The organism is Paenibacillus sp. FSL M8-0212, from assembly GCF_038004645.1.
Classification (GTDB): Bacteria; Bacillota; Bacilli; order Paenibacillales; family Paenibacillaceae; genus Paenibacillus.
In genome coordinates this window covers 3344563-3402233 of sequence record NZ_JBBORP010000001.1, presented here as the reverse complement: position 1 = coordinate 3402233, position 57671 = coordinate 3344563, and the positions used below count along the sequence as shown (strand labels likewise).

General features: G+C 49.6%; 30 protein-coding genes, 13 tRNA genes, 4 rRNA genes and 1 pseudogene (2 of these 48 only partly in view). 3 read left to right on the top strand and 45 right to left on the bottom strand.

Annotation, left to right across the window (positions count from 1 at the left end):
* The 15 genes from MKX68_RS15040 to ppc all read right to left on the bottom strand — a co-directional run.
* On the bottom strand, positions 1-1994 hold the 5' end (the start) of the coding sequence (locus tag MKX68_RS15040; RefSeq protein ID WP_340912617.1) for a non-ribosomal peptide synthase/polyketide synthase. It extends 17005 nt beyond the left edge of the window; the window shows 1994 of its 18999 coding nt (coding positions 1-1994); the start codon lies at positions 1992-1994; its stop codon lies off the left edge, out of view.
* Between the two features lie 85 nt (positions 1995-2079).
* Positions 2080-3813 (bottom strand): ABC transporter ATP-binding protein, encoded by a 1734-nt coding sequence (locus tag MKX68_RS15035; RefSeq protein WP_340912614.1) that lies wholly within the window; start codon positions 3811-3813, stop codon positions 2080-2082.
* Entirely contained in the window at positions 3810-5636 is a 1827-nt protein-coding gene (locus MKX68_RS15030) for an ABC transporter ATP-binding protein (RefSeq protein WP_340912610.1), read from the bottom strand. Before MKX68_RS15030 ends, MKX68_RS15035 begins: the two co-directional genes overlap by 4 nt.
* Positions 5626-8934 (bottom strand): non-ribosomal peptide synthetase, encoded by a 3309-nt coding sequence (locus tag MKX68_RS15025; protein WP_340912607.1) that lies wholly within the window; start codon positions 8932-8934, stop codon positions 5626-5628. The genes MKX68_RS15030 and MKX68_RS15025 overlap by 11 nt, the downstream gene beginning before the upstream one ends.
* Positions 8935-9099: 165 nt before the next feature.
* Positions 9100-24093 carry an amino acid adenylation domain-containing protein gene (locus MKX68_RS15020; RefSeq protein WP_340912605.1) on the bottom strand — a complete coding sequence of 4998 codons (14994 nt, stop codon included), beginning with the start codon at positions 24091-24093 and terminating at the stop codon, positions 9100-9102.
* Positions 24094-24119: 26 nt separating this feature from the next.
* Complete coding sequence (locus MKX68_RS15015; RefSeq protein ID WP_340912603.1) at positions 24120-24377, bottom strand: hypothetical protein; 258 nt, start codon at positions 24375-24377, stop codon at positions 24120-24122.
* A 436-nt stretch (positions 24378-24813) separates the two neighbouring features.
* Complete coding sequence (ectB, locus tag MKX68_RS15010; RefSeq protein WP_091038390.1) at positions 24814-26097, bottom strand: diaminobutyrate--2-oxoglutarate transaminase; 1284 nt, start codon at positions 26095-26097, stop codon at positions 24814-24816.
* 687 nt (positions 26098-26784) lie between these two features.
* Positions 26785-26934, bottom strand: coding sequence for a hypothetical protein (locus tag MKX68_RS15005; RefSeq protein WP_340912599.1), 150 nt, complete (start codon positions 26932-26934; stop codon positions 26785-26787).
* A 458-nt stretch (positions 26935-27392) separates the two neighbouring features.
* Positions 27393-29225: a glutamine--fructose-6-phosphate transaminase (isomerizing) gene (gene glmS, locus MKX68_RS15000; RefSeq protein ID WP_340912597.1), complete on the bottom strand. Its 1833-nt coding sequence runs from the start codon at positions 29223-29225 to the stop codon at positions 27393-27395.
* A 924-nt stretch (positions 29226-30149) separates the two neighbouring features.
* Positions 30150-31490 (bottom strand): phosphoglucosamine mutase, encoded by a 1341-nt coding sequence (gene glmM, locus MKX68_RS14995; RefSeq protein WP_338588636.1) that lies wholly within the window; start codon positions 31488-31490, stop codon positions 30150-30152.
* A gap of 72 nt (positions 31491-31562) precedes the next feature.
* Entirely contained in the window at positions 31563-33056 is a 1494-nt protein-coding gene (locus MKX68_RS14990; protein ID WP_340912594.1) for a CdaR family protein, read from the bottom strand.
* Positions 33049-33885: a diadenylate cyclase CdaA gene (gene cdaA / locus MKX68_RS14985; protein ID WP_017692119.1), complete on the bottom strand. Its 837-nt coding sequence runs from the start codon at positions 33883-33885 to the stop codon at positions 33049-33051. Before cdaA ends, MKX68_RS14990 begins: the two co-directional genes overlap by 8 nt.
* 315 nt (positions 33886-34200) lie before the next feature.
* Positions 34201-34815, bottom strand: a complete 615-nt coding sequence (locus tag MKX68_RS14980; protein ID WP_036614042.1) for a zf-HC2 domain-containing protein — start codon at positions 34813-34815, stop codon at positions 34201-34203.
* A gap of 137 nt (positions 34816-34952) precedes the next feature.
* Positions 34953-35519 (bottom strand): RNA polymerase sigma factor SigW, encoded by a 567-nt coding sequence (gene sigW, locus MKX68_RS14975; protein WP_017692117.1) that lies wholly within the window; start codon positions 35517-35519, stop codon positions 34953-34955.
* Positions 35520-35778: 259 nt separating this feature from the next.
* Positions 35779-38571 carry a phosphoenolpyruvate carboxylase gene (gene ppc / locus MKX68_RS14970; protein ID WP_340912590.1) on the bottom strand — a complete coding sequence of 931 codons (2793 nt, stop codon included), beginning with the start codon at positions 38569-38571 and terminating at the stop codon, positions 35779-35781.
* Positions 38572-39148: 577 nt separating this feature from the next.
* On the opposite strand from ppc, the gene MKX68_RS14965 reads away from it, so the two are divergent.
* Complete coding sequence (locus tag MKX68_RS14965; RefSeq protein WP_338588639.1) at positions 39149-39484, top strand: WGxxGxxG family protein; 336 nt, start codon at positions 39149-39151, stop codon at positions 39482-39484.
* Between the two features lie 235 nt (positions 39485-39719).
* Here MKX68_RS14965 and MKX68_RS14960 read toward each other — a convergent pair.
* From MKX68_RS14960 to MKX68_RS14870, 19 genes are all read right to left on the bottom strand, one after another.
* Positions 39720-39790 (bottom strand) — tRNA-Gly (locus MKX68_RS14960).
* 11 nt (positions 39791-39801) lie between these two features.
* A tRNA-Pro gene (locus MKX68_RS14955) sits at positions 39802-39875 on the bottom strand.
* A 15-nt stretch (positions 39876-39890) separates the two neighbouring features.
* Positions 39891-39967: transfer RNA gene (locus MKX68_RS14950), tRNA-Arg, on the bottom strand.
* 7 nt (positions 39968-39974) lie between these two features.
* Positions 39975-40049 (bottom strand) — tRNA-Gly (locus MKX68_RS14945).
* Between the two features lie 10 nt (positions 40050-40059).
* Positions 40060-40140, bottom strand: a tRNA-Leu gene (locus MKX68_RS14940).
* Between the two features lie 6 nt (positions 40141-40146).
* Positions 40147-40222: transfer RNA gene (locus MKX68_RS14935), tRNA-Lys, on the bottom strand.
* A gap of 9 nt (positions 40223-40231) precedes the next feature.
* Positions 40232-40306, bottom strand: a tRNA-Gln gene (locus tag MKX68_RS14930).
* Positions 40307-40317: 11 nt separating this feature from the next.
* Positions 40318-40393, bottom strand: a tRNA-Val gene (locus tag MKX68_RS14925).
* A gap of 7 nt (positions 40394-40400) precedes the next feature.
* A tRNA-Glu gene (locus tag MKX68_RS14920) sits at positions 40401-40472 on the bottom strand.
* A 10-nt stretch (positions 40473-40482) separates the two neighbouring features.
* Positions 40483-40555: transfer RNA gene (locus MKX68_RS14915), tRNA-Thr, on the bottom strand.
* Positions 40556-40558: 3 nt separating this feature from the next.
* Positions 40559-40634: transfer RNA gene (locus MKX68_RS14910), tRNA-Asn, on the bottom strand.
* 84 nt (positions 40635-40718) lie between these two features.
* Positions 40719-40835 (bottom strand): 5S ribosomal RNA (rrf, locus tag MKX68_RS14905).
* A 76-nt stretch (positions 40836-40911) separates the two neighbouring features.
* Positions 40912-43837, bottom strand: a 23S ribosomal RNA gene (locus tag MKX68_RS14900).
* A 207-nt stretch (positions 43838-44044) separates the two neighbouring features.
* Positions 44045-44120 (bottom strand) — tRNA-Ala (locus tag MKX68_RS14895).
* A 22-nt stretch (positions 44121-44142) separates the two neighbouring features.
* Positions 44143-44219: transfer RNA gene (locus MKX68_RS14890), tRNA-Ile, on the bottom strand.
* Between the two features lie 36 nt (positions 44220-44255).
* A 5S ribosomal RNA gene (gene rrf, locus MKX68_RS14885) occupies positions 44256-44372 on the bottom strand.
* Positions 44373-44474: 102 nt separating this feature from the next.
* Positions 44475-46027 (bottom strand): 16S ribosomal RNA (locus MKX68_RS14880).
* The 16S, 23S and 5S rRNA genes sit together here with 13 tRNA genes alongside, the layout of an rRNA operon.
* Positions 46028-46507: 480 nt before the next feature.
* A complete protein-coding gene (locus tag MKX68_RS14875; RefSeq protein ID WP_017692114.1) occupies positions 46508-46738 on the bottom strand; it encodes a hypothetical protein in 231 nt (76 codons plus the stop codon).
* Between the two features lie 153 nt (positions 46739-46891).
* Complete coding sequence (locus MKX68_RS14870) at positions 46892-47509, bottom strand: stage II sporulation protein M (RefSeq protein ID WP_338588640.1); 618 nt, start codon at positions 47507-47509, stop codon at positions 46892-46894.
* 121 nt (positions 47510-47630) lie between these two features.
* On the opposite strand from MKX68_RS14870, the gene pdaB reads away from it, so the two are divergent.
* The gene (pdaB, locus tag MKX68_RS14865; RefSeq protein ID WP_338588641.1) at positions 47631-48407 is read left to right on the top strand and encodes a polysaccharide deacetylase family sporulation protein PdaB; all 777 of its coding nucleotides are present in this window, start codon (positions 47631-47633) and stop codon (positions 48405-48407) included.
* A gap of 100 nt (positions 48408-48507) precedes the next feature.
* Here pdaB and MKX68_RS14860 read toward each other — a convergent pair whose 3' ends face one another.
* Entirely contained in the window at positions 48508-49140 is a 633-nt protein-coding gene (locus tag MKX68_RS14860) for a KinB-signaling pathway activation protein (RefSeq protein ID WP_338588642.1), read from the bottom strand.
* A 125-nt stretch (positions 49141-49265) separates the two neighbouring features.
* Between MKX68_RS14860 and gerD the strand changes: the two genes are divergently transcribed.
* Positions 49266-50015, top strand: a complete 750-nt coding sequence (gerD, locus tag MKX68_RS14855; protein WP_338588643.1) for a spore germination lipoprotein GerD — start codon at positions 49266-49268, stop codon at positions 50013-50015.
* A gap of 88 nt (positions 50016-50103) precedes the next feature.
* Here gerD and MKX68_RS14850 read toward each other — a convergent pair whose 3' ends face one another.
* From MKX68_RS14850 to rpsK, 10 genes and pseudogenes are all read right to left on the bottom strand, one after another.
* Positions 50104-51204, bottom strand: coding sequence for an Mrp/NBP35 family ATP-binding protein (locus tag MKX68_RS14850; protein ID WP_338588644.1), 1101 nt, complete (start codon positions 51202-51204; stop codon positions 50104-50106).
* A gap of 79 nt (positions 51205-51283) precedes the next feature.
* Positions 51284-51952, bottom strand: a complete 669-nt coding sequence (gene cwlD / locus MKX68_RS14845) for an N-acetylmuramoyl-L-alanine amidase CwlD (RefSeq protein WP_445671074.1) — start codon at positions 51950-51952, stop codon at positions 51284-51286.
* Between the two features lie 156 nt (positions 51953-52108).
* Positions 52109-52676: pseudogene (locus MKX68_RS14840) on the bottom strand (hypothetical protein).
* 23 nt (positions 52677-52699) lie between these two features.
* The gene (locus MKX68_RS14835; RefSeq protein WP_091039173.1) at positions 52700-53392 is read right to left on the bottom strand and encodes a phosphoadenylyl-sulfate reductase; all 693 of its coding nucleotides are present in this window, start codon (positions 53390-53392) and stop codon (positions 52700-52702) included.
* Between the two features lie 773 nt (positions 53393-54165).
* Positions 54166-54558, bottom strand: coding sequence for a 30S ribosomal protein S9 (rpsI, locus tag MKX68_RS14830; RefSeq protein ID WP_017692105.1), 393 nt, complete (start codon positions 54556-54558; stop codon positions 54166-54168).
* A gap of 19 nt (positions 54559-54577) precedes the next feature.
* Positions 54578-55015 carry a 50S ribosomal protein L13 gene (gene rplM / locus MKX68_RS14825; RefSeq protein ID WP_024633564.1) on the bottom strand — a complete coding sequence of 146 codons (438 nt, stop codon included), beginning with the start codon at positions 55013-55015 and terminating at the stop codon, positions 54578-54580.
* 205 nt (positions 55016-55220) lie between these two features.
* Positions 55221-55994, bottom strand: a complete 774-nt coding sequence (gene truA / locus MKX68_RS14820; protein ID WP_076216861.1) for a tRNA pseudouridine(38-40) synthase TruA — start codon at positions 55992-55994, stop codon at positions 55221-55223.
* A gap of 159 nt (positions 55995-56153) precedes the next feature.
* Positions 56154-56519, bottom strand: a complete 366-nt coding sequence (gene rplQ / locus MKX68_RS14815; protein WP_017692102.1) for a 50S ribosomal protein L17 — start codon at positions 56517-56519, stop codon at positions 56154-56156.
* 34 nt (positions 56520-56553) lie between these two features.
* The gene (locus MKX68_RS14810) at positions 56554-57498 is read right to left on the bottom strand and encodes a DNA-directed RNA polymerase subunit alpha (RefSeq protein ID WP_017692101.1); all 945 of its coding nucleotides are present in this window, start codon (positions 57496-57498) and stop codon (positions 56554-56556) included.
* 136 nt (positions 57499-57634) lie between these two features.
* A protein-coding gene (gene rpsK, locus MKX68_RS14805) for a 30S ribosomal protein S11 (protein ID WP_017692100.1) crosses the window boundary here: on the bottom strand, positions 57635-57671 show its 3' end. The gene runs 359 nt beyond the window's last position; 37 of the gene's 396 nt are visible here — the last part of the coding sequence; the start codon falls outside the window, past its right edge; its stop codon occupies positions 57635-57637.

The window sequence follows — 57671 nt, the reverse complement described above, 5'->3', positions numbered from 1 at the left end:
TCAAACGAGAAGCTCGCCAGTTGCAGCAACCGCACCGGGAACTGATCCAACCGGTACTCACGGCGGTACGCATCCGCCGTATTCATGAGACTACCATGCTCAATCATGACGCCTTTTGGGCGTCCCGTCGTACCCGAGGTGTAAATCACATAAGCCAAGTCTTGCGGGGCACTATTAGCAGATTCAAATTCCACGGCTGAGGTATCCCCGTTATACATCTGTTCATCGTCCATCGCATAGACAGCTTGAAGCTTCAGTCGGTCATCGGCCAACCAACCTCCGGCCCCCTCCAACAGATGACGCTGCGTAAGCAGCACCGATGCTTCGCTATCGCTGAGCATGTACTCAATCCGCTCCGCCGGATAATCGGGGTCCAGCGGCACATAAGCTCCACCGGCTTTCCATACGGCGAGCACACCAACCAGCAGTTCCACCGAGCGCTCCGCCCAGATCCCCGTAATCGTCTCCCTTCCCACGCCCTGTTCACGAAGGAGCGCAGCCAGTCGCTCGGCGCGTTCGTTCAATTCGCCGTAAGTCAGCTGTTTGTCCATGTAAACAACTGCCGGGTGATCCGGAATGTCTCGGGCAAACTTTTCGACATACCGATGAAACGCTATTCCCTCGCTCAGTGCTGCCACCGGCGGGTTAAACACGTCCAGAATACGGTGTCTCTCCTCATCGCTCAACAGAGAAATCTCATGCACCCGCAGTTCGGGAGTCTCAAGAAACTGGTCCAGAACGGTTACATACTGTTCCATAATGCGGTCAATCTCGGTCGTCTCGAACAGGCCGGTACGATAGGAAGCATGGAGAATGACATGGCCTTCATTCAGCATATGGTCGAAGCGCAGCAGTAGATCGTCCATCTCGTGCCTAGCAAAGTGAGCCTCCAGACGCACCTTGATTTCTTCGTACTCCACGATTTTCAAAGGCAGATATTCCAGAGACGTGCGGAACAGCTCCGAAAGATCGTTGCGGCCGTGTTGTTCACGTAAATCCTGGATCAATTGGTTATAAGGATACTTCTGATGTCGCAGATCCGCCGTATTTTCCTTGGAAACCGTTTGGATCAAGGAAAGCACGGACCCATCTGGATTCAGATTAATCCGCGTAGCCACGGTGCTGACGAACATACCGATCGTTTCTTTTTCCTTCTTGCTGGTGCGATTGGCAAAAACCGTGCCGACCGGAACATCGGTGCTGTCGGTCAGCTTACACAATAAGACGTACATGGCGGACAAAAATAACGTATATAAACTGACCTGATATTGTTCGCTAAAAGCCAGAATGCGGTCATACTGGGAACCATCCAAAGTGATGGAACGTTTATTCGATTCGCTGCCAATCGAGAATGGCGGAACCGATTTAATGCCGCTCGTTTCAGGCAAAGTGTTGTACTTGGTCAGCCAGTATTCCTTGCCTTTTTGATAACGCTGCGATTGCTCATATTCATGTTCAGTTGAAATATAATCCAGATAGGAAGGGGCCTGGTAACTGCTGGAGATGCCTTTGCGCAGTTCCAGGTATTTTTCCATCACCGCATGCAGCAAAGCAGTGACGGACAAGCCATCAGCAATGATATGATTTACAGTCAAATTAAGCCATACTTGGCCGTTTGCAAAATGGATCATCGTGAATTGATAGAGGTGTTCGTCGAACACACTGGCCGGTTTTTCGGTTACTTCTTTCACCCAAGCATAGAATTGTTCGGTTGTGCCTATTTCGAGGTGGCTTATCCTGGCTTGGACATTCTCCAGCTCTTCGAACCACTGCGTTGGATTTTGCATATCCCCGCTAATGCGGATTCGGAAAGCGTCATAGGTTTTGACAATCTCTGCCGCCGCTTGCTCAAGCAGCTTGGTGTCGATCTCGCCTGTAATCTGATAGGTCGCGGAAAGCATCGTGATGGATGTGCCCGGATTCATAATTTCCATGAACCATATCCGGCGCTGGGCTTGCGTTAATCCATATTGCTTGTTCGTATTCTCTCTCACATCGACACACTCCCGTATTAGAGATTGTTTGTAGATAGGCTTTATACCTGAATATCAGCAGGAAACCGCCCGCCGAAAAGCGGGTCTATCCGTACAGCCGAGCGTAATAACCTCCGAGCGCCAGCAGGTCCTGATGGCGGCCCCGTTCGACGACCGTTCCTTGGTTCATGACCGTAATCAAATCTGCATGTTCCACCGTGCTGAGACGATGCGCAATCAGAATGGTGGTGCGCCCCTTCATCAATACGTTCAGAGCTTGCTGTACCCAATGCTGGGATTCGTTATCCAATGCAGAAGTCGCTTCGTCCAGCAGCAGAATCGGGGCGTTTTTGAGAATCGCCCGGGCGATCGCAATTCGCTGCCTTTGTCCGCCTGACAACGACGCCCCTCTCTCTCCCACCGGCGTTTTATACTGTTCAGGAAGTTCCTGAATGAAATGGTGAGCATACGCCGCTTTGGCCGCTTCAACCACTTCTTCATCCGTTGCATCCGGGTTGCCATAACGGATGTTTTCCTCAATCGTGCCGGTAAACAAAAACGGCTCCTGCGGAACGTATGCAATCTGCCTGCGGATTTCGTCCAGCGTGTAATGGCCGAACGGTTTGCCCTGAAGCAGGATATCACCGCTATCCACAGGATAAAAGCCGAGCAGCAACTTGATCAGTGTACTTTTGCCGCTGCCGCTGGCTCCCACGATCGCAGCGACTTGACCAGGAAACACCTGCATGGACATGTCGACAAGTACCTTTTTATCCGCCTGATAGGAAAATTCCACATCGCGAAACTCCACCGCAGCCTCCGATACAAGCTCGCTACGGGAAGATCCCAGACGCTCCGGTTCCTCTTCCTCGCTTAGTACCTCTTGAATCCGGTGAGCGCCCGCGAGCGAATTTTGGGTCATTGACAGAACCGTCCCCAAGTTCAACAAGGCGTGCGTCAGATTCACTTGCAAAACTGCCAGAGCGGCGACGCTTCCCATTCCCATCAATCCGTAGGCATAAAGAAGACTGCCGATGACGATGATGCCGCAGAACGTGACGTAGCTGATAAAATGGTTCACCGCAGCCTGCATACCGTTCTTCTTCGCCGTTTGCCGAAGCGTTTGCGTCATTTGTTCGTTCAACGCCTCGTACTGGCCGTAAATCGTGCGGATGCGGAACAGCTTCACAATTTGAATGCCGCCCATAAAATCTTTGAATTTTTCAGTCATTTTACCGAGCGTTTGCAAGCCTTGTTCGGACAAAGCGCGGATATCCCGTGCAAATTTCAGGCTGACCAGAGAGGACAGCAGCAGAACGACGAAGGATACGCCGGCAAACCGCCAATCGATCACCACCATGGAGACAATGGAGCCGATGCAAAAGACAACTTGAAGCAACAAAACGAAGTAAACCTGCGAGAATGTAAACTCAACGGTCGTTACGTCGTTGTTCACCCGCGACAGCAAGTCACCATGGTGCGTCTGCTCCAGGAATCTCGGCCGCACCCGGCACAGCTTGTCATAAAGACGTTTGCGGATATTCAGCACAGTCAGCTCGACACTTCGCTGGTATAAGTAAATGAACCAGGGAGAAATTATATTTTCCAGAAACAGGGCCGCGCCCAAAATAATAAAAGCTTCCACCATCAGGGACGTATCTCGGGACACGGCGAAATCAACCAAGTTATGTACGACCAAGCTGAAGGCGATCAGAAACAATGTCTGGGTGAGCGCCGTTACAGCAAGGCCAATCGCGTACTGGGTTTTGCGCTTGCGGTTCATAAACGTCAGCAAGTAGCCAAGTTCTTTCACTTGCGATAGCCTTCCGCCCTTTTTCATGTGTACGACACCTCCCTGCGTTCGGCAGACTCGGTAAATTCCTGGTAGTACGACTGGGCGTACATTCCCTTCCTCTCGAGCAATTGTTCATGAGTGCCCTTTTCGATAATATTTCCTTGTTCCATAACCCAGATTTCATCGGCGTTTTGTACCGTAGAAAGCCGGTGGGCAATAACCATGGTCGTTCTCTGCTTCATCAATACGCCCAGCGCTTCCTGAACCGCGCTTTCCGACTCCGGATCAAGAGCCGATGTGGGCTCGTCCAGCAGCAGTACGGGAGCATCCTTCAGAAAAGCCCGGGCCATTGCAATGCGCTGGCGTTGCCCACCGGACAAAAAGCCGCCGCGCTCTCCGACATAAGTCTGGTAGCCACCCTCAAGCTGCATAATGAAAGAATGAGCCTGAGCGGCTTTGGCGGCTTCAATAATCTCGTCCATCGACGCTTCTTCCCGCCCGTAGCCGATATTTTCGGCGATCGTACCGCTAAACAAATATGAATCTTGGGTTACCACGGAAAAATGCGACCGAAGCTGCTCTGGATTAGCGCCGTGGATCAGGCTTCCGAACACGCGGATCTCGCCCTGATCCTCCGGAAGTGGATAAAAGCCGCATACCAGCTTAAACACCGTGCTCTTCCCTCCGCCGCTCGCTCCGACAAGTGCAATCGTCTTGCCTTCCGGCACCGAGAAACTAACATTCCGCAGAATCGGAGAACTCTCTTCATACCCGAAGGTTACGTTCTGAAAATGGATGGGAGCGGCGCTCGCTTTTGGAAGCAAACGGCCATTCTCCGTTTCGGTCGGCTGCTCGACGATTTCGGAGACCCTTCTCAGGGCACCGGTCATTTCGAACGTGCGCGTGATGAGCTCGGGGATATGCTCCAGCGGCTCCAGACACAGATTAAGCAAGTACAGGAAGGCGATCAGTTCTCCCGCGCCTAGCTGCCCGTTGTAGATCAAATAGCTACCGTAACTGACGGCGAAAATGATCGGGCTGATCATCAGCGTAGAAAGCAGCGGGTTAACCCAGGCTTCCCGCTTTTTCACGGCCAGCTTTTTTTGAGCCGTCAGTTGCAGCAACACTTGGTAGGAGCGAGATAACATACCAGATAGCAGATAGCTTTTTACAATAGGCATCCCCCCAAGCGTATCCTGGAGGTTGATGTTCATTCGGCCCATGTTTGCCTGGGCTTCCTCCGTCAACTGTTCCAACTGCTTGCCGATCCATTGGGAAACCAGCAGTGCTACGGGAAATAACAACAGGCTGTACAGCATCAGCTCCCATTGGAGATACATCAAATAAGAGAAACAGCCGATAAATAATAGCGGATGATAAAACCACTGGGCGAGGTCCCGAATCATAAATTGCTGGATGAGCTGCAGATCGTTGTTGATCCGCGACAACACGTCGCCGGAGTGCTGCTTTACCAAATAGGGGACCGGGAGTTTGCCGATATGACGCATGACATGGTTGCGGATATCCTGCACCGCAGAGGCACTGCTTCGCTCCACACCAAAGCTCATGAAAAACTTTGCCGGCACACCAATCAAGATGACCACAAAGACCGTGTACACGATCTGCAGAACGATTGGCCCCGCCCCATTCTCGGCCTGTGTGGTCAGCTGCTCGACCAAACGTCCCGTCCATATCTCAATAACCGCGGCGGCAATTGCGGACAGGATACCGACGATCATCCAGCCTTTGTGACGGCTTACATAGGACATCAGCCAGCGGAATGCTTTCCAGGTGGCATAAGTGGTTCGGCGCTTGGAAGGCGCCGCTGTGCCTTGGTCTTGAACAGACATCTGCCGATCAGCTCCCATGCAGGACCCCGGCCTCCGCTTCGATCTGCCGCTTGATTTGCACTAAGATGTCACGGATGACAATGGCCGTTTCTTCCACACGCGCGAGTTCCAGTAATTCCTCGTGTGCGCCCTCCAGCCGGTAATCAGAGTAAGCTTGCGTCGTTGCCCTCTGCCAGGACGGCAACTGGTGCTCCAGGCGGAACGCTTCGCTGTCCTTCGCAATCAGTTCGTAAATACGGGCAGTTATCGTGCCTGAATTAATAAGCTGCGCTTCGTACGTCAAAGTGGCTTTAATCTTCCGATGAACACGCTCCCGCACGAGTGGATTACTCATTAATTCCTTCTCTTCTTCGTCGAAATCCGCAAACATTTCTTCAAGCTCTTTCTCAGACGTTTCATAAGGTGTGAGTGTGTCCTTAATCCACGAGTCCACCATGAGCACGTCCGTTACGGAATACCCTCTTCTTTCCATCGTTTTGGCTACCTCGAACGTCAGGTTGCCTCCGAAGCAGTAACCGAGCAGCACGTAAGGTCCTTCCGGCTGGATGCGAACAATCTCATCCACATAACGGTTCAGCATGGCCTCGTAATCGATGACATCGTCAATAAAATCAATGCCGTAAAGCACGAACCGGCCGTCTAGCCTGCTTGCAAGCTCTCGGTAACCGATGCCGAAGCCGCTGCCTGGAGGGAAGCAGAACACGTTCAGATCCCCTGTTTTATTCAGCTTAATGAAGGAGTCTCCCCCTTTATCCAGACCCAGATCCTCCTCTCCAAAAGCCATGGCTTCAACGGTTACACTATGAAATTGGCGATTCAGCGGTATCTCAATGCCCGTTTCATCGTAAACGGCTTGAACGAGCCTCATCAGACTTAAGGAATTGCCGCCCAGCTCAAAAAAGTTATCCTTTACGCCAACCTGTGGAATGCCAAGTGTATCCTGCCAGACACGGGAGATCTTCATCTCGAGCAGTGTTCTAGGCGCAACATATTCCACTCCTCCAGCCGCAGCTTCCTCCGGTAGCGGCAGCGCTTTGCGGTCGATTTTTCCGTTCGCGGTCAGCGGCATCTGCGAAAGCTGCACAAGATGCGCAGGAATCATATACCCCGGAAGCTGCTGGGCGAGCTGCTCCTTGAGTTCATTCGCCGCCAGCTTTGTTTCCGCAACGTAATAAGCAACAAGTTGCTTATGGCCGTTTGCGTCGTCCCGGGCGAGTACCACCGCTTCTTCCACGCCCTGTGCGTTCAGAAGCTGCGTCTCGATTTCGTCCAGCTCGATCCGGTACCCGCGGACTTTGACCTGGTGGTCGATTCGGCCCAGGTATTCGATGTTGCCATCCGGTAGCCAGGTCGCCAAGTCGCCTGAGCGATACAGTTTTTCCCCATCCGCAAACGGGGAATCAACGAACTTCTCCGCCGTCAAATCCGGACGGTTCAGGTATCCTCTCGCAAGCCCTTCCCCGGCCACGTACATTTCGCCCGCTACGCCAATCGGCACAGGGCGGCGGTTTTCATCCAGGACATAAACCCTCAGTGTTGGGATTGGCTTGCCGATATTACTCTTCGCCGCCTCCATTTCGACCCACGTAATTTCCTTATACGTCACGTGAACCGTCGTTTCGGTAATGCCGTACATATTGATCAGCTTTGTCTGCGGGTACTTCGTCTTAAAACCCTTGAGCAAAAGCGGACTGAGCGCTTCGCCTCCGAAAATGACGTTGCGAATCCGCAGATCGTATGGATGATCCGCCAAGACCTTACGCAACAGCTGGTAGAAGTACGTTGGCGTTTGGTTCAAAATCGTGACCTGTTCGCGGCCCAGCAGCGCCAGAAACTCGGTCGGATTTTTCGCCGTGAACGGTGGTACGATGACCAGCTTGCCTCCATACAGCAACGCTCCATACATTTCCCAGACGGAGAAATCGAAGCAGAACGAGTGGAACAGCGTCCACGTGTCAAACCGCCCGAAGTCGAACAGGTTCTTGTCGTTGAACAGGAGGCGCACAACGTTTTTATGCTCGATCAACGTGCCTTTGGGTTTGCCGGTCGTTCCTGACGTGTAGATGACATATGCCAGGTTGCCTGACCCGGAAATTGGCTCCAGATTCGAAGCGTCCAGCGCACCTTCCGAGTTCGCCCCACTGTCTCCCCAAACGAAATCATCTATTTCAAGGCGCGTTCCTGCGAAGTCGGTCTTCTCATGCAAATGCTTTTGAATCAGTAATAACGGTGCACCCGAATCCTCGATCATGAAGCGGATGCGCTCCTCCGGGTAGTCGGGATCAACAGGCACATAGGCTCCGCCCGCTTTGAGAATCCCCAGTATGCCGACAACCATATCAAGCGAGCGTTCAGCCAGAATCGCTACCAGCTGATCCGCTTCAACTCCCGTCTCCCTCAGCTGGCGCGCAAGACGGTTGGATCGCTCATTCAGCTCGCGGTAGGTCAACTGCCGTTCGTGCATGACAACGGCCACGTTGTCCGGGTAAAGCTCCGCCTGTTCTTCAAACAAACCGTGAATCGTTTTCCCCCGCTCGAACCCGGTATCGTTATCATTAAATCGATTCAGCAACGTCTCCCTCTCGTCCGGGGAAAGCACATCGGCTTGTCCAAGCTCCAGATCCGGCTGAAATACAAGCACGGACAGAAGCCGAACAAGGTGGTCGGCCGCCTGTTCCACAAATGCCTGCTCGTATCGATTCCCGTCAAAGCTTATTTCTAGCTCGATAGAATCATGTTGGCGGTTGAATCGAAAATCCGTATCGGCCGCCACCCGGTTACCCAGCGGTTCAGGATGAATCGGGGCGAAGGATGCGACGGTGTTGACCACTGGAAGACCTTCCACTGTATAGTCCAGATGGAGCGGCTCCACCATTTTCCGAAAAGGCAGATGCTGATGCTCCAGCGCCTCGCCGATGGAAGCTTTGATGCCCCCGAGCAGCGTTTTCAGCGTAGTCTGGCTGCTTACGGACGTTTTGATAACCAGGATGTCATGCGGAGGCTGAGTCACGTCCTGGTCCGCGCTATAAGAAGGCATGCCGACCAGTACTTGATCCTGCCCAGTATATTTGAACAGCAGGCTCTTTACTCCTGCCAAAACAATCATGTACAAAGCCAGATCCGAACCATTGGCGAGGCGAATAATTCTCTCCGAGAGCTCACTCGGCAGGGTACGGTGAAGCAAAGCCGGCTCTGCCGCAGCTTCGCCGCCCGCAGATAATTTGGAGGATTGACTATAGGGAAGGAAGCTCAGGCTGTCTTCGTCGTCAAACTTGCTGCTCCAGTACCGTCCTTCCTTTTCAAATAAAGATTTCATTCGTACCTCCCCTAAAAATGAAGTGACCGCATGCCCCGGCGCAGGTCCGATAAAGCTTGCTTTCGGCCTGCGCGTTTACGGGCTTGATTTACGGACTTGCAAGTTGTTCGACGTCTTCCTGGGATGCGCACCACTTTCGCTTGACGGCGGAGCGCGCTTGTAATATTAAAACGCGAATTCGATCGTATCGACGGCACTCTTTGCGCCTGTCGCCGGTTTATGACATTCAATCCGGCTTAGCTCAAGTTGTGGATTTTCCGCAATTTGAGAAAGTACCCGCAGGTAATCCTCGGTTAAGGTGCGGATCATCGTTTCTTTGAACAGTTTGGTGGCGTAGAAAAAGCCCCCGCTCAGCGCCCCTTCGTTTTCATACATAAACAACGTCAGATCAAACTTCGCTTCTTCCAGTTGGTCAAGCTCGTAATTCTTCAGGCTGACCCCTTCCAGTTCGGCGTCTCGTTCTTCGATATTTTGCAAGTCGAAAACGGCATCAAACAGTGGGAAGCGGCCAGGCTCCCGCTTCACATTCAAACGCTCCACGAGCTCCTCGAATGGATAATCCTGATTCTCAAAAGCTCCCAAAGCCGTTTCCTTGACTTCATCAAGGTAGGACAAGAACGTTTTTTCGCCTGACGGACGACTGCGGAGCGCCAGTGTATTAACAAACATGCCGATGACCGGCTCCAAATCGGCGTTAGTTCTTCCCGCCACCGGGGTGCCCACGATTAAGTCTTCCTGCCCGCTGTACTTGGACAACATCACGGTATATGCCGCAAGCAGTACCATGTACAGCGTGCTTTCATGCTCGGCCGCCAATTCACGCAGTCGCGCAGAGAGAGAAGCATCGACATCGAACTCCAGATGCGCTCCTTCGTAGTTGCGAACTGTAGAACGTTCGTAGTCCATCGGCAGATCCCCCGTTGGCAGCTCGCCTTCAAAGGTTTGCAGCCAGTACGCTTCCTGCCTTCCGATCCGCTCTCGGTGGGCCTCCGACTGCTGCCAAACGGCATAATCCTTATATTGAATGCGTAGTGGCGGCAGTTCTTCCCCGGCGTATAAACGCGAGAACTCATCCATCACAATCGCCATCGATACGCCGTCCGACACAATATGGTGCATATCGAAAAGGAGAATATACCGGTTCGGCTCCAGTTCGACGACTCCGGCGCGCAGCAGCGGCGGCTTGCCGAGATCAAACGGACGAACGAAGTTGCGGACGATCTGCTCAACTTGAGCTGCATCCTCTGTATCTGCTTGATGATGCTCAATAGCAAAATCGACCTGCGGGTAAATCCGCTGAACCGCTTCGCCCTTCATCATTTCAAAACCGGTGCGCAGCGATTCATGCCGTGTTATCAATTTCCGCAATGCGGCTTCCAACCGATCTAAATCAAACCTGCCTTCCACCTGCACCAGTTCCGGCATGTTGTATAGCTGATCCGCTCCATCCAGCGTGTGCTGAATGAACAGCCGTTTCTGCGCGGAGGACAGAGGGTAGTACTCTCTCTCTTCCGCTTGAGGGATGGCCTCATGCTCCCGCCGTTCCATCCGTGCGATCGCCTCGGCCATCGCCGAAATCGTCGAGTGACGGAATACGTCACGCAGCGGGAGGTTGACGTTTAATTCCTTAAATACCTTGCCTGCCAGCGTTGTCGCTCGCAGGGAGTGACCGCCGATGTCGAAGAAGTTGTCGTACACGCCAATCTCCTTCGCAAGCCCCAGCACCTCCCGCCAAATCACCGCCAGCTTCGTTTCCAGCTCATTGCGTGGTGCGACGTACTGCGTTCCGCTTCCCGCTTCTCCTTCCGGCGCTGGCAGCGCCTTCCGGTCCATCTTTCCGTTCGGCGTCAGAGGCAAGCGCTCCAGCTCCACGAAGTACGACGGGATCATGTAACCCGGCAGATCCTGTGCCAGCGCACTGCGCAGATCGTTCACCAACAGCTCCGCACTGGTATCCGGTGTGTAATACGCACACAGCGCCTTCTGACCGTTCGTATCACTTCGAACCAGCACCACCGCTTCGCGCACACCTTCCACCCGCAGCAGCTGCGACTCGATCTCACCCGTCTCGATCCGGTAACCCCGGATTTTTGCCTGGTTATCGATCCGCCCAATGAAGTCCACGTTGCCGTCCTCCATCCACCGCGCCAAGTCTCCCGTGCGGTACAGCCGTTCGCCCGCGACAAATGGGCTGTCTACAAACTTCTCTTCCGTCAGCTCTGGACGGTTCAAGTATCCGCGCGCCACGCCGACTCCGCCGATAACCAGTTCACCCAGCACGCCGACTGGCACCGGGTTCAGATGTGCATCCACGATGTAGAACTTCGCATTCAACCACGCTTTGCCAATCGGCACATGGCCTGTCTGCGGCAGCTTCGCCAACTCCTCGTCATAGAAACTGGAGTCAATTGACGCCTCCGTCACGCCGTAGGCGTTAATGATGCGGAACAACGGGCCAAACCGTTCCTGCAAGGTCCGGTAATCTGCCACGCCGCAGCTGTCCGAGCTTGTGATCAACAGCTCCATACCGCTTAACTCCAACCCCTGCTCATGCACATACTCCATAAACGGCACGATCAACGCTGGTGTTGATTCAAAAATTGTCACTTGCTCCCGCTCTATCCAGTGGTGCAGGCGAGACGGATCAATCCGATCGTCCTTCGGTACAATGACCATCGTGCCACCGTTGTACAACGTCCGTGCGATATCACCCACGAACACGTCAAACGAGAAGCTGGCGAGCTGCAACAGCCTTACCGGGAACTGATCCAACCGGTATTCCCGCCGGTAGCCCGCCGCCGTGTTCACCAAGCTGCGGTGCTCAATCATCACACCCTTCGGCTTGCCTGTCGTTCCCGACGTATAGATCACGTACGCCAAGTCCTCCGGACGGGCTTCATGGAAGCTAGCCAAGCCAGCAACCTTCAGATGACTCGGATCATCGCTGTTCACAGCACCCGTCAGCTCGCCGGAGACTCGATCGGAAGCACTGTTGAAGCCTTGTCCGAAGTCCATTGGTGCATTCGCTCGGTCTTCGCTGTATGACGTTTCGTCATCGAGATACAGTACCGTCTCCAGTGCTAGTTCCTCTTCGCCGAGCCAGGATTCGGCACGCTCTCGCAGCGGCGTTTGTGTCAGCAGTACCTTCGCTCCGCTGTCTTCGAGCATAAACCGCACCCGGTCCGCCGGATAATCCGGGTCGAGCGGTACATAGGCCCCGCCCGCTTTCCAGACGGCCAGTACGGCTACCAGCAACTCCACCGAACGCTCGGCGAGAATGCCAACGATTGACTCCCGGCCGATGCCGCTTGTGCGTAGCATAGCCGCCAAGCGGTTCGCTCGCTCGTTCAGCTCCACATACGTTAGGCGGTTATTCTCGTACACGACAGCCTCCGCTTCCGGTGTGCGTTCCGCCTGTTCCTCGAACAGCCGGTGGAACGCCGCCACAGGAGCCGGTTCTAGCTGCGCTGGATTAAACGCACCGAGAACTTGTTCTTTTTCCTCTGCCGTCAGCAAGTTCAGCTCGGCAATCTTCGCATCTGGACGGTTTACAATTGTCACGAGCAACTGCTCATAATGTTTTGCCAGCCGTTCAATCGTCTCCCTTTTGTAAAGAGCCGTCGCATATTCAAAGCTGTAATCCAACCCGCCGTTCTCCTCACCCACGTCCAAGCTGATATCAAACTTCGCAGTATCCAGTACGCTTGGATAAGGAATCAGGCGAAGCCCTTCCAGCTCAAATTGCTCGTTCTCCGTATTTTGCATCGTAAACATCGTGTCGAAGAGTGGATTGCGACTTAAATCCCGGGTCACTTGCACCTTGTCCACCAATTGTTCGAACGGATAGTTTTGATGCTCGAAGGCGTGCAGGGTCGTTTCTTTGACTTCCTTCAGGTATGACAGGAATGTCTTCTCCGAAGCCGGATAACTGCGGATCGCCAGCGTGTTTAAGAACATCCCGATTAACGGCTGCACATCTCCATGATTCCTTCCGGCAATCGGCGTACCAACGATCACGTCTTCCTGACCTGAATATTTGTGCAGAAGCACGTTATACGCCGCAAGCAGCACCATAAACAGCGTCGTGCCCGTTTCCGAAGCCAGCTGTTTCAGGCCGTCAGTTTTTGAAGTGTCGAAGAAAAACTCCAGCGTTTGACCCTCATAGCTCTGTACAGCCGGACGTGGATAGTCAGTCGGCATTTCCAGCACTGGAAGCTCGCCCTGGAACATGTCCAGCCAATACGCCCCCTGATGCTGAAGCCGTTCCTGCTGCTCCTGGGAATGCTGCCAAACGGTGTAGTCTTTGTACTGAATGCGCAGCGGCTCCAATGGCTCTCCACCATACAAGCGCACGAATTCTTCAACAAAGATTTCCATCGAAACGCCGTCAGAAATAATATGATGCATGTCGTACATCAAAATATGGCGTTCCGGAGCCAGCTCAACAAGGCCTACCCTCAGCAGCGGTGGCTTAGCCAAGTCAAACGGACGGACGAAACCGTGAACCACCGCTTCGACCTCTTGCTCATCCGCTTGATAGAACTCCACCGCAAAATTCACATCCTGGTAAACTCGCTGTGATGCTTCGCCATCCACCATTTCGAACCCGGTGCGCAACATTTCATGCCGCGCCACGAGCTTGCGGAACGTTTCTTCAAACCTTGTCCGGTCCAAAGCACCCTCCAGCAGCATCGCTTCCGGCATGTTGTAGCCAAGCTCCGCACCTTCCAGCTGGTTCAGGATAAAGAGACGTTTTTGAGCAAAAGATTGCGGGTACACCTCTCGGTCATCCGCCACCGGAATGGCAACGAATGTCTGCTCATCCAGCCGGTAAATGACGGCCGCCATGCTCTCGATCGTGGAATGGCGGAACACGTCGCGCAGCGGCAGATCCACGTTCAACTCTTTATGAATCTTGCTGACCAACGTTGTCGCGCGCAGGGAGTGGCCACCGATGTCGAAGAAGTTGTCGTGAACACCAATCTCCTTCGTAAGCCCCAGCACTTCCTGCCAAATCACCGCCAGCTTCATTTCCAGCTCATTGCGTGGTGCGACGTACTGCGTTCCGCTTCCCGCTTCTCCTTCCGGCGCTGGCAGCGCCTTCCGGTCTATTTTGCCGTTCGGTGTCAGCGGCAGACGCTCCAGTTCCACGAAGTACGACGGGATCATGTAACCCGGTAACTCCTGTGCCAGCGCATTGCGCAGATCGTTCACCAACAGCTCCGCACCGGTCTCCGGCGTGTAATATGCACACAGCGCCTTCTGTCCGTTCGCATCACTTCGAACCAGCACCACCGCTTCGCGCACACCTTCCACCCGCAGCAGCTGCGACTCGATCTCACCCGTCTCGATCCGGTAGCCCCGGATTTTTGCCTGGTTGTCAATCCGCCCGATGAAGTCCACGTTGCCGTCCTCCATCCACCGCGCCAAGTCTCCCGTGCGGTACAGCCGTTCGCCCGCGACAAACGGGCTGTCTACAAACTTCTCTTCCGTCAGCTCTGGACGGTTCAAGTACCCGCGCGCCACGCCGACTCCGCCGATAACCAGTTCACCCAGCACGCCGACTGGCACAGGGTTCAGATGTGCATCCACGATGTAGAACTTCGCATTCAACCACGCTTTGCCAATCGGCACATGGCCTGTCTGCGGCAGCTTCGCCAACTCCTCGTCATAGAAACTGGAGTCAATTGACGCCTCCGTCACGCCGTAGGCGTTAATGATGCGGAACAACGGGCCAAACCGTTCCTGCAAGGTCCGGTAATCTGCCACGCCGCAGCTGTCCGAGCTTGTGATCAACATCTCCATACCGCTTAACTCCAACCCCTGCTCATGCACATACTCCATAAACGGCACGATCAACGCTGGTGTTGATTCAAAAATTGTCACTTGCTCCCGCTCTATCCAGTGGTGCAGGCGAGACGGATCAATCCGATCGTCCTTCGGTACAATGACCATCGTGCCACCGTTGTACAACGTCCGTGCGATATCACCCACGAACACGTCAAACGAGAAGCTGGCGAGCTGCAACAGCCTTACCGGGAACTGATCCAACCGGTATTCCCGCCGGTAGCCCGCCGCCGTGTTCACCAAGCTGCGGTGCTCAATCATCACACCCTTGGGCTTGCCCGTCGTTCCCGACGTGTAGATGACATACGCTAGGTCCTCAGGACGGGCTTCATGGAAGCTGTCCATGCCCACAACCTTCGAATGGCTCTCATCTCTACCGTTCACAGCCCCCGTTAGCTTGCCGGCGACTGGATCGGAAACCATGCTGGAGCTAAGCGTTGCATTCTCCCGGTCTTCGCTGTACGACGTTTCCTCGTCGAGATACAGCACCGTCGCCAGTGCCAGTTCCTTTTCGCTGAGCCAGGCTTCAGCACGCTCTCGCAGCGGTGTTTGCGTCAGTAGCACCTTCGCTCCGCTGTCTTCAAGCATGAACCGCACACGGTCCACTGGATAATCCGGGTCAAGCGGCACATATGCCCCGCCTGCTTTCCAGACGGCCATCACGGCCACCAGCAGGTCCACCGAACGCTCGGCGAGAATGCCAACAATCTCCTCCCGGCCAATGCCGCTTCCGCGCAGCGTAGCCGCCAAGCGATTCGCCCGCTCGTTCAGCTCCGCGTACGTTAGGCGGTTATTTTCATACACTACGGCCTCCGCTTCCGGCGTGCGTTCTGCCTGTTTCTCAAACAGCCGGTGGAACGCGGCCACAGGAGCCACTTCCGATTGCGCCGGGTGGAACTCGCCGAGAATTTTCTCTTTTTCATCTGCCGTCAACAAGTTCAGCTCAGCGATCTTTGCATTCGGACAGCTTACGATCGCCGCAAGCAAATGTCCAAAATGAATCGACAGCTGCCGGATCGTGCTTTCTTTATAAAGAGCCGTTGCGAATTCAAAGTTGCACTCCAGCCCGCCATTTTCTTCCGTAACATCCACACTCAGATCGAACTTGGCCATACCATATTCGCTAGGGTACGGGGACAATTTCAGCCCTTCCAGCTCAAATTCTGACTCCTCCAGGTTTTGCAGGGAGAACATCGTGTCAAACAGCGGGTTGCGGCTCAAATCCCGGCTAACCTGCACTTTATCGACGAGTTCTTCGAACGGATAATTCTGATGCTCATAAGCGCCTAAGGTCGTTTCTTTCACTTCTTCCAAATACGACAGGAAGGTCTTCTCCGAAGCTGGATAATTGCGGATCGCCAGCGTGTTGACGAACATTCCAATCAAAGGCTGCATGTCGCCGTGCGTTCTGCCCGCAATTGACGTGCCAACGATCAAATCATCCTGACCTGTGTATTTATGCAAAAGCACGGTATATGCGGCAAGCAACACCATATATAGCGTCGTTCCTCTTTGAGCGGCCAGCTGCTTCAAGCCTTCGTTCGTTGCCTCATCCACGAAGGACGTCAGCGTATGTCCCTCATAGCTCTGTACAGCAGGACGCGGATAGTCCGTTGGCATTTCCAGAACCGGCAGCTCGCCCCGGTAACGGTCCAGCCAGTAAGCTTCCTCGCGTTTCAATTGCACTTTTTGCTCGTCCGATTGCTGCCATACCGCATAGTCCTTGTACTGAATGTGCAAAGGCTCTAATGACTCACCCCCATACAGACGAACGAGTTCCTCAACAAACACGTCCATCGAAACCCCGTCGGAGATGATATGGTGCATGTCAAACATCTGTAAATAACGATCGGCTGCCAGCTCTACGAGCTCGGCACGCAGCAACGGTGGCTTCGCCAAGTCGAAAGGTCGGATAAAAGCCTGCACGACTGCAGACGCTTCTTCCTCGTTCGCATGACGGCACTCGACGGCAAAATTAACGCTCTCGTAAATACGCTGTACCGCTTCGCCTTGTACGATCTCAAATCCGGTTCGCAGCGTTTCATGACGTTTGATCAGTCCGCGGAAAGCTTTCTCCAGCAGGCTATGGTCAATCGATCCTTCGAGCAGCAGCACACCCGGCATGTTGTAGCTCTGATCGGCTCCTTCCAGCTGATTCAGGATAAACAGCCGTTTCTGAGCTGAGGAAAGTGGATAATACGCTCTTTCATCTGCCAGCGGAATTGACGAGAACAACTGCTCTTCAATCCGGGAGAGGGCGAGAGCCATCTCTTCGATCGTTGAGTAGCGGAATACGTCGCGCAGAGGCAACTCGACGTTCAACTCCTGATGCACCTTGCTCACCAGTGTCGTTGCCCGCAGGGAATGGCCGCCCAAGTCAAAGAAGTTGTCATGAACCCCGATGTGCTCCAATCCAAGCACGCTTTTCCATATTTCAGCCAAGCTGGCTTCCAACGGAGTCCGAGGCGGAGTACGTCCTTCGCCCGGCTGCAGGCTCTCCTCAGGTGCCGGGAGGGAGCGGCGGTCGACCTTGCCGTTCGTCGTCAGCGGGAGCCGCTCCAACTGGATCAGGTAAGCCGGGATCATATAGGCCGGCAGTTCCTGGGAAAGCACGCTCTTCAGCTCAGCCGCCGGAAGATCACGGTCCGCTTCATAATAGGCGCAAAGCTGCTTCTCGCCGGACGTGTTTTCCCGCGCGAATACCGTCGTTTTCCGAATTCCCTCCACTTTCTGAAGCTGAGCTTCGATCTCGCCCAGCTCAATACGGAAGCCGCGGACTTTCACCTGGTCATCCGTCCGCCCCACGTATTCAATCGTGCCGTCCGGTAGCCATTTCGCCAAATCCCCTGTCCGGTACATGCGCTCTCCCTGCACAAACGGATGGTCCACAAATTTCTCCGCCGTTAGCTCCGGCCGATTATTGTAGCCCCGTACCAAGCCTTCTCCGCCGACGCAAAGCTCCCCGGCCACGCCGATCGGCAGAAGTTTATTCTGGCTGTCGACGATATACACCGTCGTATTGCTGATCGGCCGTCCGATGGGTACGGTAACCGCGGACTCATCGACAAAGTCGACTGGAAGATACGTGGTATAAACCGTGCTTTCCGATGGGCCGTACAGGTGGTTGAGCCTGCCCGGTCCGATATGAGCGAGTGCTTTACGCACATGGCCGACCGATACGCGCTCTCCTCCGAACAAAATCGCCCGGACATCCCGCAGGCAGTCGACGTTCACATCTACAAGGACGTTGAAGAAAGCCGTCGTAATCAGCATGACCGAGATTCGCTCACGCTGGATGAGATCCGCCAGCTGGCCGATTTCCAGCAAAGTCTCGTGGGGAACCAGCACCAGCCGTGCCCCGTTGGTCAAAGCGCCGAAAATATCAAAAATCGCTCCGTCGAACGAATAGCTCGAAAGCTGGAGGACATGGTCCCGCTCAGTGATGTCGATATAATTCGTATTGCGCACGATCCGCACGATATTGCGGTGTGAAACAAGGTTGCCTTTTGGCTTGCCCGTCGTGCCTGACGTATAGATGATGCAAGCCAGATCTGTCGCTTCGTTACCCGGATTTAGATTTGTGCGGTCCTCGTGATAGAAGGACTCGTCATCCAGTAAAATCACGGAGTCCGAACCCGCCAGGCGCTCGCCCAATCGGCTTTGCGTCAGCATGACCTGCGCACCCGAATCCTCGACCAAGAAACGGATACGCTCCTCGGGATATTCCGGGTCAATCGGTACGTAAGCCGAACCGGCTTTGTGTGCCGCCAGCATACCCACCACCATTTCGATGGAACGCTCAGCCATAATGGCGACCAAACGACCTTTGGATATCCCGTGGCTACGCAAGGTACGAGCAAGGCGGTTAACGCGTTCGTTCAGCTCGCGGTAGGTCAGCTCTTGCCCATTCAAGGAGATGGCAGCTGCATCCGGGATGCGCTCCACCTGCTCTTCGAACAATTGAATGAGCGTTTTCCCGCGCGGAAATTCCGTGGTGGTGTCATTAAAACGTCCGAGAAGGTCAGCCTTTTCCGCCTCCGTCACAAGCTCCAGCTCGCCCACGGTAATTTCCGGGTTATCCGCCACCTGTTCCAGCAAATGAACGAGATGCCCCTTGAGCCGCTCAATACTATCTTTATCAAACACTTCGGCGTTAAAGTCGAACCGAATTTCAATCTCGTCTCCCGGCACCACGGTGACGTTGAAGTTATAGTTTGTCTGCTCCTCCATCTGAACATCAGCGATCGTCAGGTCGCCGTGCTGCTGGTCCCCCGCCTGCTCCATCTGCTCGTCCACCGGATAGTTCTCGAAAGCGATGATATGGTTGATCAGGTTCTGCTTTTGCACGCTGCGGGCCTGAATTTCATACAGCGGATAGTAATCATAACGCCCGGACTCCAGCGCCCGCTCTTGAAGCTTCGCCATCAGGTCGGCGAACACGGTGTCCGCTTCGCTCGTGACCCGAACTGGCACCGTATTGATGAACAGCCCGATCATGGACTCAATGCCCGGGATTTCCGCCGGTCTTCCGGCCACGACGCTGCCAAATACGGCATCGTTTGTTCCATTATATTTTTGCAGCATCACGCCCCAGATAGCTTGCAACAGTGTATTGACCGTAATCAGGCGCTGTTTCGCCACCCGGTCCATCCGCTCGCTCAAGTCCTTGCCCAGCTCGGCGGTGACGTGATCAGCCGTAAATCTGCCGTTGGGCGCCAGTTCCTTTTGTCCCGGGAGTACGGTTTGCCCTTCATAACCTGCCAGGAATCCCATCCAATAGGCTGATGCCGCCTGATCGTCCTGTTTCTCCAACCATTCGATATAGGCGCCATAATCCGATCCCTTATCTCCCGCTGACTGCTCGCCGGATGCCAAGGCCGAGTATGCCTCAAACAGCTCCTGCATCAGCTGAGCCAGGCACCAGCCGTCCATCAAAATATGTTGGAAACTCCACAGTACATGATAGCTTTGCTCTTCGGTGCGCAGGATCGTGAACCGAACGAGCGCGTCATGTTCCATGTCGAAGCCGCGAAGCTTGTCCTCCTCGGCCTTTTTATCCAAGTAAGCTTGTTTCTCGTCCACCTGCAAATGAAGCAGCTCTTCATATTCAAAACCGACCGGCTTGTCGCGGTATATGATTTGCAACGGCTCGCCCGCCGGTCCTTTCACAAAATTCGCCCGCAGCACCAGATGACGTTTCGCAAGTTCCATCCAACTCCTCTCAAAAAGCTGGACGTCGAGCGCTCCCCGCATCGTAAACCGCGTCTGCTCAAAGTAAGCTGCCGTTTGCCGGTCAAGCGCGCTGTGGAACCACATGCCCTTCTGCATCGGCGTAAGCGAGTAAATATTTTCGATTTCCCCAAGTTGGCCGGAGCGCTGGGCGATTTGCTCCAATTGGGCAATGGTCAAGCCTTTAAATTGCACGTCGCTCGGCGTCAATTCAGTGTTTTCTTTACCTGCACAGTGGGTAATGAGGTCTCGGAGACTTTGCTCAAGCTCCTGAGCGAAGGCTTCCATCGTTTCCTTGCGATACTGCTTCCGGCTGTAGCTGAGATCGAGCGATAAAGCGCCGTCCAGCACCATGCCGTTGATATCCAGCACAAAGCTGCGGGCCTGCCGATCGCTAGCCGGGCTGCCGCTGGAATAAGAAGATATGCCGATCTCGTCTTGGTTGACATCATCGTCGAACTGACCGAGGTAGTTAAAGTTAATTTCCGGCTCTGCGCCACAAACCAAGCCATCCTCCGATTTCGAGAGATAGCGGCATACCCCGTACCCAAGCCCCTTGTTCGGAATGCGGCGCAAGTTTTCCTTGACCTGTTTAATCTGATATGCCAAATCTCGGTCGGTTTCCGGCTCCAGTACGACCGGAAACTTGGTCGTAAACCAGCCCACTGTACGCGTGATGTCGATATCCGTTCCGATTGATTCACGTCCGTGTCCTTCGAGATTGATCCGCACCCGTTCGTACCCCGTCCATTTGTGTAAGGCTATTCCGAGCGCCGTTACCAAAATATCATTCATTTCGGTGTTGTAGGCACGGTGAACCCGCTTCAGTAGCAGCTCCGTTTCTTCGGGAGTCAAACGGACAAACAGCGATTCGCTGTCATGCTGCGTCGTAACGTCCGCCTCCATATCCTTCGGCACGGCTAGAACCTCCATTTGTTCCACGGCCTGCCAATAGGCCCGTTCCTTCGCTATCTCCGGACTTTGCGCGTAAGCAGCCAGCTGCTCGGACCAAGTGCGGTACGCATCTGTTTTCGCCGGGAAACGAATTTCCTCGCTTTTTCCAGTCTGCTCGTAACCTAGAGCGAAATCCTCCATCAAAATGCGCCAAGACACGCCGTCTACCACAGCATGATGAACCGCGAGCAGCAAATGATCTCCGTCCTCGCACTGGAACAGTCCCGCCTTCATGAGGGGCCCGTTCTCCAGATCGATGCCTGCTTGAATGTCCGTTGCCTTCGCTTCCACAACCTGCGTGGGATTCTCCGCATCCTTAAAGTCGAACACGTCCAGCGTGAACAGCCCACCATCCTGAATCGCTCGGGTTAACGCACTAAACCCTTGTTCCGTTTTGCAGAACACCATGCGCAAGGCGTCATGATGCTCGGCCAGCTTTTGCAGCACCTTATACACTATCTCTTCATTAAAGCGTTCCTTCCGGTAAAACATCACCGACTGGTTGAAATGATGTGGGTCCGCAAAGGAACTCTCGAAAAACCAATGCTGAATCGGTGTCAAAGCCGTTTCACCCGTTATTTCGCCTTGATCGATGGTACGTCTGATCGGTTTCACATGCAGGCTGAGCTGTGAAATCGTCGGATATTTGAATAAATCCCGGATTTCCAGCTTGTACCCGGCTTGATGAAGCCGCGAAGATACTTGAATGGACTTGATCGAGTCTCCGCCGAGCTCAAAGAAATGATCCGTTACCCCAACACGATCGGCGTTCAATACCGCCTGCCACACAGCAGCAAGCGTTCGCTCAGCTTCATTGCGAGGAGCTACGTACGCGCCGCTGGTCAGTGCGTTTCCTTCCGGGGCAGGTAAAGCTTTACGATCGATTTTATCGTTCGGCGTGAGTGGCATCCGCGGAAGCTGAACAAAATGTGCCGGAATCATGTAATTCGGCAATTTTTGCGCCAGTGCGCTTCTCAGCTCGCCGAGCGTAAGAGGGAGACTCGCGACCAGGTAAGCGCACAGTTCTTGCCCGCTTTTGCCTTCCCGCGCGATCACAATCGTCTCCTGCACCGAGTTGATCTGCAGAAGCTGCTCTTCAATCTCACCGACCTCGATTCGGAATCCACGGATTTTCACCTGATGGTCGATCCGGCCCAAGTACTCCATATTACCGTCCGGCAGCCAGCGGGCGAGATCTCCTGTCCGGTAAAGGCGTTCTCCCGGCGCAAACGGATGTTCCACGAACTTCTCTGCCGTCAGCTCCGGTTGGTTCAGGTAACCTCTCGCAAGCCCCACGCCTGCCACGCACAGCTCGCCGTCCACTCCCGGAGGCACAAGTTGCAGGTGGGCATCCAAAATAAAAATCTGATGATTAGCCAGCGGGCGCCCAATCGGAATAACTCTGCGCTCCGGCTGCTGCTCATCCGCATCCCAAAGCGTCGTAACAATCGAAGCTTCGGTAGGACCGTAAGCATTGAAATAGTGAACCTTTGCTTTCCACTGCTGCACGAATTCGGCCGATACCGCCGAACCTCCGGTTACAAGCTTTGTTAAGCTGGGAAGACGGTCCGGGTTCAAATGAGCGCTGTATGTTGGAGGCAAAATAGCCGCCGTAATCGCATGCTCGTTCATATAACTCTCGAACAGACGAGTGTCGAGAATTGTTTCGGCCGTCGGGATGTACAAAGCCGCGCCAAAATAGAGTGCTTTGAACACTTCCCAGCAGGATGCGTCGAAGGACAAGCTGGCAAATTGAACGATCCGGTCATGCTCCGTGATGCCCAGCCTGTCTGCGAACATCAGCTTCAAACTGACCAAACCACGATGCTCCAGCATAACCCCTTTGGGTTTGCCCGTTGTACCTGACGTATAAATGACATAAGCAAGATCGTATGGACCACTGGCCGCCTCCAGGTTGGAGCCATCGTCGCTATAGGCTTGTTTGTCATCTAGCGCCAATACGGTCCCTTCGAACGGGACTTGCTGTAACAGCTCTCTTTGAGTCAATAGCAGCTGCGCGTTCGAGTTCTCCAGAATGTAGCGGATACGTTCTTCCGGGTACTCCGGGTCGATCGGCACGTAGGCACCGCCAGCTTTCAGAACCGCCAGAATGCCAATGACCGTCTCCAGCGATCTCCTGACCATCAAGCCTACCAACTGATTGGGCAGCACACCGACCGATCGTAGCGTACGCGCCAGTTGGTTTGCCCGTTTGTTCAACTCTGCATATGAAAGCCGCTGCCCCTCAAAAACAACCGCCGTCGCCTCGGGCACACGCTTCGCTTGCTCCTCCACAAGCTGATGAATCGTCCGATCACGAGGATAGTCCTTCTCGGTATCGTTAAAGCTTTGCAGTAATTGAAATTTTTCGTCCTCCGACAGCATGTCCGCTCGCACGATGTCCAGCTCCAGCTCATGAAGCCCCACGGACAGCAGGCGATTCAGATGGCTGACGACCCGATTCATGAACTCGGAGTCATATAAGTGCTCGTTATATGACAGCGCTAGCTGTATCGTTCCGCCGGTTAAACTGAATTCAAAGGAACAGTCCGTGACCACGTTTTGCCCAATTTCGTCCAGATGCAGCTCCTTAAGGGATACTAGCGTATGGACGAAGGGTATCCCTTCTGCATATTGCAGATCCAGCTTCTCCGTCATTTTCAAGAACGGAATATGTTGATGCTGAATGGCTTCCGGCAAGGAAGTCCTCAGTTCGCTCAGAAGCGTTTTAAAAGTTGCCCCCACCGAAAGCGAGTTTTTCAAAATGACCGTATGATTAACGGATCGACGCGTCTCCCCCTTTTTCGGCACAACCGGCATGCCGACCAGAATGTCTGAAGCTCCTGTATATTTATGCAAGAGTGCCTGAACACCGGCGAGCAAAATCATAAAAGCAGCCAGCGGAGCACCCTTGCTCATTTGAAGGACGCGCTGCGCCGCTTCCTCCGAAAGCGAACCACCAACGGTTTTCACATTGGGCGCCAGGGAGTTTGGAGCTTTGCTGTAAGGCAACCGCGTCAAGGTATAATCGTCACTACCGAATTTTTCGTTCCAAAACAACGTTTCTTTTTCAAAAGCCATCTGGATCGTTCCCCTCTCTTCATCGGTAAAAGCAATCCGGCGGAGCATATGCCAAAGCAACACTCCAGCCTCGCTCATCTCCTTTTCAAACAGCTGACAACAATATCAATGGCTTGCGCCATGTCACCGCTTGGATTGCCCAGTTGATCGCATGCGGCAATCCTCTGCCTAGCAACGCTCGGCTCCCATGCGTAAAGGACAACAACAAGCATCGTTCTACGCAAGAGATGCTCGGACTTCTCTGCTTCAATATGCTTGCTGCAGACGAGCCACCCGAAGACGGGATTTGGTTTAACATAGGGTTTGGAATTGGATTTGGGGATAAACGACAAGGAATGTTCCTCCTGTCGATGTAAGGCTTGCCGCAGGGTTCCGGCCGTCCAGCAGGAAGTCGACCGTAATTCCTGATTTGGCACCCGAGCTGCCTTTGACGGAGCCTATGTTTAAGGGGTATTGATACACTCTATGTACGATTTGCTTATTCCCCACAGCCCTGGTGTGGATAAGTAAAGATTCGGCTGCGGTGTAGTGAGCTTTTCCTGACGATTAAATTTAACGAGGGTACTGCATGAGACTCAAGGAATGCTCAGTATGGCACGAACGGGACTGCCCTTGGCGGAGAAGTCCATGTTGATTGACGTTACCGCAGGTAGCATGAGGAGAAAGTCTTCCACTGAGGTGAAAGCGCTACCTTAACATCAAGTCCGCACGCCCTCCGGAAGGCACTTTCGTGCCTCTTGCCGGGGGCGGCCATCGGCTTGGCCAAGCTTAGGTCGTAACTAGCAAATCCTTGGTCTCCTGAGAGATCACCTGCTGCATACTGGACTTGATAATGTCGCAGCCGGCAGCCAGATGCTCCATCGAGACGGTCAGCGGAGGCATGATCTTCAGCACACAGTCTCCTCTGCCAGCTCTTTCAATGATGAGCCCGTTGTCGAAGCTGATATCCGTCACCCGCTTCGCCCCGGCTTCATCCATGAACCCCGAGACGTCAATGCCCCAGATCAGGCCGAGTCCGCGGATGGCGATGGACGGATGCAGAGGCTTGATTTCTTGATCAAGGAACGAGCGCACAAACTCTTCCTTCTGTTTCACCTGAGCTTCCAGTTCGGTTCTGTCCCGGAACTCGAGAGCAGCCTTCGCGGCCACAAAAGCCAGCTGGTTGCCGCGGAAGGTGCCGTTGTGCTCGCCCGGCGTCCAGATATCCAGTTCGGGCTTCAGCAGCAGCAGGGACATTGGCAGGCCGTACCCGCTGATCGACTTTGACAGGGTAATGAGATCCGGCTCGATCCCCGCACGTTCGAAGGAGAAGAATTCGCCTGTCCGGCCGCATCCTACTTGAATCTCGTCTGTAATGAGCAGAATATCGTGTCTGCGGCAAAGCTGCTGCAGCTCGCGTAGCCACTGCGCGTCGACAACGTGAATTCCGCCTTCGGCTTGTACCGTTTCAAGCAGGATCGCGGCCGGCTTGTCGATTCCGGAGTGCGAATCAGTCAGGATATTCTCGATATAACCGAGCGTATCCATTTCTGCGAAAGCCCCGCTCGGGTGCGGCATGAACGTAACTCCGTCCAGAGGAAGCCCCGCCCCTTCTCTCATGGACTTGGAGCTTGTCGCCGACAGACTGCCGAGCGACATGCCGTGGAAGCCACCCATGAATGCGAATATTCCACTTCTCTTCTTCGCCTTGCGTGCGAGCTTCAGGGCCGCTTCCACCGCATTCGTCCCTGTTGGACCGCAGAATTGAAGCTTGTAATTCAGCTTCTTCGGCTCCAGGATCCGCTCCGAGAAGCTCTGGATGAATTCACGCTTGGCCATTGTATACATATCCAGACCGTGCATAATCCGGTCGGAGGTCAAGTAATCGAGAACCCGGTCTTTAATATAATCGTTGTTATGGCCGTAATTGAGTGCCCCGGCACCTGCAAAGAAATCAATATATGCTCTTCCGTCCTCAGAATATAAAAGGTCTCCCTTGGCCCGGTCGAATACCACCGGAAAGCTTCTGCAGTAAGATCTTACGTTGGATTCCAGCTTTTCAAAAATGCTCACTCACTTCATCCTCCATCGGAATTGGGATAAGGTTGGCTCCATCTTTCTGAACCTTCCTTTCTGAACCTTCTGACGTCATGGAGCAACATATTCTAGGCTGTCATTTTCCACAATTGTTGGTCCCCGCATGCCCGCTTGTTGGTTAGCCAGTATACTGGTCTCTCGCACACAGCTTGGATGGGTATAAAAAACCCTACAATTCCATTTATTAGAATAATAGGGAATAAGACCTAGGTTGAATTATATCAAAATTTACAAGAATGTATAGTAAAATTTTTGTTAAATATAGTCAATATATTGTTAAATTTGGTTTATAAAACATAATGTGTTAACAATCTTCGCTAAAAAGAGTGAATGGAGAAGAAACGTGGGAATGGTTTGGCAACAATCGAGGTGTTGACATTCAGCCATGAAATAGGATAAATTGGTATATATTACCTGTAAATATTCTTTGCCGGTGTTCCGATTCCTTTCACTTTGTAATAACTTAACATGATTACCTGACCAATTTCTGAAAGCCTGGCTGGAAACTGGCCGCAGCGTCCGCACGGATGGCAGCCGGCATAGTTTTGTATCACGCCTTCTTCTCTGCACCTCTGTTAGAGTAAAGAGCATATATTTTCTGCTCCTCTTCATCAAACTGTACGTAAGGTTTTCCCTCATTTGCTTTCCGATGTCCTTCATTATTTACATGCAGATTACAATCGCGTTCTGAGTCCGAATTGAACGGACAATGATTTCATTTCGTGTAATAAGCTCGTCCATACGAGCACGTTGACGCTTCTTGGCATACCATTTTGTGAGTAGCTGAAGGATGTACCAGTCACGTTCAGTCATCTTCCTTTATTGTTCAAATGATCTTTTATGCCCGATCCGCATCCTTCTTGGGGATATATTGACACTTTCGAGATGCTAATTTTAATGACTTTCTTTAAGAAGTTGATTACATTCGTGCACGAAGAGTATTTCAAATGTGAGAATTACAAAAAGATACTCTTCCTAAGGTACTCTATAATATGGGTGAGTTTTCGTTCAATGAATGACCGCAATTTGCAATGCACAAACACAAATAAGGTGGTTCTAATATTTTGAACCACCCTCCTGAAACATCAAAAAAGTCCTGATGACTTAGAGTCATCAGGACCATTATTTTGTTCATACTTTATTAGTTTACTAAATCTATTGATTAACCCATTATCCATGTCATTGGACAACAGTTAGTGTAATTCCATACTTTTGTTAATGGTTCTACACTTATTTATCACTAGACAATAAACTAATTTGTACAGAATACCTTATTCAACCGTTACACTTTTCGCCAGGTTACGTGGTTTATCCACATCATGACCCAGCGCCAGGGAAGCATAGTATGCCAGCAATTGCAGCGCAACAACAGACAAAGCAGGGCTAAGCAGTGGCAACGTCTTAGGAATCGCAAACGCTTGGTCTACGGATTTCAGCAATGGTGCTACGTGCTCTTCGTACGTAATTGCCAATACATCTGCGCCACGTGCTTTTACTTCCTTAATGTTGCTCACTGTTTTCTCAAGTACGTTCTCCTGCGTTGCCAGGGCAATAACAGGGATACCGTCTTCGATCAATGCAAGCGTACCATGTTTCAACTCACCCGCAGCATACGCCTCGGAGTGAATATAAGAAATCTCTTTCAGCTTCAAAGATCCTTCTTGAGCTACTGCATAGTCAAGACCACGGCCGATGAAGAAGAGATGTTCATGTTTGGAGATTTGCTCTGCATATCCTTTGATTGCTTCCGCTTGCTCCAACATGGATTCCACTTGCTCAGGCAATGCCTGCATCGCTGCCAGCGTGTGTGCAATCTCATCAGCAGATTGTGTACCACGAACTTGTGCAAGGTACAGACCAAGCAAGTTGAACGCGATCAACTGTGAAGTATACGCTTTGGTAGAAGCTACTGCAATTTCAGGACCTGCCAAAGTTGCGATAACATCATCTGCATCACGTGCAATGGAGCTACCCACTACGTTAGTGATTGCCAGTACATGTGCACCATTGGATTGTGCTTCACGCAATGCAGCAAGCGTATCGGCAGTTTCACCGGATTGGCTCACTACGATTACAAGTGTATCTTTGTGCACGATTGGGGAACGGTAACGGTACTCGGAAGCCACATCTGTTTCAACCGGAATACGTACCAATTGCTCAATCACTGTACGTCCAACCAGACCTGCATGGTACGCTGTACCACATGCAATGATTTGAACGTTACGGATATTTTTAATTTGTTCTTCAGTCATCTTCAACTCAGGAAGTTGAACTTTTTTACCTTCATTATCGATGCGACCCAGCATTGTATCACGATATGCTTTTGGTTGCTCATGAATTTCTTTCAGCATGAAGTGCTCAAATCCGCCTTTTTCTGCGGTTACAGCATCCCAATCGACACGAATCATTTCCCGAGAAATAAAGTTGCCTTCAATCGTCATCAATTCGACAGCATCATGTGTCAATACAGCCATTTCACCATCATTCAGAATGTACACGTTACGTGTATGTTCCAGAATTGCCGGGATGTCGGAACCAATGAAGTTCTCGCCTTCACCAATACCAATAATCAATGGGCTTGCTTGACGCACAGCTACGAGTTTCTCAGGCTCATGCTCTGTCAATACACCCAATGCAAATGCGCCACGCAACAACGTGATCACTTTTTGTACTGTTTTGACGATATCACCATTGTATTCACGTGCGATCAGGTGAGAGATAACCTCAGTATCTGTCTCGGAAGTGAACGTGTGACCTTGAGCCATCAATTCGTCCTTCAGATCCAGGTAGTTCTCAATAATACCGTTATGCACAACAGAGAACTTCTGGCTTCCATCCGTGTGTGGATGAGAGTTCTCATCTGATGGTTTACCATGAGTTGCCCAACGTGTGTGTCCGATTCCGGCATTACCTACCAGTGGTGCACCATCCAGCTTGGCTTCAAGGTTCGCAAGACGACCGAGAGCTTTCGTGATTTGCAGACCTTCGGGTGTGAATACCGCAATACCTGCAGAATCATAACCACGATACTCAAGTTTCTTCAATCCTTCAACCAATACCGATTGAGTGTTCTTATTACCAATATATCCAACAATACCGCACATAATTTATTTCCTCCGTTTGTATATGAATACTGTGTCACGAAGAGAAACAGGCAGAGGCGGCACATCGGAAAAATGAGTGATTGCCTAGCGTTTCATGAATACTTGGTACTTATTCAATTATCAATGATCAGAGCGACCTCGTGTCGCCCCGCAGTCATCATAAGCTGTTATGAATGCAATCATGAATGTACATCATTTTCCCGTCCGCGTACTGTTTACGCTCTTCACGCACATTCATTTTAATTTTAGTTTAACTCTTGCACCTGCACCGGCGCGTTGTGTGGACAGTCACCCATCCATTTTCCGCAATCCGGTTTACGGCTCTGGTGCTTCACCGGGAGGTCCCCGCCGAACAATCCGAACACCTCCACCTCGTCAGCTTGATTGCCGTTGATCTTAATCAGTCGTTCTTCAACCTAGAAGAAATCCTGATCAACATCATCCCGCGCAACTCCAAGCTCTGGCGCTTGTGTAACTGTAACCTTACGTTCCTCACTTTCTGTGTCTGAATGACGACTCCACTCATTATATGCACGTCAGGTCCATTTTGCAATGGAGCAAAGTACCTGTGACAATTTCAGCATATTTACCCACAATCCCGACCGGATAAACGGACCTATGGTCTCATCAGGCCGGGACGCAGGAATATTCATCTTTAAGAGGAAATTCAAAAAGTCCGCTTTTGATTAAGAATCATGCCTATTGGCATAATCAGCATCGAATATGAAATTCAGCCGAAATGTCCGTTGCTCACGTAGTTTCCCTACGCTCCGCTACTCCATTTCTATCTTCATTCCATCTTCTCGGTACTGAAAACCAGACTTTTTGAACACGCACTATATGTCCTAAATCCTGTTATATCATACCCTTTATACACAACAATTCCCTTAAGAAAACCGTATGCACAAGGGATTTCTTCCAGTCTTATACCAGTTCTTTTTGCACTACATCTGCGATTTGAGACACAAATTGTTCAAGTTCGTCTTTATCTGGTCCTTCCGCCATAACACGGATCAGGGATTCAGTACCTGAAGCACGAACGAGTACACGTCCATTATCGCCGAGTTGTTGTTCTACTGTAGTAATGGCTTGCTCGATTGCAGCATTACCCTCGTATTTGCTCTTATCTTCAACACGCACATTCACCAGTACTTGTGGGTACTGGGTCATCAACGCTTTGAGCTCACTCAGTTTTTTACCGGAAGCCTTGAGTGTGTCCACGAGTTGAATCGCAGTCAACATACCGTCTCCGGTTGTATTGTAATCCAGGAAAATAACATGGCCAGATTGCTCTCCACCCAAGTTATAACCGCCGCGACGCATTTCCTCCATCACATAACGGTCACCCACTGCCGTTTTAGCTGTTTTCAGTGCAAGTTTCTCCGTTGCTTTATAGAATCCGATGTTACTCATAACGGTCGATACAACAGTACTGTCCTTCAACTTGCCTGCACGATTCATCGCATCACCGCAGATACACAAAATGAAGTCTCCATCCACCTCAGCGCCTGTCTCATCAATAGCAATCAGACGATCCGCATCCCCGTCAAAAGCAAGACCCAGATCTGCTTTATGTTTGAGCACTTCTTGTTTCAGGTTCTCTGGATGAGTTGATCCACATTGCTCATTGATATTCAGGCCGTTAGGCTCAGCGCCAATGGCAATGACTTCTGCACCAAGTTCACTGAACAATTTCGGTGCCAGCTCATAAGCTGCTCCGTTTGCACAGTCCAAAACAATTTTAAGACCAGAGAACGACTCATTTACTGTTGTTTTCAAGAAATCGAGGTAACGATAACGGGATTCTTCATCCGTCGTCACGGTACCCAGACCGCCACCAACTGGCCGTGGCAATTGATCTGTCTCCGCATCCATCAGCTCTTCAATCCGGTTCTCTGTTTCATCAGACAGCTTGAAGCCATCTCCACCAAAGAACTTAATTCCGTTATCCTCAACCGGATTGTGGGAAGCCGAGATCATCACGCCCGCGTCAGCTTTCAACAAACGTGAGATATACGCCACTCCCGGAGTGGATACAACGCCCAGACGAATCACATCAGCGCCAATGGACAACAGACCTGCAACCAGTGCGGATTCCAACATCAATCCCGAGATACGAGTATCCATGCCGATAACCACTTTTGGTCTTTCCACACCACCTGCAAGCACGTAACCACCACAACGTCCAATGCTGTAAGCCAGCTCTGCCGTTAACTCTTTATTGGCAACCCCTCTTACACCGTCTGTACCAAAATATTTACCCATGATTTAACTCCTTCTATTCGCATCATATACGAGCACTATTATTATTTTTTGAGAATTTTAAAATTAGAACGTTTACGGATTCGCGCCACTTTTACTGCCAGTACCGCTGTTATTATTATTTAAATTACCTCGACTGCTTGTGCTCCCCTGTTGGCCCTGATCCTGAGTATCCGTATTCGATTCCGTGTCTTCTTCATCAGGAACAGGCTCCGTTTCCCCGTTCTCGACCTCGGCTGGTGAAGGGTCAGGTGCTACCGTTCCCTCGTCAGTCGGATCTTCGCTAGGAGTAGTTGTGGTGTCTTCAGTCTTTTCGCTAATTTTGACCGTTGCACTCAGAGCATTGGATGATTCATCCAGTTTGGCATAACGGGGCAGGTCGGCTTCAAGCTTGATCTCGTGCGTTCCGACCGCAAGTCCAGCAAGATCCCCGGTCAACGTGAGATCATCACTACTCAGACCCTCAAGCATACTTGCTGAGCCTGTAAGTGTAAGGTTCAGACCGCCGCTTCGAGGCGTAACCAAGGTCCCTTCCAGTCCATTCCCCGCACCAGTAAGTGTGATGGGGACGTTCGGAAAGACTTTGGTTGTCTCCTCTGCCTCGTCAAATGGTGATATGGTTACCTTGATCTGAATCGAACTAGGCTCGATTTTCTCAAAACCGGAAGGCGGCGTCAAGTCCACGTTAACTGTCGATGTACCCGACTGATCAAACTGTGTTAGATCAAGGGTTACTTGGTCGTAGGACTGTATACCCGCAAGCGCATCCTCTGATCCATAAACCGAGACTTCTTTCACGCTTGGTTCTACCGTGGAGAGTACCAGGCCTTCCGGAAGCTGTCCCGAATATTTGATTCTTAAGGGTACAGATGTATAGGGCTGATTGACCGGAACTCGGACTTCAACCGTTTGAGGCGTTATAATCGCATTTTCAAGGACCTTGCCTTCAGCATCGTATGCTTGAAGTTTCACTTTTTTCTGTATGACATCTTCCTTGGCATCTTTAACGCTCACACTGCCCTGGACCTTCGCTACAGCCTCGAGTTGCCCTTCGGGCAGAGTTACCTTAACCGGCGTCGAAGGTTCAATTACGGGCGTTCCAGCGCTGTATCCGGCGGATGGTTCCCCTTCGGGTACAATATTCACATTGAAGGATTTGGTGCCCAATTTTTCTACATTCACCGTAACCATGGAAGGTTCCATGCTGACCACTTCTACCCCGGAAGGCAAATCAGGTACGAGTGGCAGTGTATTGGACCCATCTTTTACCTGACTCAGATCGACCAGTACCTTGTAATCGTCATTCGTAAAAATCGATGTTAGCATCGAGCGCTGTCCTTTGATCTCCAGCCGGACCTCATCCGTACTTAATGAAGTAAGCACATAGCTGTTGCTGTCTAATCCATAAGGTTGAACAGGCACCGTACGTTCCACAACCTTGTTGGTTGTCCCTGTTGTAATTGTAGGGGTGGTTGGTACTTCATCCAGATGAATCATGAACCAGAGCAGCAGGCTCACCGCAAGCGCAAGTATTTTGGCAAAGTTATTATTGTTAAACCATTTATCCATTGTTACGTCCTCCCTTCCGTTTCCAGAAGGTTGTCCAGCCATTCTTTTTCAGATTGGATGTAGGGCGCAACTCCTCATACAGTTTGGCAATCAGCGATTCTTCCTTAATATCACGAACGACCTGTCCATTCATTGCAAGTGACACTTGTCCTGTCTCCTCGGAGACAACCAAACAGATCGCATCTGCAACTTCGGTAATCCCGATTGCTGCACGGTGACGCGTTCCCAATTCCTTACTGATAAACGGATTCTCTGATAATGGCAAATAACAGGCTGCCGCCGATATCTGTTTCCCTTGTATAATGACGGCTCCATCATGGAGCGGTGTATTTGGAATAAAGATGTTAATCATCAGCTCCGAGCTGACCAGAGAGTGCATCTTAATGCCCGATTCCGTGTAATCGTTCAGACCCGTCTCACGTTCAAATACGACCAATGCGCCAATTTTACGCCGTGACAAATAATTAACAGACTTAATAATCTCACCAATTAACACCGTTAATTCTTCATCACTCGCTGCCGCTGAACGTCCAAATAGCTTACCGCGTCCCAATTGCTCCAGACCACGACGCAGTTCCGGCTGAAAGATAATGAACACCGCAACGACACCAAACGTAAACATCTGGTTCATTAACCATTTGAGCGTATACAGGTTTAGCCACGTACTTAATGCCCAGATCAGCACAAGGAACAGAATCCCTTTCAGGAGCTGAACTGCACGTGTCCCCCGCACAAGCAAAATCAATTTGTACATAATATAGGTAACGATCAATATATCGATAACGTCCTTAATGGACTCTGTCCACGTTAAGTCAGCAAAATAATTCATAAGCCAGCCCCCGCTATCCCCATTGATGAGTAAACCCTGATCTCATATTAACCCATTAGGATTTTATATAATCCTTTGTCTCCGCATTTGTGCATCATTCGATTTGTGCAAAATGCGTATCTATATGTAGTAGTATGTTCTCTTTAGTATCTAGGTTATAACGTTAACGTTCAGGTTGCAAGTTACGGCAGTCTCAAACTGCACATAAACATCACATTTACCATTAATTACAAAGTTTGCGTATAAAAAAAGAGTACCCCATGCAATCTGGAGGTACCCTGCTTGGTATATACCATTGAAGATTTTTACCCTGTTCTAGCGATAAGCTACTTCATTTACCATATTGGTTATTTTGTACCAGAACCAGTCCAGCGCCTGATCAATACTTTTCACCTGACCTGAAATATGCGCCGTTGAAGCCTGAAACAGTTGTCCGTCGATAACCGTCAGATTGCCGTTCACATCACCATATACTTGTGCGGTTCCATTTTCTATCGTAAGATCGCCAGCAATAGACTTACCTTCAGGAACAATAACCGTGTTACCCTGAATTACGATCTGGTCCAGATTATTTCCCTTAACAACCATTTCGTTATTCTGATTCCAGAAATTCAAGGCGCTAAAGAGCATCACGACCAAAAAGAAGGCTGCCGCCGTCAGCGCGGGATGTCCTTTGACCCATTTGAGCCATGCTTGCTGTCTCTTGGGCTGGGGCAGAGCATTCATAATTCGATTGGTCAGCTCATCAGAGGCAGACGGTGAATAGTGTTTCATGGCAAAGAGTAGCATTTCCGTCTGTTCCAACTCTTTAAAGCGCATGCGACAATCCGGACAGATCACAAGGTGACTTTTCAGTTCAACCTTCTGGGCCGGGGACAACGACTCATCCAAACATTCATGCATTAAAGAGACGGCCGAGTTGCAATCCATATGAGAGCCAATCCTTTCTTAAATCACTTAGTCCATGTGCCATTAAAAAGCACGCATAAGACTTGCATACATTACATACGCATCCGTTTCGGATATGTTTCAAATAATTTCGCCCATAATTTAAAGGCTCTTAACATTTATAACTTATACTCCAATTTTTTACGTAGAAAATCACGGCCCCGATGAACGCGTGTCTTGATCGTTGTTACGGGCATACCTGTCACATCACTGATTTCCTGTAGCGACAAGTCCTGTAAATATCTCAGAATCATAACGGACTTATACTTGGCTGGTAAACTGTCAATGGCCTCACGAATGAGTGTCTGCGTTTCTGACAGGAGTGCTTCACTCTCCGGTGTACGATCATCACTCGGGAGCATCGCATAACCATCAGATCCTTCCTGATCATTCAGTTCAGCATCCAAAGAGTATGAAGGTTTCTTTCTGCGCAGTCGGTCAATACACAGATTCGTCGCGATCCGGTAGATCCAGGTTGAGAACTTCTGGTTCGGATCGTACTTCTCCATATTACGAAACACACGCAAAAACGTCTCCTGCACAACGTCTTCAGCTTCATGACGATTGTTCAGCATCCGGTATGCCAAATGAAATAGCTTGTCCTTATATAGTTCAACGATTTCTGCGAAGGCTCTCTGGTCGCCCTTGAGCACCAGTTTCACAAGCCTGTTCTCCAAATTGTCCACCCTTATTCCCCCAGACATGCTGATGGGTCTTCCGTCTTCTGATACCCGTCCACACTTGTAATTCACCAATCAAATCGTAAATCAACTTTGGTCAAAAATCAAGACTGTATGACAAATATCCGCCAAAAACAGTAAAAACGGGAACTCCCGCAGGAGTCCCGTTTCATCTCTCACTCCGTAGAGCAGAGAATGGAGCTTTTATTCAACAAAGTAATGGGTACTTTGTTACATATAATTATTCAATGCAGCAGTTCAATCATCAACCTGTGTTACGCAGTCCTGCAGCGATGCCATTGATGGTCAGCAACACTTCTCTGAGCAGTTCCGTATCATCCTCACCACGTTCACGCATATCTCTGAGCTCGCTCAGAAGTTGAACTTGCATGTAGGACAACGGATCTACATAAGGGTTACGAAGGCGAATGGACTCTTGAATAACCGGTACATCATCCAGGATTTCAGCTTCTCCGGTAATTTTCAGAATCAGATCTTTTGTGAGCTTGAATTCGGCTTCGATCTGACCGTATATGCGATCACGGGCTTCCTCGTTCGAAGTCATGGCTGAATATTCTTTGGCAATCACCAGATCTGCCTTGGCTACGGCCATCTGTACCGTATCAATTAATGTACGGAAGAATGGGAAGCTTGCATACATTTCTTTCAGGACAACCAGATTTTCCTCTTTATCCTGATAGTAACTTTGCAATCCTGTTCCTGCCGCATACCATGCCGGAAGCAGATAACGACTTTGAGTCCAGGCGAATACCCAAGGGATCGCTCTCAGATCTTCAAACTTATCGCTATTTTTACGCTTGGATGGACGGGAACCAATATTCAGCTCACCAACCTCCGGAAGCGGCGTTGATTCTTTGAAGAAGGTAAAGAAGTCTGGATCACGGAAAATCAGATCCTGATATTTCGTCAGAGATACTTCCGAAATCTCTTTGATGATGCTGTCCCAATGACGTTCGGATGCTGACTCTTGCGGCTCAAGCCCATTAAGTGCTGCTGTGATTAGAGCCGAAGTTGCCTGCTCCAGACTGCGGTATGCAATCCCCTGAAGGGAATAACGGGAAGAAATAACCTCTCCCTGCTCCGTAATCTTGATGCCTCCACCAATCGTATGTGGTGGTTGAGCAAGAATACTGCGGTTGAGTGGCATGCCGCCACGTCCAAGAGCCCCGCCACGTCCATGGAAGAACTTCAGCTTAACGCCGTGTTCATTACCTACAGCCGTGATGGCATTCATTGCTACGCGCAGTTCCCAGTTGGCTGTAACCACTCCGCCATCCTTGTTACTATCTGAATAACCAAGCATGATTTCATGCAGTTCATTCCGCCCTTTTACGCTTGCGCGGTATACAGGAAGGTTGAACAGCTTCTCCATAATGTCCGAAGCCGCATGTAGATCATCAATCGTTTCAAACAGCGGTACCGCTTGAAGTGTAGATACAACGTCACCGTTGTGACCTTTGGTGAATAAGCCCACTTCCTTGGCAAATACCATAACTTCCAGCAAATCACTTGCGCCCTGCGTCATACTGATCAGGTAACTTGTGATACAGCCGTTCCCAAATTCATTCTGGGCACGCTTAATGGTACGGAAGACATCCAGACACTCTTTGGTTCCCTCCGTGTATTGGTGATAAGGAGAAGTAAGCGGACGTGGATCATCCAGCAAACGAGCAAGCAGATCAATTTTACCGTCTTCAGTCAGACGCGCATAATCCTCTACAATGTTCATTTTGGCTAAAATTTCCGACATCGCATTTTCATGTTCCTTACTGTGCTGACGCACATCCAAAGCTGCGGTATGGAAACCAAACAACTCGACTTGACGAATCATTTTGCGAATGGTCGTATCTGCTACGTAATCTGCAAAATGATGGCGCAGACTTCGATCAATAATCATCAGTTCATCAATCAAATCCTGTGCGCTATGATAACGGTCAGGCTGACCTAATTTGTTCTCATCCAGTACATTGTTCAGCTTGGCAATCATATAGGCCAATTTGATGCGGTATGGCTCTTTTTCATTCCGCCAGATATCCACTTTTTTCAATGTAACAGATTTACGGTCCTGCTCAATCGACTGCACCAGCTCATCCGATACATGAATGATGTTTGTGCTGAAGCTGAGATGGCCCATAAGTTCAATCATAATCCTTTGGTATTCACGCAAAGCAAGCTTGCGTTGCATCAACAGCGTCTGCCATGTTACATCTGAAGTTACCGAAGGATTTCCATCCCGGTCTCCACCGATCCAGGAACCGAACCGCAAATACGTCGGCACATGCCAGTCATGGTCAGGATAAAATTTGTTCAGGCAGCGTTCCAGCTCCTGATATACATCCGGAAGTACGTGGAACAACGTTTCATGAAAGTAATACATCCCGTTCCGCACTTCATCGAGTACAGTCGGTTTGCGGTCGCGAAGTTCATCTGTCTGCCAGAGTGTAATAACCTCATTCAGCAGTTTCTCCCGCAACTGTTCACGTTCACGCAACGTCAGCGTAGGATTATCAAGTGACATGACGTCTTCGGATATCCGCTTGTGGATGTCCAGTATAACCCGGCGCATGGCTTCGGTTGGGTGAGCTGTCATAACGAGTTCCAACGACAAATCGTCGAGAATCTCTTCCACCTCTGTATGAGACAGTCCACGTTCCTTAAGATCCTGTACTGCTTTCTCAATCGATCCTGGCTGCACAGCGTCCCCTGCAGAACGTTCATAATCCCGTTTACGCCGGATCCGATGGTTTTGTTCAGCAATATTAACTAATTGAAAATAAATAGCGAAAGCCCGAATAACCTGATGACGATTGTCCGAGTCTAATTCCTGGATCATCGTTTTGAACTCTGCATAGAGTTCTGGCAGAAATTCTGCACGCAACGATTTGCTCGTTTCCCGAATCTTCTCAACGATATCTAGAAGCTCCGTGCCGCCTTGATGGACAAGAACTTCTCCGAGTATATTGCCCAGGAACCGCACGTCTCGCCGAAGCAGGTTGTTGGATTGGCTTTTGCTGGCGGTTACCATAGTTTCAGTCATGCTTATCCTCCCATCTGATCGTTCCATTCGTACACGTAAATTTGACACCTTCATAACATCATACAATAAAATGGTACGAAAATCTTTATTTTTCTACTAGAAAAAATGGGGATTATCCCCGATTTACAGCACAAAAACACGCTTTTTTATTCATTTTCTTGTTCTGCTTCAATTAATGGTCATATGCTGTCGCATGATACCTTTTTCACGTACTTTAAATAACTCAAATGTCTCATACCTATTCTAAAAAATTCATAAATATACAGTTCTTTTAGATATGATCCCATGTACCTGATTGTAAGGTTAAACCGCATAATTCCATTATCTGAGAACAGATGATATACAAAGAAACATGACCGGCAAAGCAAGCTTTTGTATACTTTACCACAGTGACGCAATAAATTAAAGATGTAATTATAATTTTCTTCCCACTACAGTCTGCATATTAGGGGAGCTTCTTATGTACTTTGTTAATTCTCTGTAGTCAAAGGGATATCTTAACAGACCATTTTTACATATTGTCCTTGTCTTCTTGGGCAGATTAATTTATAGCTCTAACCAAAAAGGAGGAATTCAAATGATGAAGAAAGGTACAACAATTATTGCTTCCGTGCTTCTGGTGGCCGCGATGGCTGGCCCTGCTGCTGCAGATGGTCATATGTCCAAAGGAATGGATACAACCGGCTCACGTGTCCGGTCTTATCAGGACACCAACTACATGGATCGCACAAACACCAACCTGAATATGGATGGAAACTACCGCAACAATGGTGACTATCGTACCAATAGTGTTCGTGCAAACGCCACAACAACCGACCGTGACAACGGAATGGATTGGGGCTGGCTCGGTTTGCTGGGACTGCTTGGATTAGCTGGCATGCGTAGAAGAGTGACGGATCACAACGAACGTTAACTTGTACTCACGTCACGTTACAATAGCTGCTACGTCTTAGAAGCAACTCATCCACAGAGATACACAGAAGAGCCAAGACCCCTTTGCTATTGAGATAGGGAGGTCTTAGCTCTTTTTTAAATTAACCTGTACTTGTACCTTACATAAAATATTATATAAAATAACTGCTAATTCTTACGTTAATATAAATAAAAAAGCCTCTGCATCTGCAAAGGCTCTTTCATTATGTCCTGTAAGCGGGTGATGGGAATCGAACCCACGCTATTAGCTTGGAAGGCTAAAGTTCTACCATTGAACTACACCCGCATAAATAGAAATCGGGATGACACGATTTGAACATGCGACCCCCTGGTCCCAAACCAGGTGCTCTACCAAGCTGAGCTACATCCCGATACTAAAAAAATAATGGCGCGCCCTGAGAGATTCGAACTCCCGGCCTTTTGATTCGTAGTCAAACGCTCTATCCAGCTGAGCTAAGGGCGCAAAATATTGGAGCGGAAGACGGGAATCGAACCCGCGACCCTCGCCTTGGCAAGGCGATGCTCTACCGCTGAGCCACTTCCGCAAATAAAGGATGCGCGTGGAGGGACTTGAACCCCCACGTCAAAGACGCTAGATCCTAAGTCTAGTGCGTCTGCCAATTCCGCCACACGCGCATATGATGGTGAGTCATGAAGGGCTCGAACCTTCGACACCCTGATTAAAAGTCAGGTGCTCTACCAACTGAGCTAATGACTCATACTAAAATGGCTGGGGATATAGGATTTGAACCTATGCATGACGGAGTCAAAGTCCGTTGCCTTACCGCTTGGCTAATCCCCAATAAAATAATATGGTGGAGGCTGAGGGGATCGAACCCCCGACCCTCTGCTTGTAAGGCAGATGCTCTCCCAGCTGAGCTAAGCCTCCAACTATATGACCCGTAGGGGATTCGAACCCCTGTTACCTCCGTGAAAGGGAGGTGTCTTAACCCCTTGACCAACGGGCCCCATTTCCAAAGCTCTCAACCGGGATCGAACCGGTGACCTCATCCTTACCATGGATGCACTCTACCTACTGAGCTATGAGAGCAAATGGCTCCCCGAACAGGGCTCGAACCTGTGACAACTCGATTAACAGTCGAGTGCTCTACCAACTGAGCTATCAGGGAATAATATGCATTTGCAGGGCAAATGCAATTCATCGTACAACGTCCACATGCAGAGCCTGTTTTCTATGTATGATGAAAGAGTTCGCTTGGCGGCGTCCTACTCTCCCAGGACCCTGCGGTCCAAGTACCATCGGCGCTAGAGGGCTTAACGGTCGTGTTCGGGATGGGTACGTGTGGAACCCCTCCGCCATCGCCACCAAACGCGTAGCTTACATTTCAGAGTGTTGTTCTCTGAAAACTAGATTCGAAACGAAACATGCGAATTACAACTTGCTAATTGGATAAGCCCTCGACCGATTAGTACTGGTCAGCTCCATGCATTGCTGCACTTCCACCCCCAGCCTATCTACCTCGTCGTCTTCAAGGGGTCTTACATACTGGGAAATCTCATCTTGAGGGGGGCTTCACGCTTAGATGCTTTCAGCGTTTATCCCGTCCGTACATAGCTACCCAGCGGTGCTCCTGGCGGAACAACTGGTACACCAGCGGTACGTCCATCCCGGTCCTCTCGTACTAAGGACAGCTCCTCTCAAATTTCCTACGCCCACGACAGATAGGGACCGAACTGTCTCACGACGTTCTGAACCCAGCTCGCGTACCGCTTTAATGGGCGAACAGCCCAACCCTTGGGACCTACTTCAGCCCCAGGATGCGATGAGCCGACATCGAGGTGCCAAACCTCCCCGTCGATGTGGACTCTTGGGGGAGATAAGCCTGTTATCCCCAGGGTAGCTTTTATCCGTTGAGCGATGGCCCTTCCATGCGGTACCACCGGATCACTAAGCCCGACTTTCGTCCCTGCTCGACTTGTAGGTCTCGCAGTCAAGCTCCCTTATGCCTTTGCACTCTTCGAATGATTTCCAACCATTCTGAGGGAACCTTTGGGCGCCTCCGTTACTCTTTAGGAGGCGACCGCCCCAGTCAAACTGCCCACCTGACACTGTCCCCGCACCGGATTACGGTACCAGGTTAGAACCTAGATACGATCAGGGTGGTATCCCAACGTTGCCTCCACGCAAGCTGGCGCTCACGTTTCAAAGGCTCCCACCTATCCTGTACAGATCGTACCCAAATTCAATATCAAGCTGCAGTAAAGCTCCATGGGGTCTTTCCGTCTTGTCGCGGGTAACCTGCATCTTCACAGGTATTAAAATTTCACCGGATCTCTCGTTGAGACAGCGCCCAAGTCGTTACGCCATTCGTGCGGGTCAGAATTTACCTGACAAGGAATTTCGCTACCTTAGGACCGTTATAGTTACGGCCGCCGTTTACTGGGGCTTCGGTTCACAGCTTCGGATTGCTCCTAACCACTCCCCTTAACCTTCCAGCACCGGGCAGGCGTCAGCCCGTATACTTCGCCTTACGGCTTCGCACAGACCTGTGTTTTTGCTAAACAGTCGCTTGGGCCTTTTCACTGCGGCCCCCTCGTGCTATTCACACTACCGGGGCACCCCTTCTCCCGAAGTTACGGGGTCATTTTGCCGAGTTCCTTAACGAGAGTTCTTCCGCGCGCCTTAGAATACTCTTCTCGCCTACCTGTGTCGGTTTGCGGTACGGGCACCATCACCTGGCTAGAGGCTTTTCTTGGCAGTGTGAGATCATGACCTTCGCTACTATAATTTTCGCTCCCCATCACAGCTCAGCCTTACAATGTGCGGATTTGCCTACACATCAGCCTTACTGCTTAGACGGACATCCATCAGTCCGCGTCACTACCCTACTGCGTCCCCCCATTGCTCATAACGGCTTACGGTGGTACAGGAATTTCGACCTGTTGTCCTTCGACTACGCCTTTCGGCCTCGCCTTAGGTCCCGACTTACCCTGAGCGGACGAGCCTTCCTCAGGAACCCTTAGGCTTTCGGCGGATCAGATTCTCACTGATCTTTTCGTTACTCATACCGGCATTCTCACTTGTATAATGTCCAGCGCTCCTTACGGTACACCTTCAACCCTTATACAACGCTCCCCTACCCCTGATGCAAAGCATCAAGCCATAGCTTCGGTGGTGTGTTTAGCCCCGTTACATTTTCGGCGCAGAGTCACTCGACCAGTGAGCTATTACGCACTCTTTCAATGGTGGCTGCTTCTAAGCCAACATCCTGGTTGTCTGTGCAACTCCACATCCTTTCCCACTTAACACACACTTGGGGACCTTAGCTGATGGTCTGGGCTGTTTCCCTTTTGACAATGGATCTTAGCACTCACTGTCTGACTCCCGGAAGTAAGTCTATGGCATTCGGAGTTTGACTGAGCTTGGTAACCCTTGCGGGCCCCGCACCCAATCAGTGCTCTACCTCCACGACTCTGTTTTCCGAGGCTAGCCCTAAAGCTATTTCGGGGAGAACCAGCTATCTCCGAGTTCGATTGGAATTTCTCCGCTACCCCCACCTCATCCCCGCATTTTTCAACATGCGTGGGTTCGGGCCTCCAGTGCGTGTTACCGCACCTTCACCCTGGACAGGGGTAGATCACCCGGTTTCGGGTCTACGTCCACGTACTAAGTCGCCCTATTCAGACTCGCTTTCGCTGCGGCTCCGGCTCTTCACCTTAACCTTGCACGGGAACGTAACTCGCCGGTTCATTCTACAAAAGGCACGCCATCACCCCTAAAACGGGCTCTGACTTTTTGTAAGCACACGGTTTCAGGTTCTATTTCACTCCCCTTCCGGGGTGCTTTTCACCTTTCCCTCACGGTACTGCTTCACTATCGGTCGCTAGGAAGTATTTAGCCTTGGCAGATGGTCCTGCCGGATTCATACGGGGTTTCACGTGCCCCGCACTACTCGGGATCCGTCTCGGAGGGAACCAACTTTCAATTACAGGGCTTTTACCTTCTTTGGCGGGCCTTTCCAGACCTCTTCGCTTAACCGGTTCCTTTGTAACTCCATGTGAGACGTCCCACAACCCCAAAGAGCAAGCTCTCTGGTTTGGGCTTCTCCGCGTTCGCTCGCCGCTACTGACGGAATCACTATTGTTTTCTCTTCCTCAGGGTACTTAGATGTTTCAGTTCCCCTGGTATGCCTCACACTAACCTATGTATTCAGTTAGGTGTAACTGGAAATTACCCCAGCTGGGTTTCCCCATTCGGACACCCCCGGATCAAAGCTTGCTTACAGCTCCCCGAGGCAGTTTCGTTGTTCGCCACGTCCTTCATCGGCTCCTAGCGCCTAGGCATCCTCCGTGTGCTCTTAGTAGCTTAACCATTTTGTTCCGGTTTCGGTCGCTCGCTTCCCTTGTTTTGCTTGCGCAAAGCCAAAAGTCGCTCTCACCCGATACCATCACAAAAGCAATTTAACTACCTTTATAACACTTCACTTGTTTACACAAGATCAGCTTAAAGGAATGTTCTAATTCGCGTTTGTTTCGTTTCGATATCTAGTTTTCAAAGAACAAACTTGTAAATCATTTTTGGTGGAGCCAAGCGGGATCGAACCGCTGACCTCCTGCTTGCAAGGCAGGCGCTCTCCCAGCTGAGCTATGGCCCCATATAAAGTTTAAAGGTATAGATGGTGGGCCCTGGTGGACTCGAACCACCGGCCTCACCCTTATCAGAGGTGCGCTCTAACCAACTGAGCTAAGGGCCCACATTACATATACTATTTGAACCCAAAATGGGTTACGCTTGGCGGCGTTCTACTCTCCCAGGACCCTGCGGTCCAAGTACCATCGACGCTGAAGGGCTTAACGGTCGTGTTCGAGATGGGAACGTGTGGAACCCCTTCGCTATCGCCACCAAACGTTTGAGAGTTTGAGCTCTCAAAACTGAGCAACGAGTGAGTAGTTTGTGCAGCTAAGCTGCTTATTTGAATGTTTCCGTTGCAGGAAACGATTCTCCATAGAAAGGAGGTGATCCAGCCGCACCTTCCGATACGGCTACCTTGTTACGACTTCACCCCAATCATCTATCCCACCTTCGGCGGCTGGCTCCTTGCGGTTACCCCACCGACTTCGGGTGTTATAAACTCTCGTGGTGTGACGGGCGGTGTGTACAAGACCCGGGAACGTATTCACCGCGGCATGCTGATCCGCGATTACTAGCAATTCCGACTTCATGCAGGCGAGTTGCAGCCTGCAATCCGAACTGAGACCGGCTTTGTTGGGATTGGCTCCATCTCGCGATTTCGCAGCCCGTTGTACCGGCCATTGTAGTACGTGTGTAGCCCAGGTCATAAGGGGCATGATGATTTGACGTCATCCCCACCTTCCTCCGGTTTGTCACCGGCAGTCTATCTAGAGTGCCCATCCGAAATGCTGGCAACTAAATATAAGGGTTGCGCTCGTTGCGGGACTTAACCCAACATCTCACGACACGAGCTGACGACAACCATGCACCACCTGTCTTGAATGTTCCGAAGAAAAGGTACATCTCTGCACCGGTCATTCAGATGTCAAGACCTGGTAAGGTTCTTCGCGTTGCTTCGAATTAAACCACATACTCCACTGCTTGTGCGGGTCCCCGTCAATTCCTTTGAGTTTCAGTCTTGCGACCGTACTCCCCAGGCGGAGTGCTTAATGTGTTAACTTCGGCACCAAGGGTATCGAAACCCCTAACACCTAGCACTCATCGTTTACGGCGTGGACTACCAGGGTATCTAATCCTGTTTGCTCCCCACGCTTTCGCGCCTCAGCGTCAGTTACAGCCCAGAGAGTCGCCTTCGCCACTGGTGTTCCTCCACATATCTACGCATTTCACCGCTACACGTGGAATTCCACTCTCCTCTTCTGCACTCAAGTCACCCAGTTTCCAGTGCGATCCGGGGTTGAGCCCCGGGATTAAACACCAGACTTAAATGACCGCCTGCGCGCGCTTTACGCCCAATAATTCCGGACAACGCTTGCCCCCTACGTATTACCGCGGCTGCTGGCACGTAGTTAGCCGGGGCTTTCTTCTCAGGTACCGTCACCTTGAGAGCAGTTACTCTCCCAAGCGTTCTTCCCTGGCAACAGAGCTTTACGATCCGAAAACCTTCATCACTCACGCGGCATTGCTCCGTCAGGCTTTCGCCCATTGCGGAAGATTCCCTACTGCTGCCTCCCGTAGGAGTCTGGGCCGTGTCTCAGTCCCAGTGTGGCCGATCACCCTCTCAGGTCGGCTACGCATCGTCGCCTTGGTGAGCCGTTACCCCACCAACTAGCTAATGCGCCGCAGGCCCATCCCCAAGTGACAGATTGCTCCGTCTTTCCAGTTTCCTTCAGGCGAAGAAAACAACTATTCGGTATTAGCTACCGTTTCCGGTAGTTGTCCCAAACTTGAGGGCAGGTTGCCTACGTGTTACTCACCCGTCCGCCGCTAACCATCAGAGAAGCAAGCTTCTCTTCAAGTCCGCTCGACTTGCATGTATTAGGCATGCCGCCAGCGTTCGTCCTGAGCCAGGATCAAACTCTCCAATAAAGTATTGAAAAGAGCGATAAGCTCATTTTGAATCTGACGAGATTAAAAATCTCATTTGTGCTCCAGTCGATTCAAGCCAAGGCTTGTCTCAACTTTCGCGTTCATTCTGCAAGCAGAATGTTTACTCACTCGTTGTTCAGTTTTCAAAGATCAAACATTCAATTTAGTGCTGTTTTTCATGTTGCCGTCGTTTCAGCGGCGACTTTTATAATATATCATGTTGAAGTTCTCTTTGCAAGCATTATTTTTTCGATTATTTTCAATCGCTTTATTTTAATGCTTGTTTTAGTGAATCGCTCCTAAAAAAGGAACGAAAATTAATTTACCATATGAAATTAGAAAGGTCAACCCTTTTTCGACAAAATGTATGAACCCCCTTTAACAATCTCACATTCTCATGGTTCAGAGGTACAGCACCCGCTAACAAGAGCCGCACCTCACTTCCATTACTGTAAAGCGAATATATGACCAGCTTCAGCATTACGGCTTCGACTTTTTCAGCTTCCCACCTCTTGCATACTTGGACAACTCTTTTGGTGGGGCAAAGCGTGCATACATGCGGAACACAGTCTTATATCGGCTCGCGATAGCATATTTGATCTCTTGGTCAAGACGATTATCACTTAGATCGAAAAGCATCTCATCTAATTCTTTACGCAGCACATAGTCTAGTTCCTTGCATTCCTTCTCGTTAAACAACATACCCAGCATTAGAGTTCTCCTTTTTGTGCATAGCCTCTTTATCACACTTACACAAGTTTCATGCAACACCCCGTGCATTCGCTTTTGTGGGTGATGCTGGAACCCGTTTTATTGTTATGGTCAACTTTCTGAAAATTTATGAATGCCAACCATCACAAAATTTTATCCTCTCACCAGAGTATACGTAAGTGTGCTTTCGATGATTGCTGCAACAAGAAGCAAGATGACAACCCAGAAGGATGCCGTTAACGTCCTATACATGAATGTTCTCCACCGGCTACCCATCGTATTTCGCTTGTCACTTCCAAGTTGTGCAAGGCTTTTGATAACCAGACCACCAAACTTCAGTCCGAAGGCGCAAGCAATAATAATGACCGGAATCTCAATAATGCCATGCGGGAGTAAACCTTTAACCACAATATCATAGAAGCTTGCTCCATAATTCATCGTGGTGTGCACCACAAATCCAAGGACCATCCCATTGATCAGCAGGAAGATGACAGGCAGAATTCCGAAGAATATACCGGCATAGATGACAAGTACACTTTTGATGGCATTATTGAAAAAGATAAACAGAAAGAAGTTCCATTGCACATTTCCCCCCTGCTCCAGCCGTTCACTGACTTCACGTAATCCTCCGATTTGGTTCAATAACAGTTCTTCCAGTGGCCCTGTACTCACCCATCCTGCCCCTATACCAACAGCAAACAAAACTACGGACCAAATTAATGCACTGCGGATGGAACCAAGATCTTTAAGAAATGTACTGAATTTTAACATAATAACCTCCTGTAGAATCTAAAATGATGGACAAACAAGGATCAGTGACGAATAACTGGGCAGTACGAGCATACATTGGAGAGTAAACAAGCATTCTTATGGGAGAGGGGCGCTTATTGAAATGAACTCGTTCTATGTATTTAGCGGCAAAAAGATTAAACGGTACCTGATTGTCCTCGTTGCTGCCATCTTTGCAATCGGTATTATCTATCTGGAGAGAGGCAATGTCTCCGTATTCTCGGAGGAAGCACCATCAGCCGTCTACAGCGTTCCAACCGAGAAGAAGGTAATCGCACTTACCTTTGACATTAGCTGGGGGGATAAACGGACAGAGCCGATTTTGAAAGTTCTTCAGGAGAATAAAGTGCAGAAGGCAACCTTTTTCCTTTCCTCCCCCTGGAGCAAGACACACCCCGAAATTGTTACTGCCATCAAAGAGGCAGGATATGAAATTGGCAGCCATGGTCACAGACATGAGAACTACAGCAGCCTGACTGAGGAAGAAATTCGCAAAGAAATTTCGACAGCTCATAGCATTTTAACCGATTTAACGGGAAAAGAACCGAAATTACTACGTCTGCCCAACGGGGACTTTGACAAGCGAGTGCTTCAGGTAGCCAATAGTCTGAATTATCAGGTTGTGCAGTGGGATACCGACTCCTTGGATTGGAAAAACCCTGGTGTACAGACCATTGTTGATCGCGTGGTTAGTAAAGCACATCCGGGTGACATCGTGTTACTGCATGCAAGCGATTCCTCCAAACAAACGCATGAAGCACTCCCTGTCATTATCGACAAATTGAAAAATCAGGGTTATGAATTCGTTACTGTCTCGGAATTACTGAACCATTCCAGTGTCGAGGGCAAAGAAGTTCGTGACCAAGCCAGTAGTCAATAAGTGGTTGATTGCTAGAGCTACAGCTCGAATACGAGTGTAAAAGTTGAAAAGAGCTAACCAGGTTAGCTCTTTTTGGTATGTTTTTTATGCAAATTGAATTCTATGCTCGGCTTTCTTTCAACTGTTCTGCCTTTCCACTTACACTCCGGTTCGTAGATACATCCACCAGCCTGTGCAATATCAGCATTTGGTATGCATTACATAGGAGCAAGGGAACCACAATAAATATGGTTGCAGCATTTACATCAATACGTAATACGCCGATCGTCTCCACTATGGTGACGGCAATCATGAAGAAGAGTGTAGGTACAAGCGCGGAGAGATGAGTGAGCTTTACTTTAACGTAAGCGGTAACAATTGCAGCTGCCAAAATAATGAGACCTAGCACAATATCCGATATGCGCTCCCGGTCTCCCCCAACAAACAGACGTAAAAACATCACGTCAAACAGGGCTAACACCGTTAATACTACTTGCACGATCTGCCAACCGCGCTTAGGAAATACACCTTTACCCATATAATTCAATATCAGATATGCAAAGAAACCCATTTGTGAATAAACGCTGATCATAACCCCTGATCCAAACAGAATCAGAAGATACAGAAGAAAATCATTCAATCCATTTGTTTTCTCCCCGTTCACCAGCATCATAATCAAACCTGTACCCAATGCTCCCGCGGCCCCAATAAGCAAGGCTGTCCAAAACAGGAAAAACCATTTACGTAAATTCAAATGTTTTCCACCCCCGAGTGTTTATTTTACCAATCTTCTCAGCAAAAAACCATCATCGCTCAACATATTTCCCCCTTTCCCATCACATACTACATCCAGTATCTAATCAAGGAGGGATTGTACACATGAAACGGCCTTTGTGGCAGCTATGCTGTGTCGTACTGGGGCTATCCGTCATGCTTGCCGGCTGCGGTTCAGATCAGAGTTCTTCGCCTCCTCAGGGCAGTTATAAAGAGATGAAAACAATGGTTGTAGATATTTTGAAAAGTGATGAAGGCAAGAAAGCGGTGGAGGAAGCTCTTACAGGTCAAAGCTCATCCAGCGGTAGCAGCGGTTCTGAAGAAGGCGGCGGTTCGGGTGGTGCTTCGGGATCCATTGGTATGAAGATGTTAATGCCTGTGCAATCTTCGGAACAAATACGTATTGCAGTAAAAGATACCATCACAGCTCCCGAATATAAAAAGGAATTCGAAAAGATCATGACCGATCCGCAGTTTGCGGGTGAATTTGCCAAAGTGATCAACGCACAAAGTAAACAACTTCATATGCAATTGATTAAAGATCCCACATATCAAAAGTCTGTTGAAGACATCATGAAGTCACCTGAGGTATCCAAGATGTTCATGGATATGACGAAGACTCCAGATTATCGTAAACAGACGATGACTGTCATGCAGGAAGTGATGCAAAACCCGTTGTTCCGTATGGAAGTACTCACTTTGCTCAAGAAGGTAGTGCAGGAGGAATTGCAACCCAAAGTAGAAAGTGGCGGACAACAAGGGCAAGAGCAAGGCGGACAGCAAGACGGTCAAGGCCAAGGTGGTAGTGATGGCGGAGATGGTGGTAGCAGTGGAGATTCGGGCGGCGGATCATAAACAGTAGGTGTTAATACGCACCACAGATACTGAAAAGCCTGCATCCAAATGGACGCAGGCTTTATTTGTATTTATAACACTCATACCATTAGAATTTGGATTCAATGGACCGGGCAACTTCATCGTAGATAGCCCCTATACGGGAATCTGCTTTGTAAACAGAAGGTGAGAAATCAGGCTCGGAAGGATGATTATCCGGCGTGCCTAATGGAATCTGGGCAAGCAGGCTCGTATGCAGACTTTCCGCAAGTCTTCCCCCGCCACCACGACCAAAGACATAATCCTTCTCTCCGCAACTGCCACACTCATAGTAAGCCATATTCTCAACCACACCAAGTAACTCATGATCGGTCTGAATGGCCATCGCACCCGCACGTGCTGCGACAAAAGCTGCCGTTGCATGCGGCGTGGTAACGATGATTTCCTTGCTCTGTGGCAACATCTGATGCACATCCAAAGCAACATCTCCCGTACCTGGTGGCAAATCCAGTAATACATAATCTAATTCGCCCCACTGGACATCCGTAAAGAATTGACGCAGCATCCGACCTAGCATGGGTCCACGCCAGATTACCGGGTTATTCTCCCGAATAAAGAAGCCCATCGACATGACTTTGACGCCAAAACGTTCAACCGGTTGAATAACGCCATCTTCAACGACCGGATATTCTTCAATCCCCATCATGTCGGGTACACTGAAGCCATAGATATCCGCATCAATTAAGCCCACTTTCTTGCCTTGACGTGCCAAAGCTGCAGCGAGATTAACGGTTACCGTTGATTTACCAACGCCACCTTTACCACTGGCCACGGCAATAAAACGAACACCTGATTCAGGACTTAACAACTCATGTCCATCCAGACCCGCTGCATGACCTTTTACGAGCACTTCGTCCCGATCTGGCTCATTATCGGGTTGTCCCATATTCAGGCTCTCACGATCATGCTCAGAAGCTGCACGCACACGAATATGTACATCCTTCAGTCCGTGCTGGGACAACAAATTACGCGCTGCATCACTCAAGGCTGTTGTATCCTCAGGTCGATTTTCCAGTGTCACTATGGTCAGAGCCACATGATTTTCTTTCACCATAATATCTCGAACCCATTCCAGTTCGGTCAGACTTACTCCCAATTGCGGTTCTTGTAATGGCTGTAATAGTTCAAGTATCTGTTCTTTTGATAACATCAGACAGCACCTCAGCTTTATCTATTGGCATGTAATTAGGTATGCTGATCCAATTATATCATTACCTTTCTTGTTCTGACTAACTTTTAGGCCGTTCTCCTGAGGAATATCTGAGAATTCCATTATAGATCGAAGCAGCTACCTTGCGTTGATAAGCTTCGTCGGCAAGCATACGTGCCTCTTCCGGATGAGAAAGGAAACCCACTTCTACCAGCGCTGAAGGGATCTTCAGAGCCTGTAACAGATAAACCGTATTCACCGTTTTGGCGATTCGATCTGTATTCTCCAGATTACGAACCATCTCTTGTTGAAGCAAATTGGCCAAACCTTCGTTATCCGGATGGTTAGTTGTATAGAAAACCTGGGCTCCACTCCATCGGTTGGACGGGACGCTGTTCATGTGAATGCTAATAAAGAGATCTGCTTGCTTATCCTCTATCCGCCGTACTCTTTGTTTCAGATCTTCCGTCTTGCGTTTGGAGTACCCCTTGGTGTCCGATTCCGCCAGATCCGTATCTATTTCTCGTGTCATAACCACTAAAGCCCCTGCCTGTTGCAAATAATCTCTCACATACAGGGCGATAGACAGGTTGATATCTTTTTCAATAACCCCCTGTTTACTCACCGCTCCCCCATCTGGACCTCCGTGTCCTGCATCAATGGCAATGACTTTACCCGCCATCGGCAAGCTCCAATAACCTGACGTCTTGGCGGAAGGCAGCTCATAGGACATTACCGCCACTAACATGGCCAGCAGACAGAGGCTCAGCATGACCCTTTTAAGTGTTTTTAACCTAATCCAAACTACAAAGTGTTTCCCCATATTTTTACGCATAAAAAAAACCACCTCGTCCCTATAAATGACTCTAATCATCTATATGGGACAAGATGGACAAATATACCGCTAGGACCGGACTTGCTCCGCCATTCCCTCAATCAGCACCTCAGCTACCTCAGGACGTGTAAATTTAGGTGGAGGGCACTGACCGTCACGGAGCAACCCGCGTACTTTGGTGCCGGAAAGCGCCATATGATGCTCTTTATCATGTGGGCAAGTTTTGCTGGATGCCATGTTTCCACATTTGGTACAGAAGAAACTATGTTCGAAGAACAACGGAGTGATCCCCAGTTCCTCTGCTGTAAAGTTAGTAAATATCTCTTGCAAGTTTAACAAGTTCACCAATCTGGAGGGATGCGGCTTGTTTATCGTCAACAGCAAGTGTAATCGGTATACTCCAGACCGTTCCATCAGCGAGACGCATGCGAGACACCACCGAAAGGTAATCTTCCTCATTCAAGAAACCTTAAAGTGGTGAGAAGGCACCCACACCAATCAGATCCAAATCTGATATCGTCCAGCTATTAATAAGCAAAGAGGATAAGTTTTTACTGTCTTGCAACAATTGCTCCCGTTCTTTTCCTTGTACGATACGCTGAACCAGCGTACCTCCATGTGGCAGAATCGATGTCATCTTGTCAGTTCCTTGTGTATCTATTATTTATGAAGGCCACATTCCGTTTTATCATTACCAGACCAGCGTCCAGCACGAGGGTCCTCGCCAGGCATAACCTGACGTGTGCAATGCTCACAGCCAATACTCGGGTAGTTCTGATCATGTAGAGGATTATATACAACGTTATTGTCACGAATATATTGCCATACATCCTCCGTCGTCCAATGTGCAATCGGATTAAACTTCATCAGGCCAAATTTTGAATCATACTCAACCTTCTTGGAGTTTGCACGAGTTGGTGCTTGATCTCTACGAATACCTGTAATCCATGCATCATACTGAGAAAGAATTCGTGTTAACGGTTCGACTTTGCGAATGTTACAGCACGCATTGGGATCAGACTTCCACAACTCTTCACCGTGTTGAGCTGCCTGCTCTTCCGGAGTAATCTTAGGTGACACGCGTACAAATTCAAGGTTGTAGTTCTCTTGCATCTTGTCACGTGTTTCATATGTTTCTTTGAAGTGGAAATCAGTATCCAGATAAAAAATATCTGTGGATGGGCTGATCTTCTGCAACATATCTACAAGTACAACATCTTCCGCACCAAAGCTACATGCAAAAGTGATATTAGGAAATGTTTCAATAGCATAACGAATAATATCCTCTGGACTAGCATGTTCCAGTTCCTCTGCCTTCGTCCGTGCCAATTCTTCTTTCTCCAACAAGTTCATCTGTGAATTTCCCCCATTCTGCATTTCAATACATCTTAAAGCCGACTAATCTAATATGAATTATGTATAGTATAAATCTTTCAATGCGGATGTCAATGCCTGCCATATGGTAAAATAAATCAGTTTTTGCCCATTTTTGATTGTCGCTCTAACACAATATTTTGTTCAATTTATCCATTTCTCAGTTCATGAGACAAAAACAATGATGATGGTCCAAGTCATTGGTCAGATGATAATACATCTCTTCAGCTTGGAAAGTTTTGCTGCTGCTAGGTTTGGACAGTTCTTGCAGGCAAAAGCAGCATTCAAAAATCACTGGTCGATTGAAAATAAGAAAAAGAAGATAAAGTTTCAAAGGGAGCTGAGTGACAACATATATCAATTGATATGTAAGGGACTTTTATCGTTTCCATAAGAAATACTGATGAGACTTGCAGTAAAGAATTAAGTGCAAAACCAGTAAACCAAACGCTTTAAGAAATCCAGCGTAAGCGCCAATTGATGATTTTATAAGAAGGTGTTGATCGTGTGGTGACCGATGGGTAAGCGCAAAATGAATGATCTAAAACGATTAGAAAGGTTCAGTAAGATGTAGATGTATTAACGTACATATTATAGGGCTGTATTGAGGATTGAAAAGGCAATGAAGGAAAAATGCACAAGCATGTGGAGAGACATCAGAGTTATGAGAGCAATTGCAAAACATATATAGTATAAGTGAATGGTCATGAATATATAAAAAAGCCTTTGACCGAGGCCAAAGGCTTTTAATATTAACGTTTGGAGAACTGAGGTGCGCGACGAGCCGCTTTAAGACCGTATTTTTTACGCTCTTTCATACGTGGGTCACGAGTCAGGAATCCTGCTTTTTTCAGGGATGCACGGTATTCCGGATCTGCTTTCAACAGAGCGCGGGAGATACCATGACGGATTGCGCCGGCTTGACCGGAGATTCCGCCACCATGAGCAATAACAAGAACGTCATAGTTGTTGAGCGTTTCTGTCAAGTTCAGTGGTTGTTTTACGATCAGTTTGAGTGTTTCCAAACCGAAGTATTCATTAATATCACGTTTATTGATGACAATGCGTCCTTCACCCGGTACAAGGCGAACACGTGCTACCGAATGTTTACGACGACCTGTCCCATAGTATTGTACTTGTGCCATGAAACTGTCCTCCTTTTAATTAACCGCGAAGTTCGTAAACTTCTGGTTTTTGTGCTGCATGTGGATGCTCAGTGCCTCTGTACGCTTTAAGTCTCAACTTCATTTTCTCGCCCATGCGAGTTTTAGGAAGCATACCGCGAACAGCCAATTCCAACATACGCTCAGGTTTGTTTTTAACCATCTCTTCAGCAGTAGTTACTTTCAAACCACCTGGGTGCATAGAGTGACGGTAGTATTTTTTACCTTGCATTTTCTTACCAGTCAATACGATTTTCTCAGCATTGATGATAACAACGAAATCGCCAGTGTCCACATGTGGAGTGAATTGTGGCTTATGTTTGCCGCGAATCAAAGCAGCTGCTTCGCTCGCCAAACGTCCGAGGGTTTTGCCTTCAGCATCAATGATGTGCCATTGGCGCTCAACTTCGTTAGGCTTCGCCATGTACGTAGTACGCATGAAAAGTTCCTCCTTAAAATGTTCAAAATCATCATTTTCATTTATCTTCGTTCGTTAAGTTATAACTTTAGGTGTTGATGGATTGTAAATTTGATGTGAACCTCTTAATTGGGGCTGTGGGAAAGCCATTAAGAAAACACAACTTTTATATTACATGATAGGCGATTAAATCGCAAGTGTTAATTAAGCTTTTCACTCACCAAATTTAATCTTTTTTGTATTCAAGATCCCAGAGCATTAAACCGCAGCTAACTGCAGTAGGTCCTGCAGCAGATCGATTACATGCAGCAATCATATTCGGTACATCAGAGGCTTTCCGTTTGCCCTCTCCGATCTCCAGCAGTGTCCCAACAATAATACGAACCATATGCTGCAAAAAGCCGTTACCACTCACATAAATGTGAATGACACCCTGATCGCGTGGATGGTCTCTGCACATTGATCGGTCCACTTCCATCCATGCTTCGTATACCGAACGGACATGATTCTCTTTCTGAGACTTGCGTGAAGCAAAAGAGGTGAAATCATACGTCCCTATGAAATGTCGTAAGCCCTCCTGCATTGCCATAATATCAAGCTTCGCATGATGATGATATTGCAGTCTTCTGTTGAATACATCCGGGAATTGATTCGCATTGACTGTATAACGATACGTTTTCTTTTTCGCTGCATAGCGAGAATGAAAATCAGCCGAAACTTCAATCGCATCAATAACGACAATATCGGAGGGTAATCTGGAGTTTAGTGCAATACACCAACGTTCAATCGGGATCTGGGACTCCGTAGGAAAATTGAAGATTTGTCTGCGGGCGTGAACACCTGCATCTGTTCGGCCTGAACCTGTAATTTTAACCTTCTCACCGGTTAAAGCACGAATCGCATCTTCAAGATGATCCTGAATGGTATTCCCACCCGGCTGTACTTGGAAGCCGTAATAGGCAGTGCCATCATAAGTTAACGTCATACATAAGTTCCGCATTATTACCACACCTTTGTTCCATACTATACATATCCCTATCCCGAACAGCAAAAGAAGCCCCTTACGGAGCTTCTATTACAGCACGAATTCCGAAATGAAGAGAAAAAAAGGGTTAATCCAGAATCGTTGATTCTGTCCCCTTTCCTCATCTCATCTGTTTTACGCGCGGTCTACCAGTTCCAAGTAAACCATTGGCGCTGCGTCACCACGACGAGGTCCCAGTTTCAGGATACGAGTGTATCCACCTGGACGCTCAGCGTAACGACCGGACAATTCGCTAAACAGTTTTTGAATTGCATCTTGCTCACCATCGATAGTTTCGCGGCGAACATAAGCTGCCACTTGGCGACGGGCATGAAGATCTCCCTTTTTCGCTTTAGTGATCAATTTTTCAGCAATAGAGCGAACCTCTTTTGCTTTCGCTTCAGTTGTCTGAATGCGTTCGTATAAGAACAGGTCGGTTACCAGGTCACGGAACAAAGCTTTACGTGCGCTGGAATTACGGCCCAACTTTTGGTATGCCATTGTTTTCCCTCCTTCACTTCAAGCACTCGGCTGTCTATTCTTCTGTACGGAGTCCCAAACCAAGTTCCTCAAGCTTCTCTTGAACTTCTTCCAAAGACTTGCGTCCGAGGTTACGGACTTTCATCATGTCTTCTTCCGTTTTCGTAGTCAGCTCTTGCACGGTATTAATACCAGCACGTTTGAGGCAGTTGTAGGAACGAACAGAGAGATCCAGCTCTTCGATCGTCATTTCGAGTACTTTTTCTTTTTTGTCTTCTTCTTTTTCGACCATGATCTCTGCATCTTTCGCTTCGTCTGTAAGACCCACGAAGAGCATCAGATGCTCAGTCAAAATTTTAGCGCCGAGGCTTACAGCCTCTTCAGGACGAATACTTCCATCAGTCCAAACTTCCAACGTGAGCTTGTCATAGTTGGTCACTTGACCGACACGCGTATTTTCCACAGCGTAGTTAACGCGACTGATCGGGGTGAAGATGGAATCGACTGGGATGACGCCGATCGGCTGGTCATCGCGTTTATTCCGATCTGCCTGGACGTAGCCGCGACCGCGATTGGCAAAAATACGCATGTGAAGTCTCGAACCTGGTCCGAGCGTAGCAATGTGCAAATCCGGATTAAGGATTTCCACATCGGAGTCAGCACGGATATCTCCAGCCGTAATTGCTCCTTCGCCTTCAGCATCAATCTCGAGCACTTTCTCCTCATCAGAATGAATCTTAAGCGACAAAGCTTTCAGGTTAAGAATAACCTCCGTTACATCTTCCATTACGCCAGGAACTGTAGCAAATTCATGCAGAACGCCATCGATTTGAACCGAAGACACTGCCGCACCCGGCAGTGACGAGAGCAAGATTCGGCGAAGCGAGTTTCCAAGCGTCGTACCGTATCCGCGCTCAAGCGGTTCTACTACGAATTTCCCATAGGTGCCATCATCGTTGACGTCTACCGTCTCAATTTTCGGCTTTTCGATTTCAATCACTGCAATACCCCTCCTTCAAAACGTCGGTCCTCTATGAAACATTTACCTTCTCTTGCGAAAACATGTAGTAGTATGCCTAAACAACCATTATTAGCAGATTGTGCCGGAAATATACCACACGCAGGGGCAAATCTCATTAGACACGACGACGTTTTGGAGGACGGCATCCGTTA

Bases quoted from the DNA above. Each gene is read 5' to 3' on its own strand.
- MKX68_RS14850 (WP_338588644.1), bottom strand. From the start codon at position 51,204: ATGTTATCAAAAGAACAGATACTTGAACTATTACAGCCATTACAAGAA.
- cwlD (WP_445671074.1), bottom strand. From the start codon at position 51,952: ATGTTAGTGGCGGTAATGTCCTATGAGCTGCCTTCCGCCAAGACGTCA.
- MKX68_RS14965 (WP_338588639.1), top strand. From the start codon at position 39,149: ATGATGAAGAAAGGTACAACAATTATTGCTTCCGTGCTTCTGGTGGCC.
- MKX68_RS14875 (WP_017692114.1), bottom strand. From the start codon at position 46,738: ATGCTGGGTATGTTGTTTAACGAGAAGGAATGCAAGGAACTAGACTAT.
- rplQ (WP_017692102.1), bottom strand. From the start codon at position 56,519: ATGGCATACCAAAAGTTGGGCCGTAATTCCAGCGCACGTAAAGCTTTG.
- gerD (WP_338588643.1), top strand. From the start codon at position 49,266: ATGAAACGGCCTTTGTGGCAGCTATGCTGTGTCGTACTGGGGCTATCC.
- MKX68_RS15030 (WP_340912610.1), bottom strand. From the start codon at position 5,636: ATGGGAGCTGATCGGCAGATGTCTGTTCAAGACCAAGGCACAGCGGCG.
- ppc (WP_340912590.1), bottom strand. From the start codon at position 38,571: ATGACTGAAACTATGGTAACCGCCAGCAAAAGCCAATCCAACAACCTG.
- MKX68_RS14990 (WP_340912594.1), bottom strand. From the start codon at position 33,056: ATGGATAAATGGTTTAACAATAATAACTTTGCCAAAATACTTGCGCTT.
- rpsI (WP_017692105.1), bottom strand. From the start codon at position 54,558: ATGGCACAAGTACAATACTATGGGACAGGTCGTCGTAAACATTCGGTA.
- MKX68_RS14835 (WP_091039173.1), bottom strand. From the start codon at position 53,392: ATGAACTTGTTGGAGAAAGAAGAATTGGCACGGACGAAGGCAGAGGAA.
- pdaB (WP_338588641.1), top strand. From the start codon at position 47,631: ATGAACTCGTTCTATGTATTTAGCGGCAAAAAGATTAAACGGTACCTG.
- cdaA (WP_017692119.1), bottom strand. From the start codon at position 33,885: ATGAATTATTTTGCTGACTTAACGTGGACAGAGTCCATTAAGGACGTT.
- MKX68_RS15020 (WP_340912605.1), bottom strand. From the start codon at position 24,093: ATGCTCCGCCGGATTGCTTTTACCGATGAAGAGAGGGGAACGATCCAG.
- MKX68_RS14980 (WP_036614042.1), bottom strand. From the start codon at position 34,815: ATGGATTGCAACTCGGCCGTCTCTTTAATGCATGAATGTTTGGATGAG.
- MKX68_RS15025 (WP_340912607.1), bottom strand. From the start codon at position 8,934: ATGAAATCTTTATTTGAAAAGGAAGGACGGTACTGGAGCAGCAAGTTT.
- MKX68_RS14870 (WP_338588640.1), bottom strand. From the start codon at position 47,509: ATGTTAAAATTCAGTACATTTCTTAAAGATCTTGGTTCCATCCGCAGT.
- glmM (WP_338588636.1), bottom strand. From the start codon at position 31,490: ATGGGTAAATATTTTGGTACAGACGGTGTAAGAGGGGTTGCCAATAAA.
- MKX68_RS15035 (WP_340912614.1), bottom strand. From the start codon at position 3,813: ATGAAAAAGGGCGGAAGGCTATCGCAAGTGAAAGAACTTGGCTACTTG.
- rplM (WP_024633564.1), bottom strand. From the start codon at position 55,015: ATGCGTACTACGTACATGGCGAAGCCTAACGAAGTTGAGCGCCAATGG.
- MKX68_RS15005 (WP_340912599.1), bottom strand. From the start codon at position 26,934: ATGACTGAACGTGACTGGTACATCCTTCAGCTACTCACAAAATGGTAT.
- truA (WP_076216861.1), bottom strand. From the start codon at position 55,994: ATGCGGAACTTATGTATGACGTTAACTTATGATGGCACTGCCTATTAC.
- glmS (WP_340912597.1), bottom strand. From the start codon at position 29,225: ATGTGCGGTATTGTTGGATATATTGGTAATAAGAACACTCAATCGGTA.